Below are 57,671 nucleotides of genomic sequence, written 5' to 3'. Positions count from 1 at the left end.
AGCGCGTGGCTGGTTGGGCTTCCGGCAGATGCACTCATCGATTTGCTCCGGCTCGCGACGGCATGCACGTTAGGCTGATCGAACGCGAGACATTTCTTTCGTCGACGCGGCTGGCGGATGTCGCCGCGCGTCGCGGCGCGCACGGGCATGCCCGGCGCCAATACATTGGGTGAAAGACCTGCGCAGGATCCGCGCCTCTACGTTCTGTCCTGCAATCTGCGATACGAGGTAACGCCCGACTGCGGCGATTGTGCGGCGATGGATGCCGCAGTATCGCGGCATCCATCTGTCGCGGCCGACACAGCGATCAATGCGTCTTCTTCGCTTGCTTCGCCTGCTGCCTGATCGCTTCCTTGGCGTCGCCGTACTTCTTCTGCACTTCTCCGACTGCTTGCTGGGCATCGCCTTTGACTTCCTGCTTCGTGTCGCCAGTGGCTCGGCCAATTTCCTCGTTGACCTTGCCCTTTGCCTTCTCCGCGACGCCCTTGACTTGATCCTTGTTCATTGCGAATGCTCCGGTCACAGCTGCTGGATGGATGACCTGCCGCCCGTCGCGATGAGCGCATCGAGCGATGCACGCGATACGGCAGAATCTGAAAAAGCAGCAATCGCTCACCGCATTCCGCAGTCACGCTGGCGCGTGCATGGCGGAATGCCGGCCGAGCCTCCTGCTGACGTGCCGCTACATCGGCGGCGTATTACCCGAATGAAGCGCCCCGCCCCATTGCGAATCCGCCACCGCAGGCCAATGGTCCTTGTCGAATCCGGATGCGCTCTTCATCCGTTCTTCTGTTACGTCGAGCCGGAAGCATTTCTTGCCGGTATCGAGGGTGAACGCGCTCCACGGCACCGCGAAAAGTTTGTCGCCTATCCCGAGGAAACCGCCACACGACAGCACGGCGTACGCGATCCTGCCGCTGCCAACGTCTAGCATGATGTCTACGACCTTCCCGATCTCCTTGCCATCGGATGACAAGACGTTATCGCCGGTCAGCGTGGTAGCCGCCATGACATCAGGACCAGGCCCGCCTGTGGTGGTTGCGCGACCGATGATGCGGGCGCCGCTGCCGTTGCTCGGAAGTGGATTGCTGGGAGAAACAGGTGTCATGATCAGCTCCGGTATTCGTTGCACGAATTGCCGGCGAGCGTCGCCGGCCAGCGTGACGGTGCGAAGCGCGCGCCGATCGGGCTCTGTTCCGAGCCGGGACGATGCGCGCTTCGCCTGCAATCGCCCGCCGTCATTCGGGCCGAAACATTCTCGATTCGAGCAGCGTTTCGGGCTGAAATGCGCGCTGGTTTCCGCGCTATGCCCAGCCTGGATCATTGCCGTATCACACTGCGCATCGCCTCGAGCAGCACCGGCTTTCGGCCCCGGTATCCATTGCTGTCGGCGAGATGACATTGGAAGCGCGACGCATGTACGATGCGCGTCGACGTGCCGTGCCGAGGCTCCCCCTGTGTCGATGTGTGCTCGGTGCGCGTACCGGGCATGCGGCTGGAGAACACATCCGAACTGTCGTGGCATGCGTACCAGTCAACTCAACCTACCCTATGCGCGAGCAGCCCGGGAGTCGGTACGCTGCCGTACCCATGCGGGAACGGCAGTGATGCGGTCGCATCGTGGGATGCGGTCACAGATTGCCTGTTGCGACGCTGTCTTGGTCTCAAGCATCGATTGAAAACGGCATGCCGATTTTCGATCCATGCGGACATCGACAATGGCGTATGCGCCTGCACCCTCCGCATGCCGGGGTCACTCAAGACAAGTCGGGAACGGTCAGCCGGTAGCGGGCGACTTAACCGAAGTGATTCGGCGATTCGGGGATGGAAAGCGTGTTGCCGGTCAGTCCCGGTCGCTGCGCATCGTGAGAAATCATGCCGTCCTCCAGGATCGCGCACATTGCGACGAGCAGCATGATCGCGACGGCCACGAGTCCCGCATAGCCGATGATCTTGAGCGTCTTCATTTTGCTTCCTGCGATAAACGATGGCTGTCGCGACCTGGATCGTTTTGATCGCGGTCGTTGACCAGCCATCGCGTGACGAGCACGTAAACGAGATGCCCTATCTCAATCCCAAGTAGCCGAGGACGAACAGAACGATGACCACGGCTCCAACGAGCCAGACAATGTTGTACATGGCAACTCCCCTCAAGTTAGACGCCGACCTGATCTGCTGCGCGGATTGTGGGCCACGGAGCCACGCGGGCGAAGCTTCCAGCGATACCCGACGTTTTTCCGCAGCAAAGACTTGCGCGATTGAGCCGGTTATCGGTTCGAAGGCGCGCCTCGCGACGGGGGCCGGGAACCCGATGCGCGAAGGACGCAACTCGACGTTCTCGCATCCGATAGCGGATGTCTGTACGGTAGTAGCCGCAGTGAGGTTGGCACGATGCGGAAGCACCGTACGAGAGGGGAATAGCCCCCCTCGTGAAGCCTATGTGTCCAATCAGGCTTTTTTGACAGCTTCCTTGGCGTCGCCAAGATTCTTGCGCGCCTGGCCGGCTGCTTGCTGGAGATCGCCTTTGACTTCCTGTTTCGTGTTGTGCGTGGCACGGCCAATGACCTCATTCACCTTACCTTTGACCTTCTCCGCAGTTCCCTTGACTTGATCCTTGTTCATGGTAAAGCTCCAATACGTAACTGATCTGTGGATGCTGCTGCTATCTGTTGCCGTCAGGTGATGACACCGTCCGACCGGTGAATCGGTATTCGATAAAAATCATCAGATATCCATATTTTTACCGGCTGGCGAGGGCGTTTTAATGTGTGGGCGGACGATTCGTGGCGACGTCTGGGGTCGCTGACCAGTACGGCTGCCGATTGTAGAACTTGTGAAGCGACGAACCCCACTGCTCATCCGCCATCGACGGCCAATGGTCCTTGTCGAACGCGGGGGCATTTTTCACGTGGTCCGCGGTAACGTCGAGCCGGAAGCATTTTTCGTCCGTGTCCAGGGTCAGCGCACTCCACGGAATGGCGTAAAGTTTGCCGCCGATGCCGAGAAAGCCCCCGCTTGACAGCACGGCATAGGCAACCCGGCCGCTGCGTACGTCCAGCATGATGTCTGAAATCTTCCCGATCTCCAGCCGGTCGGACGTGAAGAGCTTGTTTCCCTTGAGCGTATCGGCTTCCATCACGTTGGGGCCGGGCCCGTCGCCGGCCCCGCTGCCGACAATCGCCGCACCCGTATCGCTGGTCGATGGCCGATGGGTCGGGTCTAGTATCGTCATGATTCCCTCCTGGTTTCATTTCGCGGTACGCCGGAGCGGATCGCCGGCTCGCCGTGATGGACGGCACACACCGGTCACGCGATATGAACGGTTACGTGCCGGACAGGCGTCGCCTCTGGCCGCCCTACCCGTTGCGCACCTGCCGCTCACGCTGAGCGCCCGGTGCATCGTAAAGGGAGAGCGAGTTGCAACGATGCGCGGTGCCGGGATACGAAGTCGGTACGGCGCCGTACCGGGCCTCGAGAATGAACGATCGGATGCCGGTCGCCCACGTCGAGCCGGCATTGGTGCTGCCGGCCACGCCGCCGAACGAATACGAGCCGCTCAGCGTCAGCCCGTACCATTTCGGCGACGTGTATTCGAGCGTGTTGTTCGCGCGATAGGTCGTGTCGAGCCCGTCGACGTCGCCCGGGTGCGCGCCGTAGTAGCCGGTGATCCACGTCGTCGGGCTGAACGCGGACATCGTCTGGTAATACGACGCGTATTGCCGCCCTGCAGTCAGTGTGCCGTAGGTCGCATTGGTCAACCCGACCCACGCCTGCCGCCCGAACATCGCATCGGTGTACTGCGTCGCGCCGGTGCCCGAGTTGAAGCCCGATTCGAGCGTGAAGATCGCCTTCGTGCCTCCGCCGAGATCCTCGGCCCCCTTCAAGCCAAAACGGCTGCCGGCCCACACGCCCTGGTTCATCCTCACCACCGATTTGCCGCCGATCGTCGAGCCTAGCGTCGTCGCGTTGCTCTGGTAGCCGATCCCGTTGTCGACGATCCCGTACAGCGTGACGCTGCTCTGCGCAAACGCCGGTGCGGCCGCCGCCATCGCGATGGCGGTCAGCGCGCCCCGTGATGCTGCTTCTTCTTCGATCTGTCTCCTTCCTTGCCTTGTTGAATGCGCGAGTTGTTGTGGTCGTGGCACACCGTCGTCAGGTCACGGACGATACGCATGCCAGCCGTTACCGCCCTTGCAGACGAGTTGCGAATCCTGGACCTGACATTGCGCCTCGTAACCCGGCGAGTACAGCCATTCGCCGGCCCAGTGCAGGTCGACGAACGGGTCGGCCCTCGGCGCATCGGCCACGAAGTTCGCCGCATCGTCGGTGCTGCCGCTGCCCGTGTAGCGCGCGGTGGCCGGATACGGGAACACCGGACGCGTGCGGGTCGTGTTGCCGTTCGCGTCAACGATCGATGCGACGATCCTGCCCGGCGTCGCGCCCGTCTCGGTCCATGCCATCAGCGGCGACAGGATGTCGAACACGTTCGGCCCCTGCCCGCCGCCGCAGTGCGCGACGCCTGGGAACAGGTAGAAGCGCGCGAAGCGGTCGACTCTCGCGTCGCCCATGTAGCGCTTCATCGCTTCGTAGTACTCGATGCTCGAACGCGGCGAGATATGCTGGTCTTCCAGCCCGTGCCACAGCAGCAGCTTGCCGCCGTGCCCGGCAAAGCGGCTCAGGTCGGGATCGGTCGCGGCAAGGTAGTTCGATACCGGCACCATCTTCGCGAAGCCGTCGAGCGTGAACTTCAGGTCGCCGATCGCCGCGGACGGATACGACGCGTTGTAGTAGTCGAGATAGCGCAGGAACGGCAGCACGAAGCCGATCGTGCCGCTCTGTGCGGTTGCTGACGCCGGGACGAAGAGGGTCCAGTTCAGCTCCGAGCCCCATTCGCGCGAGACGAGCGGCTCGAGCCGCGTGCCGTCCGGGGTCGTCGCGCCGTCGTGAATCCGGCGGACGACGTCGGCTTCCTGCGGCATCAGGCAGGTCGCAGTGGATTGGCCTTGCGCGCAGACGATCGTCGCGGGATCGAAGTGACACGCGCGCGGGTTGTCGATCACGCCGTCGACCACGCCGTCCAGCCCGTCGCACGCCTTCAGCACGGCCGCGTGCAGCATCGGCAGCTTGCCGGCGAGCAGGATCGCGTTGCCCGTCTTCGGGTCGGTGTTCACCGCGTTCGGCCATGCATGGTGGAACGTGTTCTGCACGAGCAGGTCGTTTGCGGGTGCACCGGCGGCGATGCCGTCGAAGTCGTCGGGGAAGCGCTGCGCCTCCATCAGCGCTTCGCGTCCGCCGTCCGAGCAGCCGTCGAAGTACGCGTAGCGCGCGGGCCGTGCATAGAACTTGCCAATGATCGCCTTCGCGACCTGCGCCGTTGCGTGTTCGGCGCGATACGCGAAATCGAGCTTCGCCTTCGGGTCGAGCGCCCACGAACCGTCGTTGCCGCCTTCGTGGCCCATGTCGGTCGCGGCCATCGCGATCGTGCCGTTCGTCACAGGCACGCACGTCGATGCCATCGGCGCATTGACGGACAGGTTGCCGCACAGGCCGCCACAGCCCGTCTGCAGGTAACGCTGCGTCCAGCCCTGCGTAGGCAGCTGCAGTTCGAACAGCGACGCGCCCGGGCCGATCGTGCCCTTCACGTCGCACACGGGCGCCGGCAGCGTGTTGTTACCGACCACCGTGCCGGCCGGCAGCAGCACCGCCGACGTGATCGTGACGGTACCGTCGGTCACGCCGCTCAGGTCGAGCGCCGCGACCGACGGGCACGACATCGCGGGCATCACCGCGGGAAGATTCGCGAGTCCGGCGGTGCTCGCCGCGTTCGCCGCATTGGGCCAGCCCGTCAGCGCCGCACACAGCCACACGATGCCGATTGCCAGCACCCTGGTCAGCGCATCGCGCCTCACGCGTGCCGCGCGATACCATGCGCGCACCGTCCACCCTGCCCTGCAGTTCATCTGCATGCCTGTCTCCTGTCTTTCTTCTGGATATGCCGCTCGCCCGAAACGGACGAAGCGGCGACGTTGTATCGATTCTTCGATGAATCGCGCAAGCCGGATCGCCGCTCACCACTTAATCAGTATGACTAATCTCATCTCGGGAACCCGTTGCGAAGAACCGCGAATCCCATCCGATTCGTTTATCGATCCGGCCGCATCGGATTTATGCGGGCTCCATCCCGTGTTCGCGCTTGATGTGCGCGACTTGCGGCGACGCAAGATACGCGAGGAACCGCGCCGCGGCCACGCGATCGTGCGCGACGGCAGAGACAGCGGCGGCGAACACCGTCACGGCCTGCACGGCGTCGGGCAACGCGCCGACGATTGCGACGCCCGGCACGTCCATCAGCTCGCTCAACTGCTGAAAGCCCAGCTCTACGTCGCCGGATGCGATCAACGCGCCGACCGGCACGCCGGGCGGGGTCTGTACGATACGCGCCGCGATCGCGTCGGCGATGCCCCAGCGGGCGAACAGGCGCGTCAGGTGCGTGCCGCTCGGCCCCGTCGAATAGCCGATCCGGCCGGCGCCCAGGATCGCATCGCGCAACGCCGTCTCGGTACCGATCTCCGGCCGCAGCGCGCCAGTCGCCACCGCGACCGCGATGCCAGAGCGCGCGACATCCACGCGGCTGCCCGGCTCGACGTGACCGTCCGCCGCGAGCCGCTCGATCGCATCGGACGCGAGCACGACGACATCAAATGGCTCGCCGTCGCGCACGCGCCGCGCAGCGTCGACGCCGCCGACCGACGTGATCGCGACGCGCGTGCCCGTGTCGCGCTCGTAAGCGGCGGCAAGCCGCGCGAGCAATGGCCGCGTCGCCATCGACGAAATGCCAGTGACCGTCACCGCTGCTTCCGGCGTCTGCATCATCGCGTCCACCTGCATCAGTCGATATAGCGCAAGCCGGCCTGACGCAGAGGCTCGCGCATGTCGTACATGTCGAGGCCAAGCACGCCGGACGCGAGCTTCGCGCGCTTCGCCGCTTCGTTCGCCTCTCGCGCCGCCGCCGTCTCGAGCACTTGCGCCGCGCGCGCGGCCGGCACCACGGCCACGCCGTCGTCGTCCGCGACGATCACGTCGCCGGGATGGACGAGCGCGCCTGCACACACGACCGGCACGTTGACCGAACCGAGCGTTGCCTTGATCGTGCCTTTCGCCGAAATCGCCTTGCTCCAGACCGGGAACTGCATCGCCTCGAGCACCGCGACATCACGCACGCCGGCATCGATGATCAACGCATTCGCGCCGCGCGCCCTGAAGCTGGTCGCGAGCAGGTCGCCGAAATAGCCGTCGGTACAATCCGCGGTGATCGCCGCAACGACCACATCGCCCGGCCGGATCTGTTCGGCCGCCACATGCATCATCCAGTTGTCGCCCGGATGCAGCAGCACCGTGACGGCGGTGCCGGACGCCTGCGCACGCGGGTAGATCGGCCGCATGTACGGCTTCAGCAGCCCCGTTCGGCCCATTGCCTCGTGCACCGTCGCCGAGCCGAGCGCGCCGAGCCGCGCCGCCACATCCTTGTCCGCACGCTGGATCGTGCGGTACACCACACCGAGTTCAGTCATGATCAAAGCCCCTTCGCTTTCAGTTGCGCATCGAGGCGCGGATACACGCGCCGCGCATTGCCCTCGTAGATCTTGTGACGCGCTTGCGCATCGAGCGAGGATGCGTCGATGTAGCGCTTCGTGTCGTCGTAGTAGTGACCGGTTTCCGGGTCGATGCCGCGCACCGCGCCGATCATCTCGCTCGCGAACAGGATGTTGTCGACCGGAATCACGCCGGTCAGCAGGTCGATGCCGGGCTGGTGATACACGCACGTGTCGAAGAACACGTTGTTCAGCAGATGGTCCTTCAACAGCGGTTTCTTCAGCTCCTGCGCGAGCCCGCGGAACCGCCCCCAGTGATACGGCACCGCGCCGCCGCCGTGCGGGATCACGAAACGCAGCGTCGGGAAATCGCGGAAGAGGTCGGAGGTCAGGCACTGCATGAACGCGGTGGTGTCGGCGTTCAGGTAGTGCGCGCCCGTCGTGTGGAAGCACGCGTTGCAGCTCGTGCTCACGTGGATCATCGCGGGAACGTCGTACTCGACCATCTTCTCGTAGATCGGGTACCAGTAGCGGTCCGACAACGGCGGGCTCGTCCAGTGGCCGCCGGACGGATCCGGATTCAGGTTGATCGCGACGTTGCCGTATTCCTCGACGCAGCGCACGAACTCCGGAATGCAGGTCGCGACATCGACGCCCGGGCTTTGCGGCAGCATCGCGGCAGGCACGAAGTGATCGGGAAACAGTCGATGGATGCGATGGCACAGCTCGTTGCACACGGCCGCCCACGTGCTCGACACCGCGAAGTCGCCGATGTGATGCGCCATGAAGCTCGCGCGCGGGCTGAAGATCGTCAGGTCGAGGCCGCGCTCGCGCATCAGCCGCAACTGGTTGTGTTCGATCGATTCGCGAAGTTCGTCGTCGCGGATGTTCAGCTCGGCCGCCTTCGGTTGCTCCGACGGACTGCCGAGCGCCGCGATCTGGCGATTGCGCCACGCTTCCAGCGCCTTCGGCGCGGTGGTGTAGTGGCCGTGAATATCGATGATCATTGATGCTCCTGCATTTGATGAGGTGTCCAGCACCCTGGCACCGGCCGCGCCGGACGGCGGTGTGCGACGTGCGTCAGTGCGCCGGATTTTCGAGTTCATGCGGTCCGGACACGGCCGCACGCTGCGTCGTCATGATCGCGATGGCCGCCAGCGTCGCCGGCACCGCGAGCATCGACAGGATCGCGTCGAACTTCCAGCCGAAGCCGAGCAGCGCACCGCCGATCGCCGAGCCGAAGATGCTGCCGAAGCGCCCCATCCCGAGCATCCAGCTCACGCCGGTTGCGCGTGCCACGGTCGGATAGCGGCCCGGCGCATACGCATTCAGCCCGGTCTGCGCGCCGCTCATGCAGAAGCCGGCCGCGAACACCAGCAGCGCGAGCGACGACGACAACGCACCGGCCCAGGCGAGCACGGCCACGCACAGCCCGCCGCCGAGATACGCGGCGCCGATCACCGGCGCCGGGCGCACGCGATCCATCAGCCAGCCCACGCCGATCGCGCCGATCGTGCCGCCGATCTGGAACATCGCGGTCACGTTCGCGGCCGTGCTGACGGACAACCCGGCATCCTTGATCAGCGTCGGCAGCCAGCCGGTCAGCAGGTAGATCACCAGCAGCCCCATGAAGTACGTGATCCACAGCGACAGCGTCACGCGGCCATAGCCTTGCGAGAACAGAACGCCGATCGGCTTGCGCGTCGGCAGCGGCGGCTCGTTCGACACGAACGTCTCGTTGCCGGTGAACCGGGCACCGCACACGCGGTTCAGCAGCGCGCCGACGCGTTGCGACGGCGCACCGCGCACGGCCAGGAGCCGCGCCGACTCGGGCAACAGCCACAGCTGCAGCGGAATCAGCAGCAGCGGAAGCGCGCCGCCGAACAGCAGCACCGCTCGCCAGCCGTGCAGCGGAATCAGCCAGCCGGCGACGAAGCCGATCAGCGCCGAGCCGAGGTTGAAGCCTGTAAACATCACGGTGATCATCAGCGCCCGCATCCGCTGCGGCGCGTACTCGGACAGCAGCGTCGTCGTGTTCGGCATCGCCGCGCCCAGGCCGATGCCCGTGAGCAGCCGCAGCACCGCCATCTCGAACGGCGAGTGCGCGTGCGCGGTCACGATGGTGAACACGCCGAACAGGAACACCGACGCGATCAGCACACGCTTGCGCCCGAACCGGTCGGCGCTCGGGCCGGCCAGCAGCGCGCCGATCACGAGCCCGATCGGCGCCGCGCTCATCACGAGCCCGAATTCGGGACGCGAGATCGCCCAGTCGCGAATCACCGACGGTGCGACGAACCCCATGATCGCGACGTCCATCCCGTCGGCGATCACGACAAGGCAGCACAGCACGACCAGCAGCCACTGGTAGCGCGACACCGGCTGCTTGTCGATGAACGACTTGATGTCGATTGTCTTTCCACTTGCCATCATGACTCTCCTGTCTCCTTTTCGACGATCGACGGATCGATTCGTCATCCTATTTATATGAACTGTTTCACTTCCAGCGTTCCAGTCGATCAGGCGCCGCGATCCCGCGTGCGCCTTCGTCTTCGTTACGTGTTGCCCGGCTGGTCCGCGCCGTCCCAGCCGAGCGGCCCGGCGCTCTTTCCGGCTACCGAGTACAGCGCGCCCGGCGCGTTGCGCGTGCGCTGGAAGTCCTCCAGCGATTCGCCTCGCATCGCCGCATAGATATGCAGGTTCGATACGCCCGTCACCGCGCCGAGCTTTTCCAGCAGGAAGAAGATCACGCCGTAGCGCAGCAGGCCGAGCCAGTCGCGCCGGCGGATCAGGTCGCGCTCCTCCGTGCTGAGGTCCGCGGCCGCGAAGCTCGCTTCGGGATCGCTCAGGAATTGCGCGCGATGGGCGGGCTCGATCATCCGGTGCAGATAGTCGTTGATCCGGTACGCGCGGACGGCCCGCTCGATCGTGAACGGATAGGTGCCCGGCAGTTGCTCGACGCCGGCGAGTTCGGCCGCGATCCGTTGCCGGTGACGCTCTGCCGCCGCCTCGTCGACTTCAGTGTCCGCCGGCTCGTAGACGGCCGTCGCGATCCCCGTCATCGACGGCAGGTAGTAACTGCGGTGGCGGCACACGACGCCCGCCGGCAACGCGCCGCGCATCGTGAGCCACATTACGACCTCGGTGCCTTCGAAGCCGCCGAGCGTCGCATATTCGCCGAGCGGCATGCCGGCCAGGCGCTCCGGGTCGCGCTCGAGCAGATCGAGAAAACGTGCGTCCCATTCGGGATTGTTGAAGCCCGAACGTTCGCCATGCACCTGATGCGACAGTCCGCCGGTCGCGACGATCGCGACGCGCAGGTCCTCCGGATAGCTTTCGATCGCGCGGCGCAGCGCCTGGCCAAGCCGGTAGAAGCGGCGCGCGGACGGCACCGGCAGCTGCAGCACGCCCATCTGCAGCGGCACCAGTTGCACCGGCCAGTCGGGCCGGTGCGGACACAGCACCGACAGCGGCGAGAAGCAGCCATGGTCGAGCGGCTTGTTCTGGAAGAACGACATGTCGAACTCGTCGGCCATCAGCGACTGGCCGATATGCGCGGCGAGCGCCGGGTGGCCGGCGACCGGCGGCAGGTCGCGCGCGCCGCCGCCTTCGTCCGCTGGATGCCACTGCGGCCCGACGCCGAGCGAGAACGCCGAATAGTGATCGAAGAAGAACGACGTCACATGGTCGTTGTAGATGAACAGCAGCACGTCGGGACGCTTGTCGGCGAGCCACGCGGCCAGCGGCGCGAAGTTTTCGAAGATCGGCGCCCAGACGGGATCGTCGTGCTTGTTCTTGTCGAACGCGAACCCGATCGTGGGCGTGTGGGAGGCCGCAATGCCTCCGATAATCCGTGCCATGCCAATGCTCCTTCGTATGCTCCGACGCGGTCAGGCCGCGCCGTTCGTTACTGATTGAATGCGTGCGCGTTCGCTCGCTGCGCGCCGGTGCGGCTACGGCGCAAGGCTGCGCTTGACGACCAGCGCGAGCGGAACGGCGAACACGAAATGCGACATGAACCCGCCGATGATCACGTTCGGGTCGAAATAGTTCGGATGATTGCTCGACGCGATCATGATCAGCGCGTGCATCACGATCCACGCGACGATCGCGAAGAACAGCGCGACGAACGTCGCCTCGAAGCCGCGTCGGCGAAACCACGGCCAGATCGCCGCGAACACGATGCCCCACGACAGCGCGAAGGCGAAATGGATCGCGGTGCCAATGAAGTACGCGCCAATGCCGAGCGCGTCCTGTGCGGCCTTGCCGAACACGAGCCCCGTCGCGTTGCGCGGGATACCGGCGAGCGGCATCAGATGCTGTGCGCCGACCCACACGAGCGCCTCGTAGACCCAGATCAGCACCGCGCCCGCGAAGCCGCCGCGAATGCCCGCGCGTACCGTATCGGAAAGCGGCGTGCTGCCCGCCGATGCGTCCGTCGATCCGCCTGCTCCGATGATGTGCTGTCGTCCCATTGCGCTGCCTCGCTCGTGGTTGCAGGTGCCGCGCCGCGCGCAAGCCCCTTTCGTGATCGGATCGGGCGAACAATGAATCAGATGGCGGCCCGATGCGCCGGCAACCGTGTGCTTGCGGTCCCCGGGATCGAAATTACTCAGTCGGCGGCCAGGCCAGACAGTCAGGGTAAACCCTGATTTTTTGGCGAATCTGCATATCTGGCAGGCTTTCAACCGGGATGCGAAGCACCTCGCCGACCGCCCGGAAGCCCGCCGGATATGGCGCTAGCGCGTCGGCGTTCGGCGGCCCGCGAGCCACAACCGGTCGCTGGGCGATTCAGAGCCGATAAATAAAACAGATGGGTCGATAAGCACGACGCAAGCTCTGCCGCCACCGTTCCGGTAAAGTCGTTCAACCAGCTGCACCGCCGGCGCAGGCCGCCCGGATACACGCATGTCGTGCGCGCGGCTGCCGCCGCGACGCACACCGCCCGAACGCCCATGGACAACACCGAACTTCCGAACCTCGCCTGCCTGTACGCGGTGCAGCGCGTTGCCGAAACGGGCAGCGTAAGCCGGGCCGCCGCGACGCTGTTTCGCGCGCAGTCGGCCGTCACGCGCGCGGTGCAGGAACTCGAAACAGTGGTCGGCGAAGCGCTGTTCGATCGCAAGCCGTCCGGAATGCTCACAACGCCGGTCGGGCGTGCGGTGCTCAAGCGCGGCGAGCGCGTGATCGCCGAACTCGGTGCGCTCGCGAACTGGTGTGCGCTGCGCCAGTCGCGCCGCCGCGCGTCGGCCGACGGCGGCCTGCCCGCGTACCTGCTCAACACGCGGCGGCTCCAGCTGTTCTCGACGCTCGCGCGGCACCGCCACATGCCGAGCGCTGCGCGTGCGCTCGGCGTCACGCAACCGGCCGTCAGCAGCGCGATCCGGATTCTCGAGAGCGGCGCGGGCTTCGCGCTGTTCCATCGACATCCGCGCGGCCTGCTGCTGACGGCCGACGGCGAGACGTTCCTGCTGCACGTGCGGCGCGCGCTGAACGAACTGCGGCACATCGCCGACGACGTCGCCGCGCTGCACGGCAGCATCCAGGGTGCCGTGACGGTCGGTGCGCTGCCGCTCGGCCGCACCCTGATGCTGCCCGAAGCGGTCGCGCGCGTCGTCACGCGATTTCCGAAGGTGCGCGTGATCACCGACGAAAGCGCATACGAGGCGCTCGTCGCCGGCGTGCGCGCGGGCGACATCGACTTCATCCTCGGCGCGCTGCGCGCGAGCGATCCGGCGAGCGACCTCGACAGCGAACGGCTGATGTCCGAGAACCTTGTCGTCCTTGCGCGCCACGATCACCCGCTCGCCGGCGTGCGCAACCTCGCGCTTGCGAGCCTCGCCGGTGCGCAATGGATCCTGCCGCGCAGCCATTCGCCCGCGCGCGGCCTGTTCGAATCGCTGTTCCGGCGCATGAAGCTCAAGCCGCCGATGGCGACGGTCGAGAGCGCCGACCTCGCGGTGATTCGCGGCCTGCTGCGGCACACCGACATGCTCGCGGTGCTGTCCGCGCAGCAGCTGCACTATGAATGCGAAGCGGGACTACTTGCCGTGCTCGACGTGCCGATGCACGGAACCACCCGCGACATCGGCCTGATGACGCGCGCCGGCAGTCCGCCGACACCGGCTGCGCGTGCAGTGATTGACGCGCTTCGAGTGGTGGCGACCGAGGTTGCACGCACGCCGCACGCGACGGCCGCTGAGCGATAACGAAAGCGCATGGCTGTCGCGTCGGAATCGCATCGCGCCCGGCGCGTGCGTTGCCGCGCAATCCGGTCGATATACGGTGCGGCTGCCGGCCGAAGCGCGACGCGCACTGGAAAGTGTCAACTCCCCTGCGGCGCCATCGCCGGGCCGGCAGTCGCGCTCACGCGTTGCGCGGAACCCGAGTTTCAACAGGCAATCACGCTGTGACGACAAGGCTCCCTAGCTTGCTGGCGCGCTCGTCCCGACGACAGGATCGGCACGCGACAGCGAATTGAGGTTGGGGCGAAGCGAACGACGCTGAACGACTGCGGCACGCAACCTGGCTATCGCCGTCGAGCATTACAACGAGAAGCCTCCCCAGAGCGCGTTGAAATATCGTTCGCCACGAGCGTTCCGACGTGCGATGGGTTCAGCATCCTTGGTGTGATGCTGTGTCCGGGATTACAGGGTCAGCTCCAAGACCGATGCAACGGGCTATTCTCGGATCGTCAGCATTCGCCATGGACTGACCAACCCACTGCGGATGACAGCGGCATCGCCCCCGGGGCCATTCAAACGCACCAAAGCGAATCGCCGATTTGCTCGTTCCGATCAGATACCTCGCGCTCACGAGAATCAAACTCCTCTGCAGGTCAAGCGCTGTGCGTCCAGGCCTTCGCCGCCACTGGCCGCTCTTCTGGCCCAACTCATTGCAACGGGGTGCAACGCGCGGTCTGGAGCCAAGTCTGTCGCATTTCTTTCCGCAAACGACCAAAAATGATCGATTCGATCATATAAGGGTTTTCATTGACTGAATCGATCACGATATCCGCTAGAATGCACACATCAAGCAAATTTTTGATCGAACCGCGCAAGTCCATCGAAGAACATGACGGACAACGCGTTCCCTCATACGAATTGCATCGGATGGCGTGCTCAGCGACGCGGTCTCTGCCGCCGGCGCTCGGCCCCACTGATTCCGGCATAACCCCGGAGACGGCGATTCCACCGGCCGTCCCGTCCTCGATGGAGCAAGCATGTCAATGTCGTTCAAGGGGATCGTTCCCGCGCTGATCACGCCGATGACGGCAGACGAGAACGTCGATGAAGAGGGTCTGCGCGCGCTGGTCGAACGACTGATCGAGTCGGGCGTGCACGGGCTCTTCGTCCTCGGTACCAACGGCGAATTCATCGCACTGAGCGAAGCAGAGAAGCTGCGCATCGCGAGCATCACGGTCAGCCAGGCCCGTTCGCGCGTGCCCGTCATCGCCGGCACCGGCGCCTACGCGACGCGTGACGTGATCGACCTGAACCGGAAGATGACCGAGGTCGGCGTGGATGCCGTATCGGTGATCACACCGTATTTCAACGGCGCGACGCAGCCCGAGCTCTACGCGCACTACAAGAAGATCGCAGAAGCAACGCAGCTGCCGGTCATGCTCTACACGATCCCCGCGAAAGCGGGCATCACGCTGACGGTCGATACCGTGCGCCGCCTGTCGGAGATCTCGAACATCCGCGGCATCAAGGACAGCGGCGGCGACTTCGATCGCTTGCTGCAGCTGATCAACCTGCGGCGAGACGACTTCGCGGTCTTCACCGGCACCGACTCGATGATTCTCTGGACGCTGATCGCGGGTGGCGACGGTGCGGTCGCCGCGACGACCAATGCCGTCCCGCACGTGGTCATGTCGATCTGGAACAAGTTCCAGGCCGGCGACATCGCCGGCGCGCGCGCCGCCCAGGAATCGCTGCGCGCGCTACGCGACGCGTTCGCGCTGGGCACGATGCCCGTCGTGCTTAAAACCGCCGCGCAGATGCTCGGGATGCCCGCGGGGCCCGCGCGGTCTCCCGCGCAACCGCTTGACGACAGTGCGCGCGAGCGGCTGGCGCAAGCGCTCTCCATTTACCACGACGCCGCACGCGGCCACTGAAACAGGTCATCAGCATGACGACTTATCACTTCCAGACTGTCAAGCACATCGTCCACGGCGCCGGCAGCCTCGCCACGCTCCCAGACAAGCTGTCGTTGCTCGATACGCCGGTCGAGCGCATCGCGCTGATCACGCAGCCCGCAATGGAAGCGCTGGGTGTCGCCGATCGCGTGATCGAATCGCTCAAAGCGAAAGACGTCGACGTGCGCATCATTCGCGGCGTCGAGCCGGAGCCGACCATCGGCAACGTCGAGACAGTGTACAAGGAGCAGATCGAGCCTTTTGCGCCGCAGGCGATTCTCTCGATCGGCGGCGGCAGCGTGCTCGATGCGGCGAAGCTGTTCGCGGTCCGGCTGACCAACGACGAACCGCTGCGCAACTGGCTCGGCATCGACCTCGTCAAGCACCCCGGCGTGCCGATGATCCTGGTGCCGACGACCGCCGGCACCGGCTCCGAAGTCACGCCCAACGCAATCGTTACGCTGCCGGACGAATCGTTGAAGGTGGGAATCGTCAGTCGTCACCTGCTGCCGAAAATCGTGATTCTCGATGCGGAACTGACGCTCGGCCTGCCGAAGCCGATTACGGCCGCGACCGGCATGGACGCGTTCGTGCATGCGCTCGAATCGTACATCTCGACGAAGGCGAACCCGATCAGCGACATGTACGCGATGGAGTCGATGCGCCTGATCGGCGCGAACATCGTCGAGGCGTACGAAAACGGTCAATCGCTGAAGGCACGCGAAGCGATGATGCTCGGGTCGATGTACGGCGGCCTCGCACTCACCGCCGCCGGCACGGCCGCCGTGCATGCGCTGGCCTACCCGCTCGGCGGGATGTTCAACGTCACGCACGGCGTCGCGAACGCGATGCTGCTGCCGCACGTGATGGCCTTCAACCTCGATGCGATCGAAGGCCGGCTGTCGAACGTTGCGCGCGCACTCGACCTGGCTGCGACAACGGATTCGGACCCGGTCGCAGCACGCAAACTGATCGACAAGATGGTGGAATGGACGGCGGCCGTCGACATTCCGCAGGACTTGCGCAAATTCGGCGTGTCGGAAGAACATCTCGACGCGCTGGCGATTGCGGCATCGAAGGTCAAGCGCCTGCTCGGCAACAATCCGAAGGCGCTGACGCTCGACGACATGAAGTCGATCTACCGTCGCCTGCTGCCATGAACACGGTCACACAGGACGCACCGCGGCTGCTGATCGTCGCCGACGACCTGTCGGGCGCGGCCGATTGCGCGGTGGCCGGCTTGCGTCACGGATTGACGGCGATGGTCGTGCTCGACACGCAGCATGCGCCGGCGCCGATGAGCGGCATCGACATCCTGTCGGTCGACGTGGACTCGCGCCGCGCATCGAAGGACGTGGCCGCCCGACGCAACGTCGCCGCCGTCGAGTCGCTGTCGCGTGCAGGCACGCGCGTCTACAAGAAGGTGGATTCTACGTTGCGAGGCAATGTCGCTGCTGAAGTCGCCGCACTGGCGTCAGTCCTCGGCATGGCGATCGTCTGCCCCGCCTACCCGGCATCCGGACGCACGACGCGAGACGGCCGCCAATGGGTTCGCGGCGTGCCGGTCGAAGCGAGCGAATACTGGCGTAACGAAAACATCCCTGGCAAGGCCGACCTGGTTGCGCTGCTTTCAGCCGAGGATCTGCGCGTCGCATACGCGACAATCGGCGCGGTCCGCGGCGAACCGGACACGCTCGCGGCATACCTGCGCCAGTGGCAAACCGACGGCGCGCAAGCCGTCGTGTGCGATGCGGAGTCCGACGATGATCTGCAACGCATCGCCCGCGCATCGGCCATGCTCGACGACGTATTCTGGGTGGGCTCGGCAGGTCTGGCGCCCGCCGTCATCGAGGCGCTGGCGCCAATCCGAAGCACGACCGGCCCGGCGGCCGATCGCGAGGATCCGCAAGGCCCCGTGCTCACGGTCGTCGGCAGCATGTCGAGCATCTCGCATGCGCAGCTGGAGTGCCTCAAGGTCAACGCCGGCGCCAGCCTTGTAGCGCTCGAGGTCGCTGTCGCAGCGCTGGATGACCCGCGCAACGACGTGACGACTGTCGTATGCGACGCCCTGCGTCGCGGCCAGCATGTGGTGGTCTCGTTGAGCCAGACGCAGCGCGGTGATGTGCAGGACGGCCTGCTGTTCTGCAACCGTCTTGCCGCGTTGCTGGCGCCCGCCGTGCGCCACGCAGGCGGGATCATCGCGACGGGCGGCGAAACAGCGCGCGCGCTGCTCACCGCAGCCGGCGCGAGCGCCTTGCGGGTCGTCGACGAAATCGAGGACGGCATGCCGCTCCTCGAATGCCGGCTGCAAGGAAAGACACTCCCCGTCGTGACCAAGGCGGGCGGCTTCGGCCAGCCCGCGTCGATCCATCACGCGTGGCGCCGGCTTGCGAATGACGGCAAGACGACCAATACAGCTCAAACCAATTTGTGAAGGAAACTGCCATGGACAACCGTCCCATCATCGGTATCACCATGGGCGACGCAGCCGGCGTCGGACCGGAAATCATCATGAAGAGCCTTGCGCACGCATCCGTGTATGAGCAATGCCGCCCCGTGGTCATCGGCGACGCAGCACGCCTGCGGGACGCCGGCCGCCGGACGGGCGTCGACCTCGAGGTGTGTGCCGTCAGCCGTCCGTCCGAAGGCGCGTTCCGCGTGGGCGTGGTCGATTGTATCGACATGGCGCTGATTCCGGCCGACCTGCCCTATGGCAAGCTTTCTGCGATCGCCGGAGACGCCGCGTATCAATACATCGCGCGCACCGTGGAGCTGACGTCGAACGGCGAGCTCGACGCGATCTGCACGGCACCGCTCAACAAGGAAGCGTTGCATGCAGGCGGCCATATTTTCCCGGGTCACACCGAAATGCTGGCGCACCTGACGGGCATCGACGAAGTGTCGATGATGCTGGTCGCGCCCAATCTCCGCGTGATTCACGTGACGACGCACATCGGCCTGCTCGACGCGATTCGCAAGATCGAGCCGGGCCTCGTGCAACGCACGATCGAGCGTGCACACGACACGCTGGTTCGTGCCGGTATCGCGAATCCCCGCATCGGCGTATGCGGCATCAATCCCCACGCCGGCGAGAACGGCCTGTTCGGCTATGGCGAGGAGGAAGAGAAGATCGTGCCCGCGGTTCAGGTCCTGCAGGCACGCGGCTGGGACGTAGAAGGCCCGCTGCCGGCGGATACGCTGTTCTTCCGCGCGGGCCGCGGTGATTTCGACGTGGTCGTCGCGATGTATCACGACCAGGGTCACGGGCCGGTGAAGGTGATGGGCCTCGAAGCCGGTGTGAACGTGACGGTCGGCCTGCCGGTCATCCGCACGTCGGTCGACCACGGCACCGCCTTCGACATCGCCGGCAAGGGCATCGCCGACGAGCGCAGCCTGCTGGAAGCCTTCCGCCAGGCCGTGGACCTCGCGACGCGACGCAACGAGCCGTCGCCCGTCGCAAGCGCCGCGTAAGCAGCGCCCGCAACGACGCGCATCGGCCAACGGGCGATACCGGCAGGAACATGCCGGATCGCCCGACACACCCGAACACACATCAACCGAAGGTAACGTGGAGACAAGAGATGGCCACCTTCAGTTATTTGGACACAGCCACCATCATCGGCATGGTGGTCGTCTACATCGTGATTACGAGCGTGATCAGCATTCGCCTGCGCAGCCGTAATTCCGAACAGTTCATGGTGGCCGGGCGCTCGATGCCCGCGCTGGTGGTCGCCATCCTGCTGATGTCGGAATTCATCGGCGCCAAATCGACCGTCGGGACTTCGCAGGAAGCCTTCTCGGCCGGCTTCGCCGCCTCGTGGTCGGTCCTGGCGGCAGCCATCGGCTTTCTGTTCTTCGGCCTGTTCATGGCCAAGCGACTGTATGCGTCCGGCGAGTTCACCATTTCCGGATTCATCGCCCAGCGGTACGGCCATGGCGCGAAGCTAGCCGTCTCCGCGATCATGATCTATGCGCTGTTCGTGGTGAACGTGGGCAACTACGTGAGCGGGGCGGCGGCGATCTCGACAGTCATGCGCATCGACCTGCCGACGGCCGCCTTCATCACTGCCATCGTCAGCACCATCTATTTCGTCTGGGGCGGCCTCAAGAGCGTCGCATATCTGACCGTCGTTCACAGCGCCGTGAAGCTGCTCGGCATCGCCATCCTGGTCGGCGTCGCATGGAAACTGTCGGGCGGCATCAAGCCGATGGCTCAACACATGCCCGCACACTATTTCACGTGGACGGGGGCGCTGTCCGGCGGCACGATCGGCGCATGGATCATCGGCACGGCCGGCGCGATCTTCTCGACACAATTCATCATCCAGGCCATCTCGTCGACCCGTAGCCCCGAGGGCGCGCGTGCATCTGCGCTGATCGCCGCGTTCCTGTGCGTGCCGATCGCCCTCGCGCTCGGCTTCATCGGCGTGACCGCCAAGTACCTGTATCCGGACATCAAGAGCCTGTACGCGCTGCCGGTGTTCCTGCAGCACATGAATCCCATCCTTGCCGGCGTCGTCACGATTTCGCTCGTGGCATCCATCTTCGTCAGCGTATGCACCGTCGCGCTGGCGATCGCTTCGCTGATCGTCAAGGACTTCTATGTGCCGCGCTTCAAGCCGACGCCCGATGTCGAGCTGAGAATGACGCGCTGGATCTCGCTGATCGTAGGCTTCCTCCCGCTGCTCTTCGTGCTGTTCGTCCCGCAGATTCTCGCGCTATCGTTCTTCAGCCGCGCGCTGCGCCTGTCCGTGTCGATCATTGCGCTGATCGGGATCTACCTGCCGTTCTTCAGCGGCAAGCGCGGCGCCGTCTCGGCGCTCATCTTCGCGACGATCGCCACAACGGTCTGGTACCTGCTCGGCAATCCGTTCGGCATCGACAACATGTACGTCGCACTCGTCACCCCCGCGATCGTGCTGGTCGTCGCCAAGCTGTTGTTTCATGGCGAAGGCTCGAACCTTCGCGACAAGCAGCTCACGCATCGCGAATCGCACTAACCTCGCAACTCGAGAAACATTTCATGAGCACGAACCTGCTTGACGCGGCAAGCGCCGCTTCGGATCATTGCGTTCGCACGGCGTATGCCGACGCGCAACGGCAAGAAGCGTTTCTGCCGACCGCCTGCGTGCAGAACCACGCGGCCAATCTGCACTGCCTCGACAACGGCGACCTTCTGTGCGTCTGGTTCGGCGGTACGCAAGAAGGCATTCCCGACGTCTCCATCTACATGTCGCGTCTCGCGGCCGGGACGAACGCGTGGTCGTCGCCCCACAAGCTGTCGGACGACCCGACACGCTCGGAACAGAACCCGGTGCTGTTCACCGCGCCGGACGGCCGCCTGTGGCTGATCTACACCGCGCAATTGTCAGGGCATCAGAACACCGCGATCGTGCGCCGCCGCGTGTCGACGGACGGCGGCATCACCTGGGGCCCCGTCGAAACCCTGTTCGATCGCCCGGGGACGTTCGTCCGCCAGCCGATCATCACCTTGGACAGCGGCACGTGGATTTGCCCCGTATTTCTGTGCCGCACGGAGCCCGGCGAGCGCTGGGTCGGCAATGACGATGTCAGCGCGGTCATGGTTTCCGACGACCAGGGCGCGTCGTGGACCCTGCATGAAGTGCCCAACAGCGTCGGGTGCGTGCACATGAACGTTCACGTGCTGCACGACGGCTCGCTGCTGGCACTCTATCGCAGCCGCTGGGCGGACTTCGTCTACGCGAGCCGCTCGACGGACGGCCGCACATGGAGCGCGCCCGAGCCGACCGAGGTGCCGAACAACAATTCGTCTATCCAGTTCACGGTGCTGCAGAACGGTCACCTCGCGCTCGTGTTCAACGAAAGCGATGCGTCGCACAGCACGGAGCGCCGCGCATCGCTGTACGACGACATCGAAGACTCCGAGGACAACGGCGAGTTGCGCGACCAGAAGGCGTCCGCGCGTGGCACCGCGTTCTGGGGCGCGCCACGCGCGCCGATGTCGCTGGCCATCTCCGAAGACGGCGGCAAGACGTGGCGGCGCCGCCGCAACCTGGAAATCGGTGACGGCTACTGCATGACGAACAACTCGGCAGACCAGCGCAACCGGGAATACTCGTATCCGTCGATCGTGCAGTCGCAAGATGGCGCGCTGCACATCGCATTCACCTGGTTCCGCCAGAAGATCAAGTACGTGCGCGTCGACGAGGCGTGGATTCGCGGCCGATGACACCCTACGGTGCAACCAGCCGGTCACTGCGGCAATTGGATAAACTTGTCGGTCTCGAGGCGCAGACCAGCGCGCCCATTGGATCAGACCAGGAATTCACGCACATGAAAGTGACCAGGCGCCGGGAGGCGATGCTGCAGGCCGTGCTCGGGGGCATGACGGACGTTGCGACGTTGTGCGAGCACTTCGGGATGTCGGAAGCCACGGTTCGCCGGGATCTGCGTGCGCTCGCGAGCGACCGCCGCATTCTGCGCACTTACGGCGGTGCCGCCGCGGTCGGCGGCCATGAGCCCGAGCCCTCGCTCGAGGAGCGGCGCGTCAGTTCGCAGGAACAGAAGGAAGCGATCGCGCACGCGGCGAGCGCGTATGTCGAGGACGGCGACACCGTGTTCCTCGACGGTGGCACCACGACTGCGGCGCTGGCGCGCCTGCTTGCCGGCCGGACAGCCGTTCACGTCGTCACCAACAACCTGCTGGTCGTGAGCCCGCTCGTCGCGTCGGGCGTTCAGGTGACGGTGATCGGCGGCGACGTCCGGTCGTCCAGCATGAGCACGCTTGGGCCGCTCGCGCAGATCGCGCTGAGTCGCCTGAGCGTCGACAAGGCGTTCCTCGGCGCGGACGGCGTGGTCGCCGAACTGGGCTTGTGCGAGGCGAGCAGCGAGCAGTCATACCTGAAGGAGTGCGTGATGCGACAGGCAGCGGAGGTCTTCGTGCTCGTCACCGCCGACAAGCTCGGACGCGCAAGCCAGCAGCACTGGACGCCGCTCGAGCGCGACTGGACGCTCGTGACGGACGACGCAGCGCTGCCCGAGCAGCTCGATCCGTTCCATTCGCAAGCGCGGATCACGGTGCATGCGGTCAGCACAAAGACAGCGCCGACATCCGCCGGTTCATCGTAGTTCAAACGCAGCAGGAGCGATCGTGGGTCAATTGGAGCAGTCGGGTTCGGGTTTGCGCCATGCAGTCGTCACGGGCGCGTCGTCGGGAATCGGACAGGCGATCGTCGAGCGTCTGCTGTCGGACGGCTGGCGCGTCACCGGCCTGTGCCGCTCACACATTGAAACGCCCCGTGATTCGCTGAAAATCGTGCCCGTCGACGTCACCGACTTCGCCGCACTCGGGCCCGTGTGCGATGAACTGGGTACGGCGGACGCACTGGTGCATGCGGCCGGTTTCATGCGTACCGCGCCGCTCGGCCAGCTTTCGCAAGACGACGGAGCGGCAATGTGGCGCCTGCACGTCGAGTCTGTGAGCTTTCTGGCCGATCGCCTGGTGCCCCGGATGCCCCCCGGCGGACGCATCGTGCTGCTGGGGAGCCGCACCGCCAACGGCGCGGCCACGCGCAGCCAGTATGCGGCGACCAAATCCGCGCTGGTGGGCCTCGCGCGGTCCTGGGCGGCGGAACTCGCGCCGAAGGGCATCACCGTCAACGTCGTCGCGCCCGGCGCCACGGACACGCCGTTCCTGCGGGATCCGGCACGCGCGGCAACGCCTCCCCGCCTGCCGCCGATCGGGCGGTTCATCACGCCCGGGGAAGTCGCCGCGCTCACCGGCTTTCTGCTGAGCGCGGACGCGAGCGCCATCACCGGGCAGCAGATCGTCATGTGCGGCGGTGCGTCGCTTTAAAGCAGCGCGGTGCCGCTCACCGTCAGGGCGGTCAATTGGCGCGCGAGTTGCACGAGAATGGACCCGACGCCGCCACCCGCGCCGATCACCAGCATGCACTGCCCGACGCCGCCGCGCTCGGCAATCTTCAGCCGGTCGAACAGTAGTTCCCACGCGGTAATGGCAGTCAAAGGTAGTGCGGCGGCCTTGGGAGCGCCCAGTGCCGTCGGGCGGCTGCTAGAGGCGCGCGCACCTGCCGGAACCTGCGCCACTGCACAAGCCCGCCGTGGGCGTCGATCATGGGTGAGCGTAAACTCAGCATACCGAATGGAGAATCATTGCAACCGACGGGCGAGCATAGCCGCATCGCGACGGTCGGGATCGACCGGCGATGTCCGTGTCAGGGTTCCGGTAGTGCGGGCCAACGCGATGATCGTGGCGCGCTCGCTGCGTTAGTTCACGCGACATTGTCAACTTAACGACCATCGAGCATGAAAATGCAACGGACGACAATGTCAGTTTGTCGGAGACGGATTCCGGGCCACGCTGGTGAACTCGCGCTAGGCGTCGAAGCGCGCAGCGAGTTGTTTGCGATGGAGCGCCGCGCGTAATAGGTGCCTCTTCACCGCGAAATGTTGGCGGATCGGACCAAAGCACGACAGGAAGTATTGCGTGCGTCGCGGGTCGCGAAACCCTCGCATACGACGCTCGCGTTCCCGAGTCGGTTGGTGGCTGTTCTCGGCGCGATTGTTCACGCGGGCGGCTGCCCTGACGAACACATGTCGGACAGCAGCTCACTGATCCAGCATATCAAGGCACGCACTCCCAAGCTGATGCCCGAACTCGGTTCAGGTTCAGGCTCAGGCTCTTTATGTTCGGCCGCCGTCGATCGATGGCGTGACGCGCAACTGATCACGGTCGACGTTGATCACCACGCTCCGAAGCGACTGCCCGCAGGGCAGATTGGCCTTGATGCGACGCATAGCGTGACGACACTGTCGAACGTGACACCGCGGCGACATTATCCGAAGGAGCGGATGCACCCACCCGGCATTGCACTCGGAAGTTCATCCGACACCTGGCGGACTCGATGATTTCACCTTTTCGACGGCAAATCACAGCCCGAGGTCGAGAAATCGACCTCGGGCCATGGACTTGTCGCAAGCACCGGGTATCACGCGCATTGCCGGCACGTCCGAACGTTCAACGCGTTACGACCGACATCAGAACTGATAACCTGCGCCCACCACCGCGCCGAAGTCCGAGCGGGCGTTGCCCGTCACCGACGCCTTGACGACCCAGCGGTTGCTTTCCGTCACATACGAGTAACCGGCGGCAAACCCCTGCTGGCCGTGATAGTTCGCGGTCGCTGCCGATACCATCGAGCGGCCCGCGCCAGTCGGTTGCGGCAACCCGGCCACCGCCATCGCCGACGCGACGCCGCCGTACATGTCCTTCTTCAGGTCGTTGAACGAGTTGTACACCTGCCCGATGCGCTGGTCGGTGTAGCTCTTCGCCTGCGTCGAAGCGGTCGAGAGGTTGTCGTTCAGTTGCTGCACGTTCACCGCGTCGGTCGGCGCCGTCCCGGCCGCGACGTTCGTGATCTGGCGCTCGCTGCCCTGCGCGCCGACCGAGAACGAATTGTCGCGATCGGCGACGGAACCCTGGCCCACCGCCACCGCGTTCTTGCCGGTTGCGGTCGCCGTCGACCCGATCGATCCCGCATCGGCGCGCGCGATCCACGTCGTGTTCGCATCGGTTGCCGCCGTGTGGATCTTGTCGTTGGCCGCCACGTTCTGCAGCGCGGCGTTGAACTGGCCGACGTTGACCGCATCGTTCGCGTTCACGCCCACCGCGACGCCGGTCAGCACGCGGTCGCCGGCCGTGCCCGAGAAGTTCACGCTGGTGCCGCCCGTGTCCTTCCCGACCGTGATCGCGCCGTTCGGATCCTGTTGCTGCACGAGGCCGGCCTTGCCGTTCGCGATGTTGGTCACGCTGCCCTGCAGGTTGGAGATGTCGGTCGTGTTCTTCGACACCTGCTGGTTGGTCGCGTAGAGCTGCGAGCCGTTTACCGCGTCCGTGCTGGTTGCGCCGAGCGTGCCGGCCTGCACATTCGTGATGCGCGTGCCGCCGGCGCCGCCGAGCGTGATCGTGCTCTTCGAGCTGTCGTCGTACTGCACCGCGAGTGCGCCGAGCTGGCTGAGATTCGACTGCACGTCCTTCAGTTGCTTCACGTTCACCGCGTCGGTATCGTTGGTGCCCGCCGCGACGTTCTTCAGCACGACCGCCGAATGGGCGTCGCCGCCGACGAGCGAGACCGAATTCAGCCGGTTGCCGTTCGTATCGACATCGTATTTGACGACGTTCTTCACGGCCTCGCCGGTCTGATTGGACACCTGCGTGATCTGCTGTTCGAGATCGGATTTCACGCCCGACAGCTGTCCACCGTTCACCGCGTCGGTACTGCCCGCGGCGACGTTGCCGTCGGCCACGTTCGTCAGCTTGGTCGGAGCACCGCCGCGCGCCGCGCTATACGCTCCGAGTTTCGGGTCGAACTGCAGCGCGTCCTGCTGCAGCCCGGCGATCGCGGCGGTATTGCCGGCGATGTTCGTTTCGGCGTTGCCGAGGCGCGTTTCTTGATTCTCGAGCGTCGTCGTGTTGCTGCCGACGCGGCCGTCGAGGTTCGTGAGTGCGTCGCCGACATTGTTGAACGAGCCGCCGCCAACCTTGTAGGCCGGCGCGGTGATCGAGCCGTCCGGGTTCGCCGTGGCGCCGCCGCCGAGCGCAGCCGCGGTGCCGTCGGTCGCGCGGCGCAGTTGCGCGCCGTTCACCGCGTCGGCGCTGCCGGACGCCACGTTGCCTTCCGCGACATTGGTCACACGCACCGGGCTCCCGCCATTGCCCGCCCCGAGCGAAACCTGCCGCTTGCTCGCATCGTCGTACTTCACGGCCAGCGCATCGAGCTGGCTTGTGCCGCTTTGAATCGCCGCGTTCAACTGGTCGACGTTGACCGCGTCGGTTCCATTCTTACCGGCCGCGACGTTGCTGATCAGTTGCGGGCCGTTGCCGCCGTGGCTTGCATCGTACGCGCCGAGACTCGCGTTCCACTGGAGCGCATCCTGCTGCAGCGCGGCGATGTTGCCCGTATTCGTCGTCACCTGGTTGCCGACTGTCGTGATCGACTGATTGAGCGTGTCGGTCACATTGCCGAGCTGGCCGACGTTCACCGCATCGCCCGCGGCTACGCCGTCCGCGATATTGTGCAGGCCGACGGGTGCCTGCGCGCCCTTGCCGCCGAGCGTGACGCCGCCGTGCGCGTCGTCGTCGTACTGCACCGCGTTCTTCGTCGCGTTGCCGATCTGGCTGGTGATCGACGTGCTCAGGTTGCCGAGCGTCGTGCTGAGGTTGTTCGTCACGCTCGTGCTGAGCGATGCGAGGCCGCCGTTCAGTTGGCCGACGTTGACCGCGTCGTGCACGTCCTTGCCGTCCGCGATGTTGTGCAGGGTCGTGCCGTTCGTGCCGGCGAACGTCACCGAATCGAACCCGCTCGCGCCGTCGTACTTCACGTTGCGCGTATCGGCCGCCTGCAGGTTGCCGATGTTCGACGCCGCCGTGCTCAGCGACGTGTTGATGCCGGAGACGCTGTTCTGCAGGTTCGTGATGTTCGAAGCCGCCGTCGAAATGGACGTTTGCAGCGGCGCGACGCTGCCCCTCAACTGGCCGACGTTCACCGCATCGGTGTCTGCAACGCCGGCCGCGACGCCACTGATCGTGGTGCCGTTGCTGCCGTCGAGCGTGATCGCCGCATGCGAATCGTCGGTGTATTTCACCACGTTCTGCGTTGCCGACACGATGCTCGTGCTGAGGCTGTTGCCGACGCTGGTCACGCGCTGGTCGACGTTCGTGATCGAAGTCGACAGCGAATTGCCGACCGACGTCACGTGTGCGTCGACGTTGCCGATGCTCGTGCTGAGCGCGCTGTTCACGTTCTTCAGCTGCTGGACGTTGACGGCATCCGTATCGGCCGCGCCGGCCGCGACGTTCTTGAGCTGGCGTTCGCTGCCGAGCGCACCGAACGATACCGCGCCGCCGACCGGCGCTGCCGTGCCGCCGAACACCGGCGTGCCGCCGTTGTTCGCGCCGACGCTGCCCGAGCCGATCGCCACCTGATTGTTGTCGTTTGTCTGCGCGCCCGCACCGATCGCCACCGATTGCGTGCCGCCGGCGCGCGTCTGCGTCGCTGCGTCGTACGCGGCGCCGTTCGATACGCCGTCGCTCGACGTCGGGTTCGCGCCGCCGATCGCGATCGAGCGATCGCCGCTGGCCAGCGCAGAGTGGCCGAGCGCGATCGAGCTCGTGCCGTGCGCATCGGCGACGTTGCCGAGCGCCATCGAGAAATCGCCGATTGCAGCCGACTGGCGACCGATCGCGAGCGCCGTATTGCCTTGCGCGACCGCCACCGTACCGATCGCCGTTGCCGAGTTCGCCAATGCCTGCGAACCGACCCCGATCGCAATCGCACCGCCGCTGCTGCTGCCGCCCTTGCTGCTCGCATTCGACTGGTCGCCGATCGCGATACCGCTGGAACCAGCCTTCGCATTCGTGCCCTGCGTAACGTTCGTGGTGCTCACCGCGACGAAACTCCCGCTTTTCGTCGCCACGCAAAGCGGGTTGGTCCCGTCGATGCACTGGCCGTTCAGCGCGTTGTCCGGGTTGCCACGGTCGACGAAATTGTCCGCGTGTGCGACCCCCGCGATCAGCACACCTGCACCCGTGAACATGGCGGCGGCAAGCGCCGAAATCTGGTTCCTCTTCATGCTGTTCTGCTCCGTTTTGTAGCGTCTGGTTTGAATACGGACTACTTAATTTTATTGACAGCTTCGACTTCGACTTCGACTTCGACTGCGATTACGAATACGACTTCGGTGCGGAACCTGGCCACGATGCCCAGCCTCGTCATGGCGAGCGCGACATGCATCGACACCGAGCAAATCGCCGGGGCATTCGATGGCACAGGCACGCCGTCTCTTAACGCCTCATTCCGTTAAATCGCCACATCATCAGGAATGCGTATCGTTATTTATGGACGAGCTCATCCCCGTTGAATCGCGAGATTCAACCCGTCTTTATAAACACACCGAATCTGATGACGCGCCGAGCGCGACCAACCCCGTTTCTTTTATTTCATCTCCGGCGACCGGATTTCTGTTCGCATGCGCAGGACATTCGCCCACGCATGCATCAACTGATGCCTCGGACTCCAATTGCGCAACATCCACCGCTGTTCGCCTCGTCTCCCGGTGTCCGGCGCCATCCGTCGCTCAAAGTTCGGACGAATTATGAGACACGATCGATAATTATTAAAGGCGACATTGTTTATAGATTGTAAAATTCAATATATTCAATGCGTTATCTATAATTCCACCATCTCGCAAACGATTGCAATATGCCGCATTTAATCGGAATGTTTTTAGAAGCGGATAAATACTTTGCTCGAGCGCATTCAAATAAAACGGCATCGGACAACTCTCCGCCGGAGAGCCAGAAAATTGCATGATTGCATCCCGGACAGACATGGAATCCGCGGGTTTTTGACGAATATCGACGCCCGGCACCGCATGCACGAACCGCCGCATAATTGAAAATATGTAAAACGCCATGACTCGATTATCGACAGACCATCTGGCGGGAATCGAAATATGCTCCTACAATTCCGCTCGCATCGATACCGGCAGCCGCGATCACTCACGACGCCACCACCGCAATCGTCCGTGTCATTACCGGTTCAGTGATCAAAACAACGAACGCCCGGTATTGCGCCGGCCGGTTGCCGGCCGCGCAGTCCGACGCAATCCGAATATCGATACGAGCGTGCGACGCGTTTGCGCGTCGTCATAGAGCGGCGTCCGACGATTCCCCACACCGGGCAGGCCGCCCGCGGGATCTCGGCCAGCCGCCTTTCCAGAACAGGTGCACGATGCCCCCATCGATCTCCGCATTGAGCGACGCCCATGTCCTGATCGTCGACGATCAGCCCGACCAGCTGCGTTTGCTGATCGACATCCTGCGCGGTACGGGCTGCCGGATCAGCATCGCATCCGACGGGGCGCAGGCGTGCCAGCGCGCGCAGGCGCTCATGCCCGATGTGATCCTGATGGATGTCCGCATGCCGCGCATGGACGGTTTCACCGCGTGCCGGCGGCTCGCCGCCGATCCGCTGACGAGCGCGATTCCGGTCATCTTCCTGACCGTGGCCGGCGAATTGCACGAACGCCTCGAGGGGCTGGAAATCGGCGGTGTCGACTATGTGGTGAAGCCGTTCGAACCGGTCGAGGTGCTCGCGCGGATTCGCGTGCAGCTCGCGCGGGCGAAGCGCGACCGGCCGTCGGACACGGCAAGCCCGTTCGCGGCGGGCATGGACGACGACATCATCGTGCGCGCGGCCATTCGCCACCTGTCGCGGACGCTGAACGATCCGCCGACGGTCGAGCAACTGGCGCGTGCGGTCGGCACGCATGAAAAGCGGTTGTCGCGCGCGTTTCGCGACAATCTCGGCCAGACCGTGTTCGAGTATCTGCGGCACGAGCGGCTTCGGATCGCGCAGGATCTCCTGGATTCGACGTCGCTCAGCATCGCCAGCATCGCGAAGGAAATCGGCTTTTCCACGCCGGCGAACTTCGCGACCGCCTTCCGCGAACGTTTCGGCATCACGCCGACCGAGTGGCGGCGCCAGCGCCACGCGAGCCGGCGCGCCGCGACCCGTGAACCGCAACGCGGCGCGTAGGCCGCGTTCGGCGTGCCCGCGATGCTGCGCTACCAGTTGTATCTCGCGCTGGCCAGCACCGTCCGCTCGTTGCCGAACACGCACACCGCGTACGACTGGCAGCCGCTGACGTAACGCCGGTCGAACAGGTTCGCGACGTTGAACGCGAACCGCCAGTGGCGCGTCTCGTAGTGCATCGCCAGGTCGTACAGCGTAAAGCTGGATACCGTCAGCGAATTGTCGGGCGCGCCGGCCGACGCGCTCTGATAGCGCACGCCGGCGCCGATCCCGAGGCCCGACAGCGCGCCCGCATGCCAGGTCCAGTCGGCCCACATCGACGCCATCTGCCGCGGCAGCGGCACGGACACCGGCCAGTTGTTCAGCGACGCGTCGTTCGCCTGCACGTTCTTGACGTCCTGATACATATACGACGCGACGATCGACAGCTCGCGGGTCACCTTGCCGAGCGCGCTCAGCTCGATGCCGCGCGAGCGCACCTTGCCGGTCTGCACGGACGTCGTGCCGGTGGGGTCGAGATTCGCCGGCGCCGGCGTCACGACGTTGGTCTGGTCGATCCGATAAACGGCCGCGCTCAGCATCAGATTCTTGCCCGGCGGTTGCCAGCGCAGCCCGGCTTCCGTCTGCGTGCCGCGCGTCGGCTTCGGCAGGCCGCCACCATAAATCCGCACGCCGATGACCGGATCGAACGACGTCGAATAACTCACATACGGCGACAGCCCCGCATCGCCCTGATAGGCGAGCCCGACGCGCCCGGAAAACGCGCTGTCGTCCTGCCGCGAATGCGTACCGACCGTCCGGCCGTCGAACCGTGCATTCACACGATCCTCGCGGCCGCCGAGCGTCATCGTCCAGCGCTGCCAGCGGATCTGGTCCTGCGCGTACACGCCGACCGCGTTCATCGCCGTGTACTGGTCGACATGGCCGAGCGACGTCGGGCCGGTAAAGATCGCGGCCGTGACCGGCCGATAGACGGGGTGGTACAGGTTCAGCGACGGCGCCAGCGCGAGCCATACGCTGTTGGTCGTCGTCTGCCGGTCGAACTGCACGCCGAGCAGCAGCGTGTGTTCGAGCGGCCCCGTGCCGAAGCGCGCCTGCGCGTGGTTGTCGATATCGAGCCGGCTGTAGTTGAGCTGGAACAGCCCCGCGAAACGCATCATGTTCGTCGTGCTGCGGGGCACCAGGCCCGTGCCGAACACCGTCGCGTCGTCGAGCGACAGATGCGACCAGCGTACGTCCTGGTGCAGCGTCCATATCGCATCCACGCGGTGCTCCAGCGCGTAGCCGAGCGACCATTGCTTCTTCCGGTAGTCGTTGAACGACGGGTCGCCCATGTAGATGTCCTGCGACAGGCGGCCGTTCGGGTTCGGCAGCACCGTCCCGGACGCGGGCAGGAAGTTCGACGAGATGTCGCCGCTGTCCTGCAGGAACGATGCGGAGAATGTCAGCGACGTGTCGGCGGTCGGCCGCCAGCGAAACGACGGCGCGAGCGCGACGCGCCGGTCGGCATTCGGGCCGGTCCATGCGTTGCCGTCGCGTGCGATGCCGACGAAGCGATACGCATACCGGTCGTCCGGGTCGAGCTGGTCGCCGACATCGACCATGAATTGCTTGCGCGCATGGTTGCCGATCTGCACGCCGGCTTCGCGCACGCGCTCGCCGTCGGCGAGTTTCGTGTGCGCGTCGACGATCGCGCCGGGCTCGCCCGCGCCGTACAGCACCGACGTCGGCCCGCGCAGCACCGCGATCGAGTCGATCGTGTATGGGTCGACACGCCAGTTCGCGATGACGGCCGTATTCGGCGCCGGCACGCCGTCGACGTACAGCGTCGGCGTGAAGCCGCGCAGCGCCGCATACCAGTCGGTCCGGCTGTCGGCGCCGAACGTCGCGAAGCCCGGCACATAACGCAGCGCCTGGTTCAGGTCGGCCGCGCCGGTCATCTCGATCTGCTGCGCGGTCACGATGTTGGTCGTCTGCGGAATCTCGGCCACCGGCGTGTCGGTCTTCGTGCCGGCGGCGGTGCGCAGCCCGACGAGCCCGACCGACGATCCGCCGGCGTTGCCGGTCACGTCGATGGGCGGCAGCACGGCCGTCGTGGCGCCGGCGTTCGGCGCCTGCGCATGCGCGCCGCCTGCGGCCGCCATGCACAATGTTCCCCCGGCAGCGATCGCCCACGCGCGTCGCGCCGCACCTGTCTCCATCAACATCGTTTCAATACTCCGTCGTGCTGTCCTGGCCCGTTCGGCCCGATCGAGGCCCGGTGAGTCGCCGGCGTCCGTCCTGCGCTGCCGCGAGTGCCGTGCCGGTGACGTCGGTCACGCACGCGTCGGCATGCACTGGCCGATTGCGTCGTTCGCGAGCGCAGCGATCATACCGGCCGAACGTCGCGCGGTGGTTGTTCATCCGTCGGACGACGCCGGCATAGCCGCGCCTGGATAGGGTTGTACCGGCCCGCGAGCCGACATACGGTGTGTAGAACCACATAATGTTATCGGTTGTATGACAACACGGAAAAAACGATCCGATATCGGTCGACACACATGATGCGTGTCCTTCGCGCAGGCCGGCGACGATAATATCTCGCAAGCACATCAATCACCATTTATTTCAACTTCAATAGCATGTTAATCAATCGATTCGTGACAATCGCTATCGGATCGACAAGTTGTTTCGTGACAACTTTTTATTTCGTCGCGGTGATGCTTCCGTTACACTTCGCGCCGTCATGCGATGACTGATTTCAATGGTGCTCAAGATTGCACCCGGCGAGGCGTCGCCCCGCTCGCCCGCGGTGCCCGCGAGCGGGTCTCGCCAACGAACGACGCAACCATCAACGACAGGCAATTTCGGCCCGGATCCGGTGCAACACCTATACGGGCGGCACGCAGGTCGGCGGCGGCACGCTCGCCGCCGCGTCCCCGACGGCGTTCGGCAACGGCGACGTGTACGTCGGCTCCGGCGGCGGCATCCGGATCGCGGCCAGCGCGCCCGTGACGATCGCCGCCCGCTATACGCAGCTCGACAACACGACGCTCGACATCGACATCGACGGCAACGGCGGCGGAAGCCTGCGCGTGGGCGGCTCGTTCACCGTCGCGGGCGGCACGCTGCACGTGAAGTTCGTGAACGGCTACACGCCCAAAGCCGGCGACACCATCGCGCTGGTCGACGGCGCGGCCGGATCCACGCAGTTCTCGACGGTGACGGTCGACGGGTTCGAGGCAACGCCCGTCTACACGGCGACGGGCGTGTCGATCACGCTGTCGGCGGCGTGTCGCGGCGGATGTCCGCCTTCGCCGCGTAGCGCATCAGGTCGTCCTGGCACTCCTTCCAGGCGGGCGTCTGCATCGGCTTGATCGCGCCGCCGCGCAGCGTCTTGCGCGCGTCGGGGATCACGCGGCCGAGATCGACACCGATCACACGGCCGAAGCCACGGCAGGTCTCGCATGCGCTGTAGGCCGAGTTGAACGAGAACAGCGCCGCCTGCGGCTCCGCGTAGCGCAGGTCGCTGTCAGGGTCGTGCAGCCCGGTGGAGAAACGCCACACCTGCGGCTCGGCGAGTACGTTTTCCGCTTCCGGCGTGTCGAACACGAGGCTCGACTTGCCGGAGCCCGACGGGGGGCGGGTGACGACCGTCATCTCGCCGGTGCGCAGGTCGAGATCGAGGTTCTTGAGGTTGTGCTGATGTGCTCCGCGAATGCGGATCAGATTGCTGGATGACAATTTGCCTGCCCGTCTGGATGAGTTAGCCGGAATTCTCGGTGCCGAAACGCTGCGGCGGATGCCCGCACGCGCGGCGCACGTGCCGCACGGGTCATGCCCGGGCGGCTCCGGTTCGACGGATACTCTGCTGCATATTCATACAGTTTTCCATGACGGGATCGCCACCCCGCCACCGGGCAGGCCGGCAACGCGCGGAGCGACACGCGGGCCGTCCGGTTTCGACGGCCGCGCGTGTGATCGCCATGTCGCCCCTGCTACTTCTGCAGCAGGATTTCCACGCGGCGGTTGCGCGCCCGCCCTTCCGCGGTATCGTTTGACGCCGCCGGATCGGCTTCGCCTCGCCCGGTCGCCGCAAACGAATCCGCCTTCAGCCCATGTTCACGCAAATACGATGCGACGGCCTCGGCGCGACGCCGCGACAGCGACAGATTGTGTGTACCCGAGCCGGTCGAGTCGGTATAGCCGGTCACGTCCACCCGCGAGAATTGCTTGTCGCCCTGACGATTCAGCAACGTGTCGAGCGCGGCCTGCGCGGTGGGCGTCAGCGTGGCGGAGTCGGTCGCGAAGTACGCATCGCCCGTCAGGCTGACTTTCTCGGCGGCCACGGGCGCGGCCGGTGCGGCTGCCGGGGCCGGCGCGGTGGGAGCGCCGCACTGGAACACGAGCGAGCGCGGGTCCGCGCCTTCGCGGAACGGCGCCGTGGAATCGATCGTGCGCACTGCGTCGCTGCCGCACATGCGCGTCGCGACTTTCATGCAGGTCTTCTCGCTCGACAGGATGCCGTGGCAGTCGACGCGGAAGGTCCTAACGCCGTCGCGCGGCTGCAGTTCGTATGCGTTGTACGTCGGCCCCGATGCGCTCGAACACGCGGCCAGGGAAACGACGGATGCCAGCAATGCAAGATGGTGTTTTTTCACTTGATAACTCCGAAAATGCGATGGGCGCAGCAAATGCGATGCGCTCGGCGCAGCCGCATTCGCATGCGTTCCGTGTGATTCGCTCCGGCAGCGCGTGCCGGAGCGAACCGTTGCGCGCTCGATCACTTCCACTGATACAACATGCCGGCGCCGACGACGCGCTGGCTACCGGCGAAACCGCCGTTCAGCGTCGCCTTCAGGTTCTCCGTGATGCGCGCCTGCATGCCGACCGCCATGGCCTTCTGGCCCTGGAACGTCGCCGTGCCGACCCCCATCGCGAAGTTCGAATCGCGGTCCATGTGCGGGATCGACGCCATCGCCGCCGTTGCGGCGATCCCCTCGCGCGCCATCGAGTCGGTCTGCTGGATCTGCTGCTGCATCTGTGTGAGTTGGTTGTTGACCGTGTTCAGCGACTGCGTGAACTGGTTCGACACGGCATTCAGCTGATTGACGTTCACCGCGTCGGTGCCCTGCGTGCCCGCCGCGACGTTGGCGACCTGCCGCGGCGAATCCGCCGAGCCGACCGCGACCACGTTCGACCGGCCGCCGTCATTGCTGCCGGCGCCGATCGCGGCCGAGTTGTTGCCCGACGAGGTCGCGCCGACACCGAGCGCGGTCGAGCCGTTGCCGGACGCCGTCGACGCGTTGCCGACCGCCGTGCTGTTCGAGCCCGATGCCACCGAGCCCGAGCCGCCCGCCGACGAATTCGAGCCGACCGTCACCGGATCGATCTTCGTGCCGGTCGGATTCGTCGAATACGAGCCGTTCGCCGTGCGCTGGTCGATCAGCGTCGTCAGCTGATTCGCGACCGAGTCGAGCTGCGACACGTTCACCGCGTCCGTGCCGTTCTTGCCTGCCGCAAGGCCGGTGATCTGCCGGTTGCCGACGTTCACTTCGCCTGCCGACGATTGCGGGCTGGTCAGGCCGTACGCGATGTAGTTCGTCAGTGCGCCGACCGTCGTCAGCGAACCCGCGCCGAGCGCGACGCTGTTCGCGAACGTCGACGACGCGCCGGCCCCGAGCGCGAGCGCATCGGTCGCGGTGCTGCGCGCGCCGGAACCGAGCGCGACGCTGCCCACGCTGACCGCGACCGCATTGGCGCCCTGCGCGACGGACTGTGCGCCGGTCGCCGTCGCGCCGCTGCCGAGCGCGATCGCGTCGGCTTGCGCGGAATGCGCGGCCTGCCCGATTGCAACGCCGCCAGGAGCGGTCTGGTCGACGATCGCGCCGTTGCCGATGCCCACGCCGTTGTCGCCGTTCACGACCGTCGTCGGCCCCACCGCGACCGATTCCGCGCCGACCGCGAGCGAATCCGCCGCAGTCGAATTCGCGTGGAAGTACTTCTGGGGCGTGACCGCGAACGACTGCAACGCGCCGGTCAGCTGCCGCACCGTTACTGCATCGTGTTGCCCCGTGCCGTCCGCGACATTGGTGATCTGGCGATAGGACTTGCCCGTCGCATCGCCGAGCGACACCGCGCCGAGCAGCTTCTCGTCGGTCGTATCGAACGGAATCGACGCGCTGCCGTTGCGCAGGAACCCGGACGACTGCACGATCGGACGATCGGACACCGAACCCGAGCCGAGCGCGATGCCGCCGTCCACCCGCGAGATCGCATTCGGCCCGATCGCCACGCTGTCGACGCCGAGCGCCTGGCTGTCCGGTGCGGTCGAGTTCGCGTGGAAATACTTGATGCCGTTCGCGTTGATGTTGTCGATCGCCGAGCCGACGTTGTTGTTGACCGTCGTCGAGCCGTCGCTGTTGTAGGTCACGTAGGACGGCGCCGAGATCGCCCCGGTCGTCGGGTTGTAGGTCGCGCCGCCGCCGAGCGCGCCAGCCGTGCTGTTGCCGAGGTTGCCATTGTTCGATGCGATCGAACTGAGGCCGGTCGACAGCGAACTGATGCCCGTCGACGTCGCGGTCGACAGCGACGTCAGGTTGCTGTTGGTGCTGGACAGGCCGGTCGACAGCGAGCCGACGGCGGTCGACGCGGACGTCGACAACGACGTGATCGTGCTGTTCGTCGAGCTCAGGCCGGTAGACAGCGAACTGATGCCGGTCGAGGTGGACGTCGACAGCGACATGACCGTGCTGTTCGTCGAACTCAGGCCGGTCGACAGTGAGCTGATGCCCGTCGACGTTGAGGTTGACAGCGACGTCACCGTGCTGTTCGTCGAACTCAGGCCGGTCGACAACGAGCTGATGCCCGTCGACGTTGAGGTTGACAGCGACGTCACCGTGCTGTTCGTCGAACTCAGGCCGGTCGACAACGAGCTGATGCCCGTCGACGTTGAGGTTGACAGCGACGTCACCGTGCTGTTCGTCGAACTCAGGCCGGTCGACAACGAGCTGATCCCCGTCGACGTTGAGGTTGACAGCGACGTCACCGTGCTGTTCGTCGAACTCAGGCCGGTCGACAACGAGCTGATGCCCGTCGACGTTGAGGTAGACAGCGACGTCACCGTGCTGTTCGTCGAACTCAGGCCGGTCGACAACGAGCTGATCCCCGTCGACGTTGAGGTAGACAGCGACGTGATCGCGCTATTAGCCGACGACAGGCCGGTAGAGGTGGACGTCGACAACGACGTCACGGCGCTGTTGGTCGAGCTCAGGCCCGTAGACAACGAGCTGATCCCCGTCGACGTCGACGTCGACAGCGACGTGATCGCGCTATTGGCCGACGACAGGCCGGTGGACGTGGACGTCGACAACGACGTCACCGAGCTGTTGGTCGAGCTCAGGCCCGTAGACAGCGAACTGATCCCCGTCGACGTGGACGTGGACAGCGACGTGATCGAACTGTTCGCCGACGACAGCCCCGTCGATAGCGACGACACCCCGGTCGACAACGACGTGATGCTGGACAGCGTCGACGTCGACAGCGACGTCACCGCCTCGTTCGTCGCGGCGAGCTGCGAGCCGTTGATCGCGTCGGTGCTCGTCGAACTGATCCGCCCCGCGGCGACGTTGGTGATCTGGCGCTCGCTGCCCACCGCGCCGACGCTGACCACGCTGGTCGGATTGACGCCGTTGAAGGTATACGTGACGCCGCCGATGGTGCCGGTCGAGGTGGGATTCGGCGCGGCCGTCACCGACCCGGAGCCGAGCGCGACGTCGTTCGTATTGTTCGCCACCGCCGACGCGCCGAACGCCACCGCGCCCGCTGCCGCCGCGGTCGACGTATTGCCGAGCGCGATCGAGCCGGTGCCCTGCGCATTGTTCGTATTGCCGATCGCCACCGCGCCGTCGCCGTTCGCGGTGTTGTTCGCCCCCATCGTGACCGCGCCGGTGCCGATCGCGGAGCTCGGATCGCCGATTGCCACCGCACCGTTGCCGCTCACGGTCTGGCCAAACCCGAGTGCCACCGCACCGATACCGCCCAGCACCTTCGAGTTGTTCCCGCCGGCGATCGAGCCCGCACCCGCCGCGGCGGCAACCGAATTGCTGTCGCCCAGGGCCAGGGTGGAACCCGCCGCCGCGACACTGTTGATGCCGATCGCCGTCGCATTGACGGCCGATGCCGTCGCGCCGGGGCCCAGCGCCGTCGCCGATATGCCGGTTGCGAGCGCGAGATTGCCCAGCGCCACGCCGAATTGCTGCGTCGCGCTCGACTGAACGCCCATCGCGACCGAACTGAGGCCCGACGCATTGGCGCTCAGGCCGAACGCAATCGCGTTGTCGGCGCCGGCCGTCGTTTTCGAGCCCATTGCGATCGAACTGGTGCCGAGCGACTGCGTGCCCGAACCGGGCACGCCGGCGGTGCCGCCCCAGCCGATCGCGATCGACGAGGTGCCCTTCGCGCCGCTGTTGACGCCCATCGCCACACCTGAATTTCCGGAAGCCAGCGCGCCGCTGCCCACCGCAACTCCGGCCGCGCCCGAACTCGTCGACTGATTGCCGAGCGCAACCGAGCCCGTATTGGTTGCATTCGACGCATAGCCGAGCGAGACACTTTGCGCCCCCGCCGCGCTCGCCCCGAGACCGAGCGCGGCCGCATATTGGCCGGACGCCAGCGCATTGTTGCCGAGCCCGACCGCCGACACGCCGGTCGCGGCCGCGCCGCTGCCGATCGCCACCCCGCCGCTTTGGGTCGCGCTCGAGAGATTGCCGATCGCGACCGAATAGTCGCCGGATCCGATCGCCTGCACGCCCATCGACGCGCTGTTGACGCCGGTTGCCTGCGCGTTGATGCCGATGGCCGTCGATCCGCTGCCCATCGCGTGTGCGCCCGGCCCGATCGCCGTGGACGACACGCCCGCCGCCGTCGACAGATTGCCGTATGCGGTCGAATTCACCTGCGACGCGACCGAGCCGTTACCGATCGCGATCGAACTGGCACCGCCGGTCGCGGAGCCGCCGCCCGCCGAATACTGCGCATGCGCACTGGTCTGGAACAGCCCGAGATACGCGGCCGCCATCATCACGACGAGCCGCCTGGGCGAGAGCACCGGCTTCGTCGCGATGCCCGCGACGGTGCCCGCGTCCGCCGCATGCGTGCACGCGCTTCTCGACGACGCAACCCGCTTGCCGCGCGCGCGGTCGAGCTCCGACGCCGCGACCCAGGCGCCCAGTGCTTCGTTCCAGATCGACTTGAACGACTTGTTCATCTTGTTTTCCCTCGGTTCACATGTGCTGGATGACGCAACAGCGAACGCGGCCGGGCGAAGACTGTCTCCGTCTCCGTTTTCACCCGCCTCGCGACGCGCCGCAACCTACTTCGGACTTCTAACTTCAATGCCGGATGGCTCTGCACGACACACGCGACGCACGTCGCGAGCACGCGACCGTACGCGGCCCGTGTCCGGACGACACGAGGCACGACAACGCTCGCGGTTTATCGAATCACGGAAACCGGGCCACCGGACCGGGGCGGCGCGCGGCGCGCCACACCGCGAAAGAACGCGTGCGCACGCCGTCGCGCCGGACCTCAGGCGACCTCGAATCTCATGAGAGGGCGTCGTTCAGACGCCGGATGGACGGATGCCGCGCCGAACCGGAGCGCGGCCCGCGCAGTGTCATTCGGGGGGAGGATGCCCCCACGTGGCCCCCGGAGCAGATGCATGCGCCGCCGGCCCGCGGCCGCTGACAGCCGACAACGGTTCGCGAGAACCGGTGCTTTGATCTGCCATGCTTTTGATGTTCATGTTTTTTCGTGCCCGCCTGATTCGAGAGTGGGTTTCGCGCAACCGCCTCCCGGAGGATCGAACCGCCCGGCGATCGACGCGAACCCACCCACACTTTCCATCCTGGCGCGCATCTTCCATTCCGGATTTCCAGAATGGAAGATGACTGCCGGATGACCCCTGCACTGAATTAACTTACTGACTTTCTTTGACGATTTTTTGTCGCCTGATGTGCCAAACTCGCATCTGCTTCATGATTCATCGATAATTTTTCATATAGGTGCATTCGATGAACGATGAAGCCCGCATTACCCTCGTGCCGACCTTCGTTGCACTGCCGTTGTCCCGAAAATTGGGATTGCCAGCATTCAATGTCACATTGAATGCAGCACTCCCGGAAAAACGGCTGTGGCAGAAAATTTTGCGCGAAACCGGGTCATGCCGAAGAACCGATTCCAGCCGCGTCCCGCCAAGTGTGCAGGGCTTCCTTGGATCAAACCTTTTCCGCAGCGGACAAATTGTTTTCTGGAGCGGACGTTATTTACATTCATACGATCCGATGCAGCCAAACGGATATATGTGAAAGTATTTTTAATCAACAACAAATAAAACCTTAATCACGGAGACTATGAATTGATGAACTCGATCCACCACCGTTCCGGCCATCTTCTCGACAGAAAGAGCACCAATTCATCTACTGGGCCAATTCGATGTTCATGCCATTCAATCGGTAATAAAATCCAGTATTTAATATCTAAATCGGAATTTTTTTCCATCCGATTTTCCGCCCCCGGCTGCGGCGATCACGACAGACCGTCGCGCTGTCAAACATGCCCACACGCGGTGGACGGAATCCCCACCGCCGGCATCTTTGTCGGCATATAATTTTTCGCAACAATCGCGCACACAGATGCAGCGAGTCCGCCCCGGCCTACCCCTAAGCTTTAGCAACCATGTCATCCCGCTCGTCCAGTTCGGCGTCGCCCCGCGCCACGCCGGATCTCGTTGGCGCACACATTCTCGTCGTAGACGACCGCCCGAACGACCTGCGGCTCCTGACGGAAATCCTGCGCGCCGCGCGGTGCCGGATCAGCGTCGCATTCGACGGCCTGCAGGCCTATCACCGCGCGCAGGCCATCGCACCCGACCTGATCCTGATGGATGTGCGGATGCCGCGCATGGACGGTTTCGCCGCATGCCGGCTGCTGGGGTCCACGCCATCGACGCAGAACATTCCCGTCATCATCCTGACCGCCGCGGGCGATCTCGAGGATCGGATCGCCGGGCTCGAAACCGGCGCGCTCGACTACATCGTGAAACCGTTCGAACCGGCCGAGGTGATCGCCCGAATCCGCAATCACCTGAAGCGCACGCGGCGCAGCCAGCCGTTTGCGCACCTGCCCGAACTGCCCGATCACCCCGACGCCGCGCTGGTGCGCGCGGCGAGCGAGATCCTGCTGCGCGAACTGCGCAATCCGCCGGCGCTCGACGAACTCGCTCGGCAGGTCGGCACGCACGAAAAGCGCCTGTCTCGCGTGTTCCGCGATCACCTTGGCCAGACCGTGTTCGAATATCTGCGCGATACGCGACTGCGCGCGGCGAAGCACTTTCTCGCGGAGACGTCGATGGGGATCGGCGACATCGCCGAGGAGATCGGCTTTTCGACACCAGGCAATTTCGCCACGGCGTTTCGCGAACGCTTTGGCATCACGCCGTCCGACTGGCGGCGCCAGCGACCGACGGTCGACGCGCCGCCGCCGTCGCATGAACACCAGCGCGATGCATAGGCACCGCGCGTCCGGCTGGCTCGCCGTCCTGCCGTTCCTGGTGGCGCTGGTGGCCGCGTGCACGGCGCCCCGCGCCGACGCGACGGAGCCGTCCGGACGCTCCGCGCGCGTGGAAGCGGTATCGATAGTCGAGGATGCGGGCGCGGCGATGTCCGTCGGCGAGGTGGCCGCGCGGCTCGAAGGTTCGGCACGCGGCGCGCCCGCGGCAGCGCAACCATCTTTCAACATCGAGTTTTCCCGCTCGGCGTGGTGGGTGGGCGCAACGCTGGCCAATCGCGACAGCGTCGAGCGCGCGCTGGTGCTCGCGATTCGCGACGCACGCGTCGACCAAGCAGACTTTTATGTCGATCGCGACGGCGCGTGGACGCTCGCCGCCCGATTCCCGGCGGATAACGGCAACGCGAACCGTGCGGCTTCCCGATATCCGGTGCTCGACATGACGCTGCGCGCGGGCGAACGACTGCCCGTGTTGATCCGCGTCACGTCGCGCAAGGAAATGCGGCTCGCGCCGGCCGCGTTCACCCGCGACGCGTGGGACGCGCAGGAACTTCACGCCGCAATGTGGAACTTCGGCTTCTTCGGCGGGCTGCTCGCACTCGTATGGTGTGCACTGCTGATCGGCTTCTTTTCGCGCAGCGGCATGTTCGTCGTGCTGGCGGTGCTGGCCCTGGGCACGACGCTGTTCGAAGCGACGTACCGCGGCTATACCGCGATGTATCTGTGGCCCGGCGCCTACGCGTGGTCGGCGCGGGGCGAGGTGATCTTCGCGTATCTGTCGGTCGCGTGCTTCATCGTCTTCATCCTGATGGTCGCGCACCGCGAGAAGGCCGGCATGCCGATGCGCGCGGTCTACGTTGCGTTCCTCGCGCTCGAATGCGTCGGCATGGCCGGCGCGGCGTTCGGCGACCTGCTGACGTTCACGTGGTTCTGCCTGCGGCTGAACACGGCGATGGGGATCGTGAACATCAGCCTCGCGCTGATGCTCGTGATCCGCCGCACGCCGACGAGCCGCGTGATGCTGATCGCCGTCACGTTCGCCACCTTCAACATCCTGCTCCGGATGCTCGACGGCATGAACGCGATGCCGGCCTGGCTGTTCTGGCTGAAATCCGACCTCTATCCGAACCCCGTCATCGCGATCATCGGACTCGCCACGCATCTGCTGGTGCTGGCCGCATGGATCGACCACGTGGGCCGCCAGCGCACCGACGCGCGCAAGCGGCTCGAGCACTGGCAACTCACCGAACAGGATCGCCTGCGCGATGAAGTGGCGAAACGCACGGTCGCGCTCAACGACGCGCTGCAGCAGGCGAGAACGCACATGCAGCAGAAGATCGAGACGCTCGGCTATGTCAGCCACGACCTGCGCGCGCCACTGTCCACGATCAACGGCTACGCGAAGCTGTTGCTGCAAAGCGCGACGCGCAGCCAGGCGCGGCTGATCCGGTCGATCGACCGCAGCATCCGCTACCAGCTCGCGCTGATCGACGAATTGCTCACGTTCACGAAGGCCGAACTGCAGCCGCTCGGCATTTCCCCCGACGTGACCGACCTGCCCGGCCTGCTGAACGATATCGGCGACTATGCGGTCGCGCTGTGTTCGCAACAGGGCAACCGGTTCGACTATCGGCCGCTGACGCCGCTGCCGCGCAAGCTGTCGATCGACGGCATCCGGCTGCAGCAGGTGCTGCTCAACCTGCTGTCCAACGCATCGAAGTTCACGCGCGACGGCACGGTCACGCTGTCGGTTCGCGCGTCGCGGGAAGGCGCTGCATGGCGCCTCGTGTTCGAGGTCGCCGATACGGGGATCGGAATCGACATCGCCGGGACGCGCGACATCTTCCGCGCGTACCAGCAGGTGCAGGCCGTGAACGGCGGCACGGGGCTCGGGCTGTTCATCGCACAGCGTATCGTCGGCGCGATGGGCGGCGAGCTGGCCGTTACCAGCCAGCCCGGCGTCGGCACGTCGTTCTCGTTCCCGGTCGTCGCGCCGGCCGTCGGGCACGCGCTCGTGCCGGTGTCGTGGCTCGTCCGGCGGTTTCGGCCGGCGAGCGATGCCGGACCCGAGACCGCCGCCCCCGTCCCGCGCGGCCCGTCCGACGATGCGCTCGACGAACTGATCCGGCTCGCCGGCGAGGGCCGGCTCACCGATATCGAGGAATGGCTCGGCCGGTTTGCGGACGAGCCGGACCATGCGGCCTTCGCGCAGGCGACGCGCGAGCACCTCGACGCACTCGATCTGCATGCGATCGAGAAGCTCGCCGGCTCGCTGAAACGCGCGCGTATCGCGGAGACATCGTTCGACGCCGAGACGGATACGGCCGGGCCGACCCGGTAGCGCGGCAATGCGCCCGCTCCGGGTCCGGCGGGGCCGTCGTTCGACCGCCGTTCGACGCCGCCGACGATCGGCCCGAACCGCGCGTGCCCGAATTGGCCCGGCATCGCCGGCCAGTCGAGCTCGCGCCACGGATTCGACGCGGCGGCGCCATGACCTGAGGCGGAATTTTGTGACCAATCAGGCAGTGAGTCTCGCGTCGATATGATCGGAATCCAGCGAGGCTCGACGGACCGTGGCGGGAGGTTGGTAGCGATGCGCGCTATGGGGACGTCGCTCGTTGTAGAACTGCCGCCGGCGTTCGACGAGCACCTTTGCATCGGCACGGCTGCGTCAGGATGACATCCTGCGACCTCAGGTTGGCACCGACTTCGATCGCCAGGCACTCGCGGGTATATTCATCGATCACGCAAAGCATCTTCAACGCTCGCCCATCGACCAGTTGGTCGGTGCACGAAGTCGTAGCTCCAGACCGAATTCGGTTGTGTCGCACCGGGCAGGCGAATGTCGTTACCACAACGACGACGAGGCCGCCGCCGCGGAGTGTTGAGCTGCAAGGCTCGCCACATTCGTCGCACGCGCGATTCGCCCAGCACCAGCCAAGCCGACATGCGCCAGTAGCCGAAGCGCGGCACTTCCTGCGCGGCCGCCATCAATTGCTCGCCAAGGCTCCGATCCTTCTCCGGTTGCTTAAGCGTATAGGTGCCCACCCGGCGGCTCAACCCCAGATAACCACATGCCTTGCGTTACGAGAGGCCCCGCCGAGTCAGGACTTCCAGCGCTTCGCGCCGGCCCGTTGGGGTGCTCATTTTTTTTGGCTGAATTCCGTCAGGCCGTCGATGACCAGCAATTGCTCGGCAATCAGGCGCTTGAGCCGCTCATTCTCCAATTCCAGATCCTTGAGCCGACGGGCGTCGGCCACATCCATGCCGCCGAACTTGTTGCGCCAACGATAGAACGTCTGTTCCGAGATGTTGTGGCGCTTGCACAGATCCTCCACCGGCTCGTCCCGGCTCTCGGTCTCGCGCAAGATTCGGATGATCTGCTCGTCAGTAAATCGCTTCTTCATCGAGTTCTCCTTGCCTCTAGGACAAAAGAGAACTCACTTTCCAATGGCTACAAGAAACGGCTCAGGTCATGCCGAAGAAAATTTATAGAAACAATCGGATAGTGTCGCCAGAAGAGGCATTGAGGTGTGCAGCGCAGTCACCTGTCCAACTCCTCCACCACGCGCATGTGTGCAACGATATTCGACCGCGGCGATGACCGGAGTTGATTCAGTGCTTCTCGATCAACTTGCGGGACGCGAACAATTCGGCATCGTTGCGGATACCGAGTTTGCGATATGCGGATTGCTTTTGCGCGCTGATCGTCTTGGGACTTCGGAAGAATTTCGACGCGATCTCCGACACGGACATACCAGCAAGAAAGCACCGCAACACTTCATGCTCGCGCGGGCTGAGCAGCAAGTCCGCCGCCGAACAAGAATCGGGCGACGGTTTATCGTCACCGCTAGCGTCCCTCGGTTCGGCCCCACGCGAATCTGTCGTCATGCCCCACCTGATCCGGTTCGAGAGTTCGGCGCTTAGAAATGAGTGACCACTTGCCACGACGCGGATCGCGCGTGCGAGCTCACCGAGATCCTCGCTCTTGCCGAAAAAACCGAGCGCACCTGCGCGCATCGTCATGTTGACGGTTGCCGACGTGTCGTTGCTCGACATCATCAGCATCCGACAATCGGGGAATCGCGTATTGATGAGCTTGACGAGATCGAGGCCGTCGATCTCGTCGGGACCAAGCGTGTAGTCGAGTAGCACCACATCGGCGCGGTTCGCTTCGAGCCAGCGAATCAGGTCGCGCGACTTGCCGAAGCTCGCTACCAGTTTGATGGAGCTCTTCTCGGTCAAGTAATTTGCAATCCCGAGTTGGACGATGGCATGGTCGTCCAGAATCACGACGCGGATCGGCTGGTGCCCAGGCCTCATAGTTACCCCTATCGTTGTTGTATACGGCGCGAAACGGCTAGCCCCGATATTGTCGCGGGATGCCATTCATGATTATTTCGACTAGCTTACCGGCTTTTGGGGCAATTTTTAACCCTGGTGACTCAATGTGCAGGTCCTGCGATCGCAGTGCCGCATTGCGTTTCCGCAACGCGCGACCTATGATGTCGGTCTCGTTTTTCGGTTTTACCTGCGGCCATCTCGGCGTCCGATACTCGTCTGAGGACCGTCCACGGCAGACCGGCCAACAATCTGGTTGAACAACGTGAGCAAGCTGAGTTCGAAACGATGTGCCATGCTAATGAGCGCAATCGTCTGGCTGACGCCCACGTTCGGATGGGCAAGCAATTCGCCGCAATTCACAGCTGAAGAGAAGGCGTGGATTGCTGCGCATCCGGTGGTGCGCACCACAATCGATCCACACTGGCGCCCGTTCGAATTTCGCGACCACGGGAAAGTGGTTGGCATCGTGCCGTCGTACCTCGATGCGATTTCGCGCGTGAGTGGATTGCGCTTCGAGTATGTCGACGGCCTGTCATGGGCGGACTCGCATGACGCCCTGATCTCCGGAAAGATCGATGTGGTGCCCGACGTATCGAAAAGCGCAGATGTGTCGATGTATCGCGCCGGCGTCACTGTCAGCCAACCGTACTTCGTCGGCACGATGTTCGTGGTTGCGCCGGAACACCTGAACCTGTTCGTCGATTCCCGCAATCTGGCCGGCAAACGAATCGCGATCAAGGGCAACGGCGGGCTGGAGTATGCGATTCGCCAGAGCGGCCTGCCCGTGACGCTGCTGACCTATGACGACGAACAGGATGCGCTCACTGCCGTCGTCGACGGAAATGCGGATGTCGCCCTCGGCACGGACATATCAATCATGCCGCTGCTACGCCGACAGTTCCTGGGTCGGCTGTTCCTGGCGGGCGGCCTGCCGGACCGGCCATATGCGCTGGCCCTGGCAACCCGCAGCGACATGCCCCTGCTCGCATCCATTCTCGATAAATCGTTGGCTGCGATTCCCGCTCGCACGGGCGAGGAGATTTCACGGCAATGGATGGAGTCGACTGACTACGGCGAGCCGACTCTGCGCTCAATCCTTTACTACCGACGCTGGCAGGTTACAGCAGCCGGCGCCACCGTGTTCGCGCTAGCAGCAATCGCGTTCCTTTCGTGGCGCGCACGCGCCGCTGCGGTTCGCAGCGAGCGCGAAAAGGCAATGTTCCTCGCGTTCGTGAGCCACGAGATCCGCACGCCGATGCACACGATCCTTTCGTCGCTCGAACTGCTGCAGCAGTCACAGCTCACGCCGAAACAGGCAGGTCGAGCGGATGCAGCCGTTGCCGCCTCGGAATCGCTGCTGACGCTGCTCGATGACGTGCTCGAATACTCGCGACTCGAATCGCGCAACGTCACACTCGCGCCAGAACCAACGCAAATTGAGGCGTGGTTGCGCCGCAGCGCCGACATGGTGCGCTGGAGGGTCGACGAGAAAGGGCTGGACCTTGCGCTCGAACTCGCCTGCCCAGCCGATTTGACCCTGCTGATCGATCCGGTCCGCACGCGGCAGATCGTGTTGAATCTGCTCGTCAATGCAATCAAGTTTACGTCGGAGGGATCAGTCTCGCTGCGTGTCGACTATCTGGAAGGTAAGCCGAACACTGCCGGTTCACTTGTGATCGAAGTCCGCGATACCGGGATCGGCATCCCGCCCGCGCGTCAGAGCCACATCTTCGAGCCCTATCAGCGCGTCGAGGAGCCGGGCAGCCGTCGCGTGAACGGCAGCGGCCTGGGCCTGTCGATCTGCCGCGAACTGGTTGAGCTCATGAACGGAGTGATTACCGTCAGCAGTAGCCCCGACAAAGGCACGATCTTCACCGTGATCCTGCCTGCGCAACGTACCCGATGGGTAGCCGGCCGGAATGCGGTCGTGCCGGAGGCTCCTTCACGCGAACCCGACACGACCGATACGCCGGCTTCCGAGCGAGTCGTCGAAGGTCCGATGATCCTCATCGTCGACGATCACGAAGCGGTTCAACATGCGATCCAGCATCAACTTGATGCGCTCGCGTGCCGTTCGGCCATCGCCGGCAACGGCGCGCAAGCGCTCGATCGGTTCGAGCGCACTCAGTACGACATGGTGCTGCTCGATTGCAATCTGCCGGACTTCGACGGCTACACGGTTGCACAGCGCATGCGCGCCAGCGAGCAGCAACGCGGACAGGCGCGCACACCGATTATCGCGATCTCGGCGTCGACGGAAGATGCACATCGTGAGCGCTGCTTCGACAGCGGAATGGATGGGGTGCTCGGCAAGCCGCTGCGGCTCGAAGCGTTGCGGCAGATGATCGATCTTTGGTGCCCGGCAAGCAAGCGTGACAGGCACCAGCCGCCTGTCGAACCAACCCCAATAGCAGGTCGGGAATTCTCAGAGATCTACCGTCAAAGCATCGACGCGGATCTGGCGGCTCTGAGCACCGCGCTCTCGGCCGGCGATGCTGACAAGGCGCGCTATATGGCGCATAGAATCAAAGGGGCAGCCGCGATTGCCGGGCATGCGGGGACGAGTAACCTGGCAGCCGAGCTCGAGCGCATGCTGGAGGCCGTGTCCGACGCGATTCCTGGCAATGTCGGCCCGCTTCATGATGATTTGTTACGCCAGCATCGCATCGAGACGGCTACGCCGGATTCAGGCCAATCCAGGCCCTGCAGCACGCGCACATAAGCCTATGTGGCTGCCGCCTGATCCGGTGCAACACCCGCATACGCGGGGCACCACATCGCGATCATCTGCCGCAACGCTTCGAGTCGCAGCGGCTTGCCGAGCACCCCATCCATGCCGCTCTCGAAGCAACGCACCTTGTGCGCGTCGCCGGTATTTGCCGATATGACGATGATCGGAACGTATCGCCCCTTTCTTGCAGACTCGCGTTGACGGATCGCGCGTACGAGCGCGCAGCCATCTACGTCTGGGAGATTGCAATCCAGCAGCACCATGTCGACATGCGTGCGTGCGAGCTGCTGCAACGCGGCCTCCCCCGAGTCAGCGATGATGCCGACGCAGCCCAGCGCCTCGCATTGATCCTGCAGCGAATCCCGTACGGCTTCGTTATCATCGACGATCAGGATGTACGGTACTTTCCGGCATGATTGGGCCGCGGGTGCTGGTGGGCTCACCGGCGCCCACGCGGTTGACTGTGCCGACGACGCGTTATCCGTGACTGCAACCGGCAGCTTGACCGAGAAGACGGTCTCGACACGCGGTGTACTGCTGACCGTAATCGTTCCACGCATTAACTCGACGAGCTTACGGCAGATCGCGAGGCCGAGCCCGCTGCCGACTCCGCCGGAACGTGAAGCACGATCATCTTGCCAATACGCATCGAACAGATGCTTGAATTGATCCGCAGCAATGCCAACTCCCGTGTGGCCGACTTCCAGAAGCAGCGTCCTGTTTCGCCGTCGGCGGGTCGCGGAAATGCGAACACGCAACGTAACGGTGCCGTCATCCGTGAAGTTGATTGCATTGACTAACAGGTTCAGCACGATCTGGCGCACGCGAACCGGATCGATCTCGACATGCAGCGCCGGAGGGATCTCGCTGTCTAGCCTCATCGAGATTCCCTTGGATTCGGCACGCCAGCGCACCATATCGACGGTTTCTCGGGCCCACGACTCGAGCTCCACTGCCTGCGCGGCAAACGTCACCTTGCTCGACTCGAGGCGGGAGTATTCCAGGATATCGTCCAGCAGCGCCAAGAGCGTTTCTGACGCGGACACGGCAGCATCCGCGCAATCGGCCTGTCGTGGCGGCAAATGCGAGCGCCGCAGAAAATCAAGCGACGACAGAACAGTCTGCATCGGCGTGCGGATCTCGTGGCTCACGAACGCGAGGACCATCGCCTTGTCCATCTTGCTGCGAATCGCCGCCCCGCGGGATCTCCAGTAGAGATAGGCGAACAACGCGAATATCAGCAACGTTGCAGCAATCGCGGCCACCTGCGGCGCGCGATCATGCAGGATTGAGCGTCGTGTCGGCTTGCCGTTGTCGCCGAGTTCAACCCAGTCCTGCATGATCGCAGCGCTTTCGCTCACCGGAATCGCTGCGAGCGACTTGTCGATGATCGACGCCAGAATCGGCAGATCGGTGCGCGTGAGCATGGCCAACGACACGGGGCGATCCGCCAGCATGCCGGACATGTAAAGCTGCCCCGGGAATTGCCGGCGAACGATCGGCAGGATCGTGACGTCGATGCCAAGCGCGGCGTCGGCTTCGCCGTTGGCCACCGCAGCAAGTGCGAGTTCCTCGGTGTCGAACGTCAGCACGTCGAGCGCGACACCGCTATGACGGGTGAAGTATTCGATCGCGCCTCGCCCCTTGATCGCGACGCGCCGGCCTTCGAGCCGCTTCAGACTGAAAACCATCGCGGAATTGTCACGTGTCACGGCGGTCATCCGTCCTACCAGATAAGGTGTACTGACTAGTGCGTCGCTGCCGACACGGTCAGATACCAACTCTCGCCACACACCCGGCAGCAAATCCACCTTGCCGGTAGCGAGCGCGTCGTACGCACGGCCCCATTCCGTCCCAGGCACCGTGTCGAACGTGAGTCCGGTCATTTTCGAAATCGCGTTCAGGTAACCGGCGACAACACCAGCATGCTGTCCGTTGCGTACATATTCGATAGGACTCCAGTTCGACTCGACTGCTATATGAACGATCGGGTGTGCGTCGATCCATCGCAGCTCTTCATCGGTGAAGATCGGTTTCTGCCAAAACGTTGAAGCCACCGCGCCAGGCAGCAAGACCACGCAGACAACCAGAAGCAATGCACGACAGAGCGAACGCCATTGGGTCCAGCGCGAAGCGCGTATGTTTTTCATGATCGATGCAGCTTAGATATGTGACGATGCTGATGGGATGAATCGCGAGCCGCCGCGGCGTCGCGAGCGGGACTTTGACTCAGGCGACGCATCGCACAAAGCCCGACAATTTTCTTCTCGTTCAGGTGTCGCCGTCAGAATCCCGCAGGATGCACGTCGGATCACCACGCTGCTGCCGGCTCAGGTGTTACGTATGGGAGACCCTGAGAATGCAACACCCACATATAGAAGGCTTGAAGAAGGTTTGAAAGGTACATCGCGCGCGAACTTTTCAACGGTCGTGCGCGTTGTTGCGCGCATTGTTTGGTGGGGATTCTGTCGTACAACGTGACGCCGCAACATAAGAATTGTCCTAAAAAAAGGCGCCGTCATCCGCGCCACTGCTTCACGAAGGACCGTTGGCAATCAAGGCGTAAATGACCCGGCCTTCCGCCGTTCTCCCGGAAGGGTTCACTAGCCTGTATTGCGTTGCTCGAACTGAACCGGGCTAAGAAAGTTCAGCGTTGAATGCCGACGGTGCAGATTGTAGAAGCGCTCGATATAGTCAAACACATCGGCACGCGCTTCGTCACGGGCGCGATAGACGCGTCGGTTCACGCGCTCGGTGTTCAGGGTGCTAAAAGAGCTTTCCAGTGCGACGTTGCTCCTATTGACCTGTAATGAACCAGCAGGTCCGGCGCGCACAACAGATCCAGCGCCGCGCGCCGGTCCTCCACGCTCATCTCGTGATGCGCCACCCCCAAGGCCGACGACGTTTGTAGCATCTCCGGTTTCAGCAGCACCCGTCCAAGGTCCACCTTCACCATCTCCTCTTTCACCCGCAACTTGGCCGCTACCCGTGCGAAGTAAGTCGTGCGCGCTTTCGCGTGGTACAGGTCGAACGTGTCCACGTGGAAGCACTCGCCCGCGCTCGCCAGCACATTCACCTTCAGCATCCCTGTCGCCGTCGCGTCGAACCCGCGCACGCGATAGTGCACCGGATCGAACCCGAACGCGATCTCCGTTTCACCCACCTCGCACGCAATCTCCAGCGCCGGCGCGGCCAGTTCGACCTGGGCTGGCAACGCATCGGGGACCATGTCCGGCGCACTCTCGGGTTCACGTTGAACACGGCAAGCTCACCATTACCGCCGCACAGATCCCTTCCGCAGTAAAACAGGCCGAGTAGATCACCATCTCCTCGGATCACCGTCAACCTCGCTAACTACAACGGCTGCGGCAGCGGCCCTTGGTGCTTAACGCCTCACTCGAAAGCTCACATCGCTTCCCATAATTTGCAAATCGTCAATTTCAAGTCGTTTCTCTTGCGGAAGTGGACCAACCAAATAAAAGCCAAGCTCAGTGATTTCGCGCTCCAACCGATCTATCTCTACAAAGAGCTGATTGTTTGCAGCTTGCTCAAATTCCATGAAGAGTTGTTCATACGAACAAAAATGCGGATCAGGAGCAAAGTTTCCCAGCATGAGTGTCCCATCGGCCGAAGTCACCGTGACCTCTCCTGCCAAATCTCCATTGCAGTCGTTCAAATAAAACTTCATCATCATGGGCACCCTTTGGTTTTCCCAAGTGCTTCGGACAACCCCTTGAGGCCCTCATCGCTGAAGCCGTCTGCGCCACCAGGATGAGTGATTCGAGCATGATTTTGAAATTTATTAGTCGCGTCCTCAATAACATCGAACCCAGCTCCTCGGATGGCTGTGTATAGATGGAATTTGGCGTTGCTCCTTCCGGCCAAGGCGCCGCAGGGTCGGAGTAGTGTCCACCGGAACCAGCCGTAAGCCCAAGCAAATCGATCCATCCTGTTGGATTCTCGGCATATTGATATGCATTGATTCTACCGGACAATCTGATCGGGTCCTTGCTGATGAACCGCCCCAAGTTCGAATCATATTACGGATGCCGGTTATAATGCGGCCCCGTTTATATGCTACGAACCCGACCGCCCTATCACCAAAGACAACAACCGTGGCGCACAGTAGTCGGCCCTCGTCGTAACCGCATCGTGCCTCTGCGTGGTCCGTGGCGTGCCTTTAGCAGCAGGGCTGCAGCGGCGCCCCCCTCTGGGTTGAAAGGAGCAAAAAACTACTCTGAATCGTACTCATAGCGGCTCGATCGGCGTACGAAACTTCATGTCCTTCTTTACCCCTATCAGATACTTATCCAGCTTCGCCACCTGATCTCATCCAAGGTTGCCGGTCGCCATTTCCATTCATCATTCCACGCGAACCACTTGGCTTCATGAGCATTCTCAGAGACACAAGCATCTTTTATATCTGCTGTTCAAGAATCAAACTCAGCGGCATGGCCAATGACTACCTCACCATCGATCCATATAAGAAATAAGTAGTCACTTTTCCCATCGTTATCAACATAAATCGCCATGGCAACATAGTATTTTTCCATCAATCCCCGCCTTTATTTTGGAAAAGATGTCACCACCTTATTAGCCCCGGGCGTTGCAACTATCTTTACGCTATCCAATATTGAATTTCCCGCGGCTTTTTCAGAAACACCTCCACTCAACCCAGCCTCGGGATAAGGAACGTCGTAGTTCCAATTTCCATTCCCGCCGACCGTAGGAGTTATCTCTCCCTTCACCGCCTTGTCCTATGCTGCATTCGTTGTAGCGATTGGATCGTCCACAAAAACACCATGCGATGGTTTTTTGAAATGTCCGCTCCGTGTTGCATCACATGCTCTGGCGCAGTTTCTCCTGTTCTAGGAATTTTTCTTGACAGTCCAAACATCCACACTCCGGAGGCATTTGAGGCGTCAGACCCAGTGGGTCAATCCACTGCACTGGATTGGGCGCGTACTGCCAGACGTTGAAGCCGCCGGCCAACCCCGATCGGATCTTTCGATACGAAACGCCCCGTAGCCGGATCGTAGTACCGATGCCGGTTATAGTGCGGCCCGGTCTACGTGACACTGCCCCGGGCCTTGCAGAAGGCAAAATTTACGCACAGAGGCACGTTTCGTGCCTCGTCGTAGTGGTATCGCTCGTTGTCCGCTTGCCGTCGAAGCCTGTACAGCAAAGCACTCAGACGTTGCGCGACAGTTAACCAAAGTCGCTCGCGTACTCCGTCGTACTCGCAGCAGAACCTTGGCGATAGGGCGCCCGATTTTACGCTTCATTTATCTACGATCGTAATCGCTTTTTTGCAAATTCTGCGACCAATTCATCTGTATCATAGGCAAGAACGGATCGACCCACTCAACCGGGTTCGGCGCGTACTGATAAACGTTCAGCCTACCCGCCCACCCGATCGAATCCTTGCTGATGAACCGCCCGCTGCTCCGGTCGAAATACCGATACCGGTTATAGTGCAGCCCCGTCTCTTCATCACAATACTGCCCCGGAAACCGAATCGAATTCGTCGCCTCATTCCGCTCCGGCGTCTCCCGCCAGACCGTCTTCTCCCATCCCCACGCCCGATACCGCCCCAGCCACACCACCTTCCCCGACTCATCCACCAGTTCCTGCGGTGTCTCAAGATAATCGTTCTGGTAAAACAGCGTCGCATGCCGTATCTTTGCCGACACCTGCACGAACCGCCCGTCCGTGTCCGTCTCAATGAATGCCGCCTCGACCAGCGTCTCGTCCAGCCGCGCGAACGTCCCCGGTTCATGCAGGTAGATCGACGCCCCTCGCCACTGGGGCTGCTCCGAGAACGTATGCATCCGCTGCGCCACCGGCGACGAATACGCATCCGCCGGATCCTCCCGTACCACGTATGTCGGACGATGCATCACCGGTTCGCGCTCGCCCGACTGCGGCGACGGGATATGGAACCGCTTCTTCAAATGAAATCGCTACTCACACCCAATTCCCTTTCATTAAAGTTTCGTCAATCACCGGGACTTTCCCAAACCTTCATACCCTCAACGGCGCGCTCGATATCATCCATATCATCATCCCCCAACGCATCATCAAATTTGCTAGAAATTATCTCTCTTACCTTAGCCAATCTTCGGGTTACGCCATTTTCGTCAATAAATCTCACCGTTTCCCGACAATAAGCTAACTCGTTATCACCAATCACGCCAATAGAATCATCATGATAATATCTCCCAATATTTCTCAATGAAATCAATAGATACTCTATTTCCGACAATACAAATAGAGCCTCCTCCCCAGAAATAACAATCTTCTCGTTATTTTTTTTCACTTCACCTCCGCCGAACAATATCTGCATTCATCAATTCCACATCCCCCTTGACAGTGAGCTCTGGGGAACCATATCGGGGATTCTTCACCCACTCAAGTCGGCTATCAAGCACATCCGTTTCCACGTAGTCTCGCCCTCGCCCCCTTTTTATCTGATATTTTGACTCGGCCTCGATTTGACTGAGCGCCCCCTTGCTTGCCGGCTCAACATAGACTCGGTTGTTGTCGAGAGCCCTTATTACTCCGCACTCGCATATTGCGTTAGAGCCTTTCCGATTAGTGTAATGCCGGACCCGCGTTGTTTTCCCATCTCCGGCAGTCAACCCAAGGGGATCACTCCATGTCACTGGATTCAGAGGATAGACATATAGGTTATGTCCCCCCGCATATCCAATCGGGTCCTTCGAGATGAACCGCCCCACCTCCGGATCATAGTACCGATGCCGGTTGTAATGCAGCCCCGACTCATGGTCATGGTACTGCCCCTGGAAGCGGATGGGATTGGCGATCGGCACCTTCCCCGAGGCCTTGCGGATCGTCTCCTGCGCGACACCCCACGCGCGGTACTCCGCGCTCCACGCAATCTCGCTGTGCTCATCAGTCAGCTCCTGCGGCGTGCCAAGGTGATCGCACTGGTACCACGCCAGGCTGTCGATGGCTGGTGCGGGCGGCGGCGGCAACCACAGCGGGTCTTCGTCCTGTCGGTAATAATCGCCGTACTCGGGCTGGTCGAGCAATTCGATGGCGTCGTCGCGCACCGCCTGCGCCACCGGTACGAAGCTGCCCGGCTCGTACACGTAGTGCGTGGTGCGCGCACCAAAGCCATCCTCGTCGGCGATCTTGCTTTCCCAGGCCAGCGTGTCGCCATCCCAGCCATACAACGTGAAGCCGCATTGCAGCGCGCGGTTGCGTTTCACCCGCTCGGCGCGGTTCCAGTGTGGCCCCGCTTCGCTTCTTTCCTCGTAGTGCGCCTGGCTGTGCTTGGACAGGCGCCGGCCGAGGGCGTCGTAGGTGTAGTCGACCTTCAGACGCTCGTCTTCGTAGTGCGTCAGGCGGTCAAACAGGTCCCAGGTGAAGCGGCCTTCCTTGCCGTTGTGCCAGCGCTGCGTGAGGTTGCCGCGCCCATCGTACTGGTAGTGGGTGCCGGCGTATTGCTTGAGCAGGTTGTCCAGCGCCTTGATGCGCGGCATGCGCTGGCGCTCGGCTTCGCGCTGCTCGGCCGGGTCGATGAGGTTGCTCGCCGGGTCGAAGTCGAAGGTCTCGTGGCCCAGCCGGCTGTGCGCTTCGAGCAAGCGGCCCACCGGGTCGTAGCGGTAGGCGAGCTGCCCGCGCCGCGTGTCGTTGATGTCGGTTAGCTGGCCGCTGGCGTCGTAGCGGTAGCGGCGCACCAGCAGGCGGTTGCCGCCTGCGGTCTGCCCGACCTGGCCTTTGGATTCGTGGGTAAGTACCTGCTCGCTGAGCCGCCCCATTGAATCCCACTGCTGCGTTTGCAGCAGCCGATTGCCTTGCAGACGCGCGACTTCGCGATGCAGGTCGTCGCGCTCGTAGCTGACGAGTTCGCGCTCATCGATCTGCAGCGCCAGCAGGTGGCCGCTGCCGTAGGTGAGCCAGCTGACGCGGTGGCCGTCCGGGCGCACGGTGGCAATACGCTGGTTCAGCGCGTCGTATTCGTGCTGCCATACCCCGACCAGCGGCTGGCCCAGGCGGGTGTAGTGCTGGTGCTCACGCACCAGGTTGCCGGCAGGGCGAAAGATCGTTAGGGTGACCAGAGTTTGGGTCGTAATAGCGATGGCGATTGTAATGCAGCCCCGTCTACACACTATCGCATTCAAGGAAATAGTCGAAGCTCTCCAGTTCGAGCCGCTCTGATATATATGGCGCGAGTTCTTCTGCGATATTCACGTCGATCACACCGACGTCATACATTGGATTATCTCTGGGCTGCTTAAAAAGTGCCTGCAGAAACTCCAGATTCGGCTCGACCGCAAACTCTATATCGCGGATATGGGCATCTCCATTTTTCTCAAATACCGAGATGTAGCGATGAAGTTGATATGCCTTCATGGTTCAATCATCCTTGTTGGATCTGCCCCCTTACCCGGTATGGCCGCACCAGTCTGGGGATCAAACGCGCCCATGTGCTTACCACGTTTCGTGTACATTTCCACTTCGCCATGCTGCGAGTCCCACTCACAAATACATCCGCCTTTAAGTTTCCAACGCTTTCGCAACATTCCGCCTCCCTGTACCGGCGTTTTTCTCTTCACGCTCACTGCATCGGGATATCCTGGCAAATCCTTGGGTGCGGGTATGTATTTGCTTAGCCCTAGTGTCCTGTTCCGCTGATTCGCGAGCAAAGTCGATGCAGCTTTTCGAGGATGGAATCGGCTGAGGCGGTCCAG

43 protein-coding genes and 8 pseudogenes (1 of these 51 running past the window's edge) are annotated in these 57,671 nt (G+C 63.7%); 16 read left to right on the top strand and 35 right to left on the bottom strand.

Features of this window, described 5'->3' with window-relative positions; translation table 11 throughout:
* The 14 genes and pseudogenes from BTE28158_RS29100 to BTE28158_RS29035 all read right to left on the bottom strand — a co-directional run.
* Positions 1–38: the beginning of a hypothetical protein gene (locus BTE28158_RS29100; protein ID WP_151047980.1), read on the bottom strand. Its footprint begins 901 nt before the window's first position; 38 of the gene's 939 nt are visible here — the first part of the coding sequence; it begins with the start codon at positions 36–38; the stop codon falls past the left edge of the window.
* 269 nt (positions 39–307) lie between these two features.
* Positions 308–505, bottom strand: a complete 198-nt coding sequence (locus BTE28158_RS29095; RefSeq protein WP_124906022.1) for a CsbD family protein — start codon at positions 503–505, stop codon at positions 308–310.
* Positions 506–682: 177 nt separating this feature from the next.
* Complete coding sequence (locus tag BTE28158_RS29090) at positions 683–1,108, bottom strand: PRC-barrel domain-containing protein (RefSeq protein WP_124906028.1); 426 nt, start codon at positions 1,106–1,108, stop codon at positions 683–685.
* A gap of 688 nt (positions 1,109–1,796) precedes the next feature.
* Positions 1,797–1,967, bottom strand: a complete 171-nt coding sequence (locus BTE28158_RS29085) for a hypothetical protein (RefSeq protein ID WP_170296387.1) — start codon at positions 1,965–1,967, stop codon at positions 1,797–1,799.
* A 481-nt stretch (positions 1,968–2,448) separates the two neighbouring features.
* Positions 2,449–2,622: a CsbD family protein gene (locus BTE28158_RS29080; protein WP_012328521.1), complete on the bottom strand. Its 174-nt coding sequence runs from the start codon at positions 2,620–2,622 to the stop codon at positions 2,449–2,451.
* 139 nt (positions 2,623–2,761) lie between these two features.
* Positions 2,762–3,232 (bottom strand): PRC-barrel domain-containing protein, encoded by a 471-nt coding sequence (locus BTE28158_RS29075; protein ID WP_151047963.1) that lies wholly within the window; start codon positions 3,230–3,232, stop codon positions 2,762–2,764.
* A 253-nt stretch (positions 3,233–3,485) separates the two neighbouring features.
* Positions 3,486–4,049, bottom strand: a pseudogene (locus BTE28158_RS29070) (porin); the annotation flags it as partial.
* Between the two features lie 108 nt (positions 4,050–4,157).
* Positions 4,158–5,966: a tannase/feruloyl esterase family alpha/beta hydrolase gene (locus BTE28158_RS29065; RefSeq protein ID WP_151047962.1), complete on the bottom strand. Its 1,809-nt coding sequence runs from the start codon at positions 5,964–5,966 to the stop codon at positions 4,158–4,160.
* A gap of 199 nt (positions 5,967–6,165) precedes the next feature.
* Positions 6,166–6,873 (bottom strand): substrate-binding domain-containing protein, encoded by a 708-nt coding sequence (locus BTE28158_RS29060; RefSeq protein ID WP_151047961.1) that lies wholly within the window; start codon positions 6,871–6,873, stop codon positions 6,166–6,168.
* A gap of 14 nt (positions 6,874–6,887) precedes the next feature.
* The gene (ligK, locus tag BTE28158_RS29055; RefSeq protein ID WP_124629183.1) at positions 6,888–7,571 is read right to left on the bottom strand and encodes a 4-carboxy-4-hydroxy-2-oxoadipate aldolase/oxaloacetate decarboxylase; all 684 of its coding nucleotides are present in this window, start codon (positions 7,569–7,571) and stop codon (positions 6,888–6,890) included.
* 2 nt (positions 7,572–7,573) lie between these two features.
* The gene (locus tag BTE28158_RS29050; protein WP_124629181.1) at positions 7,574–8,599 is read right to left on the bottom strand and encodes an amidohydrolase family protein; all 1,026 of its coding nucleotides are present in this window, start codon (positions 8,597–8,599) and stop codon (positions 7,574–7,576) included.
* A gap of 73 nt (positions 8,600–8,672) precedes the next feature.
* On the bottom strand, positions 8,673–10,022 hold the full coding sequence (locus tag BTE28158_RS29045; RefSeq protein WP_151047979.1) for an MFS transporter: 1,350 nt from the start codon (positions 10,020–10,022) through the stop codon (positions 8,673–8,675).
* 125 nt (positions 10,023–10,147) lie between these two features.
* Positions 10,148–11,452, bottom strand: a complete 1,305-nt coding sequence (locus BTE28158_RS29040; protein ID WP_151047960.1) for a gallate dioxygenase — start codon at positions 11,450–11,452, stop codon at positions 10,148–10,150.
* Positions 11,453–11,545: 93 nt separating this feature from the next.
* Positions 11,546–12,067, bottom strand: a complete 522-nt coding sequence (locus BTE28158_RS29035; protein ID WP_124629177.1) for a hypothetical protein — start codon at positions 12,065–12,067, stop codon at positions 11,546–11,548.
* A gap of 480 nt (positions 12,068–12,547) precedes the next feature.
* On the opposite strand from BTE28158_RS29035, the gene BTE28158_RS29030 reads away from it, so the two are divergent.
* From BTE28158_RS29030 to BTE28158_RS28990, 9 genes are all read left to right on the top strand, one after another.
* On the top strand, positions 12,548–13,801 hold the full coding sequence (locus tag BTE28158_RS29030; protein ID WP_124629175.1) for a LysR family transcriptional regulator: 1,254 nt from the start codon (positions 12,548–12,550) through the stop codon (positions 13,799–13,801).
* A gap of 1,013 nt (positions 13,802–14,814) precedes the next feature.
* On the top strand, positions 14,815–15,711 hold the full coding sequence (dapA, locus tag BTE28158_RS29025; RefSeq protein ID WP_124629173.1) for a 4-hydroxy-tetrahydrodipicolinate synthase: 897 nt from the start codon (positions 14,815–14,817) through the stop codon (positions 15,709–15,711).
* Between the two features lie 14 nt (positions 15,712–15,725).
* Complete coding sequence (locus BTE28158_RS29020) at positions 15,726–16,892, top strand: iron-containing alcohol dehydrogenase (RefSeq protein WP_151047959.1); 1,167 nt, start codon at positions 15,726–15,728, stop codon at positions 16,890–16,892.
* Positions 16,889–18,166, top strand: a complete 1,278-nt coding sequence (locus BTE28158_RS29015) for a four-carbon acid sugar kinase family protein (RefSeq protein ID WP_151047978.1) — start codon at positions 16,889–16,891, stop codon at positions 18,164–18,166. The genes BTE28158_RS29020 and BTE28158_RS29015 overlap by 4 nt, the downstream gene beginning before the upstream one ends.
* Before the next feature lie 11 nt (positions 18,167–18,177).
* Positions 18,178–19,203 carry a 4-hydroxythreonine-4-phosphate dehydrogenase PdxA gene (pdxA, locus tag BTE28158_RS29010; protein ID WP_124629167.1) on the top strand — a complete coding sequence of 342 codons (1,026 nt, stop codon included), beginning with the start codon at positions 18,178–18,180 and terminating at the stop codon, positions 19,201–19,203.
* A gap of 110 nt (positions 19,204–19,313) precedes the next feature.
* Complete coding sequence (locus BTE28158_RS29005) at positions 19,314–20,732, top strand: sodium:solute symporter family protein (RefSeq protein ID WP_151047958.1); 1,419 nt, start codon at positions 19,314–19,316, stop codon at positions 20,730–20,732.
* 23 nt (positions 20,733–20,755) lie between these two features.
* Positions 20,756–21,943, top strand: a complete 1,188-nt coding sequence (locus BTE28158_RS29000; RefSeq protein ID WP_151047957.1) for a sialidase family protein — start codon at positions 20,756–20,758, stop codon at positions 21,941–21,943.
* Positions 21,944–22,047: 104 nt separating this feature from the next.
* Positions 22,048–22,842 (top strand): DeoR/GlpR family DNA-binding transcription regulator, encoded by a 795-nt coding sequence (locus tag BTE28158_RS28995; RefSeq protein ID WP_124629162.1) that lies wholly within the window; start codon positions 22,048–22,050, stop codon positions 22,840–22,842.
* Between the two features lie 22 nt (positions 22,843–22,864).
* Positions 22,865–23,569, top strand: a complete 705-nt coding sequence (locus tag BTE28158_RS28990; protein WP_151047956.1) for an SDR family NAD(P)-dependent oxidoreductase — start codon at positions 22,865–22,867, stop codon at positions 23,567–23,569.
* A 5-nt stretch (positions 23,570–23,574) separates the two neighbouring features.
* On the opposite strand, the pseudogene BTE28158_RS28985 reads toward BTE28158_RS28990, so the two are convergent.
* A pseudogene (locus BTE28158_RS28985) lies at positions 23,575–23,796 on the bottom strand (zinc-binding alcohol dehydrogenase family protein); the annotation flags it as partial.
* Between the two features lie 312 nt (positions 23,797–24,108).
* Positions 24,109–24,342, bottom strand: a pseudogene (locus BTE28158_RS28980) (IS6 family transposase); the annotation flags it as partial.
* Here BTE28158_RS28980 and BTE28158_RS28975 point away from each other — a divergent pair.
* On the top strand, positions 24,277–24,642 hold the full coding sequence (locus BTE28158_RS28975; RefSeq protein ID WP_151047955.1) for a hypothetical protein: 366 nt from the start codon (positions 24,277–24,279) through the stop codon (positions 24,640–24,642). The pseudogene BTE28158_RS28980 and the gene BTE28158_RS28975 sit on opposite strands and share 66 nt — an antisense overlap.
* Before the next feature lie 129 nt (positions 24,643–24,771).
* On the opposite strand, the gene BTE28158_RS28970 is transcribed toward BTE28158_RS28975, so the two are convergent.
* On the bottom strand, positions 24,772–28,365 hold the full coding sequence (locus BTE28158_RS28970; RefSeq protein ID WP_151047954.1) for a YadA family autotransporter adhesin: 3,594 nt from the start codon (positions 28,363–28,365) through the stop codon (positions 24,772–24,774).
* Between the two features lie 1,160 nt (positions 28,366–29,525).
* Between BTE28158_RS28970 and BTE28158_RS28965 the strand changes: the two genes are divergently transcribed.
* On the top strand, positions 29,526–30,332 hold the full coding sequence (locus tag BTE28158_RS28965; RefSeq protein WP_151047953.1) for a response regulator transcription factor: 807 nt from the start codon (positions 29,526–29,528) through the stop codon (positions 30,330–30,332).
* 29 nt (positions 30,333–30,361) lie between these two features.
* Here the strand turns inward: BTE28158_RS28965 and BTE28158_RS28960 are convergent, their stop codons facing one another.
* Positions 30,362–32,536: a TonB-dependent siderophore receptor gene (locus BTE28158_RS28960; RefSeq protein ID WP_151047952.1), complete on the bottom strand. Its 2,175-nt coding sequence runs from the start codon at positions 32,534–32,536 to the stop codon at positions 30,362–30,364.
* 657 nt (positions 32,537–33,193) lie between these two features.
* Here BTE28158_RS28960 and BTE28158_RS28955 point away from each other — a divergent pair.
* Positions 33,194–33,601, top strand: a pseudogene (locus BTE28158_RS28955) (hypothetical protein); the annotation flags it as partial.
* Here BTE28158_RS28955 and BTE28158_RS28950 read toward each other — a convergent pair.
* The 3 genes and pseudogenes from BTE28158_RS28950 to BTE28158_RS28940 all read right to left on the bottom strand — a co-directional run.
* Positions 33,597–33,941 (bottom strand): annotated as a pseudogene (locus BTE28158_RS28950) (hypothetical protein); the annotation flags it as partial. The pseudogenes BTE28158_RS28955 and BTE28158_RS28950 sit on opposite strands and share 5 nt — an antisense overlap.
* A 365-nt stretch (positions 33,942–34,306) precedes the next feature.
* Positions 34,307–34,969, bottom strand: coding sequence for an OmpA family protein (locus tag BTE28158_RS28945; protein ID WP_151047951.1), 663 nt, complete (start codon positions 34,967–34,969; stop codon positions 34,307–34,309).
* A gap of 122 nt (positions 34,970–35,091) precedes the next feature.
* A complete protein-coding gene (locus BTE28158_RS28940) occupies positions 35,092–39,576 on the bottom strand; it encodes a YadA-like family protein (RefSeq protein WP_174920220.1) in 4,485 nt (1,494 codons plus the stop codon).
* An 805-nt stretch (positions 39,577–40,381) separates the two neighbouring features.
* Here BTE28158_RS28940 and BTE28158_RS28935 point away from each other — a divergent pair.
* The 3 genes from BTE28158_RS28935 to BTE28158_RS28925 all read left to right on the top strand — a co-directional run bounded on the left by BTE28158_RS28935 (position 40,382) and on the right by BTE28158_RS28925 (position 44,217).
* Positions 40,382–40,675 (top strand): hypothetical protein, encoded by a 294-nt coding sequence (locus tag BTE28158_RS28935; protein ID WP_124629146.1) that lies wholly within the window; start codon positions 40,382–40,384, stop codon positions 40,673–40,675.
* Positions 40,676–41,045: 370 nt separating this feature from the next.
* The gene (locus BTE28158_RS28930) at positions 41,046–41,879 is read left to right on the top strand and encodes a response regulator transcription factor (RefSeq protein ID WP_124906360.1); all 834 of its coding nucleotides are present in this window, start codon (positions 41,046–41,048) and stop codon (positions 41,877–41,879) included.
* Positions 41,872–44,217, top strand: coding sequence for a sensor histidine kinase (locus BTE28158_RS28925; protein ID WP_151047977.1), 2,346 nt, complete (start codon positions 41,872–41,874; stop codon positions 44,215–44,217). The genes BTE28158_RS28930 and BTE28158_RS28925 overlap by 8 nt, the downstream gene beginning before the upstream one ends.
* Before the next feature lie 177 nt (positions 44,218–44,394).
* Here the strand turns inward: BTE28158_RS28925 and BTE28158_RS28920 are convergent.
* Positions 44,395–45,283, bottom strand: a pseudogene (locus BTE28158_RS28920) (transposase).
* Positions 45,284–45,491: 208 nt separating this feature from the next.
* Entirely contained in the window at positions 45,492–46,169 is a 678-nt protein-coding gene (locus tag BTE28158_RS28915; protein ID WP_279608029.1) for a response regulator, read from the bottom strand.
* Positions 46,170–46,518: 349 nt separating this feature from the next.
* On the opposite strand from BTE28158_RS28915, the gene BTE28158_RS28910 reads away from it, so the two are divergent.
* Positions 46,519–48,942, top strand: a complete 2,424-nt coding sequence (locus tag BTE28158_RS28910) for an ATP-binding protein (RefSeq protein ID WP_275404732.1) — start codon at positions 46,519–46,521, stop codon at positions 48,940–48,942.
* 2 nt (positions 48,943–48,944) lie between these two features.
* Here BTE28158_RS28910 and BTE28158_RS28905 read toward each other — a convergent pair whose 3' ends face one another.
* From BTE28158_RS28905 to BTE28158_RS28855, 12 genes and pseudogenes are all read right to left on the bottom strand, one after another.
* On the bottom strand, positions 48,945–51,101 hold the full coding sequence (locus BTE28158_RS28905) for an ATP-binding protein (RefSeq protein ID WP_151047948.1): 2,157 nt from the start codon (positions 51,099–51,101) through the stop codon (positions 48,945–48,947).
* A gap of 453 nt (positions 51,102–51,554) precedes the next feature.
* Positions 51,555–51,743: pseudogene (locus BTE28158_RS28900) on the bottom strand (IS3 family transposase); the annotation flags it as partial.
* Complete coding sequence (locus BTE28158_RS28895; RefSeq protein WP_151047947.1) at positions 51,710–52,180, bottom strand: hypothetical protein; 471 nt, start codon at positions 52,178–52,180, stop codon at positions 51,710–51,712. The gene BTE28158_RS28895 and the pseudogene BTE28158_RS28900, both read right to left, overlap by 34 nt.
* Before the next feature lie 156 nt (positions 52,181–52,336).
* Positions 52,337–52,645, bottom strand: a complete 309-nt coding sequence (locus tag BTE28158_RS28890) for a hypothetical protein (RefSeq protein ID WP_170296386.1) — start codon at positions 52,643–52,645, stop codon at positions 52,337–52,339.
* Complete coding sequence (locus BTE28158_RS32870; RefSeq protein WP_151047945.1) at positions 52,542–52,979, bottom strand: RHS repeat-associated core domain-containing protein; 438 nt, start codon at positions 52,977–52,979, stop codon at positions 52,542–52,544. The genes BTE28158_RS28890 and BTE28158_RS32870 overlap by 104 nt, the downstream gene beginning before the upstream one ends.
* Positions 52,980–53,381: 402 nt before the next feature.
* Positions 53,382–53,504 carry a hypothetical protein gene (locus BTE28158_RS32865; RefSeq protein WP_275404731.1) on the bottom strand — a complete coding sequence of 41 codons (123 nt, stop codon included), beginning with the start codon at positions 53,502–53,504 and terminating at the stop codon, positions 53,382–53,384.
* A gap of 360 nt (positions 53,505–53,864) precedes the next feature.
* A pseudogene (locus BTE28158_RS33140) lies at positions 53,865–54,019 on the bottom strand (RHS repeat-associated core domain-containing protein); the annotation flags it as partial.
* Positions 54,020–54,236: 217 nt separating this feature from the next.
* Entirely contained in the window at positions 54,237–54,905 is a 669-nt protein-coding gene (locus BTE28158_RS32860; protein ID WP_275404730.1) for an RHS repeat-associated core domain-containing protein, read from the bottom strand.
* Positions 54,906–54,949: 44 nt separating this feature from the next.
* A complete protein-coding gene (locus tag BTE28158_RS28870; protein ID WP_203249563.1) occupies positions 54,950–55,297 on the bottom strand; it encodes a hypothetical protein in 348 nt (115 codons plus the stop codon).
* The gene (locus BTE28158_RS28865; protein ID WP_217481647.1) at positions 55,272–56,999 is read right to left on the bottom strand and encodes an RHS repeat-associated core domain-containing protein; all 1,728 of its coding nucleotides are present in this window, start codon (positions 56,997–56,999) and stop codon (positions 55,272–55,274) included. The genes BTE28158_RS28870 and BTE28158_RS28865 overlap by 26 nt, the downstream gene beginning before the upstream one ends.
* Before the next feature lie 82 nt (positions 57,000–57,081).
* Positions 57,082–57,333 carry a DUF7683 domain-containing protein gene (locus BTE28158_RS28860; protein ID WP_151047944.1) on the bottom strand — a complete coding sequence of 84 codons (252 nt, stop codon included), beginning with the start codon at positions 57,331–57,333 and terminating at the stop codon, positions 57,082–57,084.
* Complete coding sequence (locus BTE28158_RS28855) at positions 57,330–57,626, bottom strand: colicin E3/pyocin S6 family cytotoxin (protein WP_217481648.1); 297 nt, start codon at positions 57,624–57,626, stop codon at positions 57,330–57,332. The genes BTE28158_RS28860 and BTE28158_RS28855 overlap by 4 nt, the downstream gene beginning before the upstream one ends.
* Positions 57,627–57,671: the final 45 nt, after the last annotated feature.

This window comes from Burkholderia diffusa, from assembly GCF_902499115.1.
In the GTDB taxonomy this organism is placed as follows: Bacteria; Pseudomonadota; Gammaproteobacteria; order Burkholderiales; family Burkholderiaceae; genus Burkholderia; species Burkholderia diffusa.
The sequence above is the reverse complement of the archived record's forward strand: the minus strand, read 5'-3'. Positions and strand labels throughout refer to the sequence as shown.

Excerpts from the sequence above, each read along its gene's own strand:
- BTE28158_RS29095 (WP_124906022.1), bottom strand. The coding sequence starts at position 505 with ATGAACAAGGATCAAGTCAAGGGCGTCGCGGAGAAGGCAAAGGGCAAG.
- BTE28158_RS29090 (WP_124906028.1), bottom strand. The coding sequence starts at position 1,108 with ATGACACCTGTTTCTCCCAGCAATCCACTTCCGAGCAACGGCAGCGGC.
- BTE28158_RS29085 (WP_170296387.1), bottom strand. The coding sequence starts at position 1,967 with ATGAAGACGCTCAAGATCATCGGCTATGCGGGACTCGTGGCCGTCGCG.
- BTE28158_RS29080 (WP_012328521.1), bottom strand. The coding sequence starts at position 2,622 with ATGAACAAGGATCAAGTCAAGGGAACTGCGGAGAAGGTCAAAGGTAAG.
- BTE28158_RS29075 (WP_151047963.1), bottom strand. The coding sequence starts at position 3,232 with ATGACGATACTAGACCCGACCCATCGGCCATCGACCAGCGATACGGGT.
- BTE28158_RS29065 (WP_151047962.1), bottom strand. The coding sequence starts at position 5,966 with ATGCAGATGAACTGCAGGGCAGGGTGGACGGTGCGCGCATGGTATCGC.
- BTE28158_RS29060 (WP_151047961.1), bottom strand. The coding sequence starts at position 6,873 with ATGATGCAGACGCCGGAAGCAGCGGTGACGGTCACTGGCATTTCGTCG.
- ligK (WP_124629183.1), bottom strand. The coding sequence starts at position 7,571 with ATGACTGAACTCGGTGTGGTGTACCGCACGATCCAGCGTGCGGACAAG.
- BTE28158_RS29050 (WP_124629181.1), bottom strand. The coding sequence starts at position 8,599 with ATGATCATCGATATTCACGGCCACTACACCACCGCGCCGAAGGCGCTG.
- BTE28158_RS29045 (WP_151047979.1), bottom strand. The coding sequence starts at position 10,022 with ATGGCAAGTGGAAAGACAATCGACATCAAGTCGTTCATCGACAAGCAG.
- BTE28158_RS29040 (WP_151047960.1), bottom strand. The coding sequence starts at position 11,452 with ATGGCACGGATTATCGGAGGCATTGCGGCCTCCCACACGCCCACGATC.
- BTE28158_RS29035 (WP_124629177.1), bottom strand. The coding sequence starts at position 12,067 with ATGGGACGACAGCACATCATCGGAGCAGGCGGATCGACGGACGCATCG.
- BTE28158_RS29030 (WP_124629175.1), top strand. The coding sequence starts at position 12,548 with ATGGACAACACCGAACTTCCGAACCTCGCCTGCCTGTACGCGGTGCAG.
- dapA (WP_124629173.1), top strand. The coding sequence starts at position 14,815 with ATGTCAATGTCGTTCAAGGGGATCGTTCCCGCGCTGATCACGCCGATG.
- BTE28158_RS29020 (WP_151047959.1), top strand. The coding sequence starts at position 15,726 with ATGACGACTTATCACTTCCAGACTGTCAAGCACATCGTCCACGGCGCC.
- BTE28158_RS29015 (WP_151047978.1), top strand. The coding sequence starts at position 16,889 with ATGAACACGGTCACACAGGACGCACCGCGGCTGCTGATCGTCGCCGAC.
- pdxA (WP_124629167.1), top strand. The coding sequence starts at position 18,178 with ATGGACAACCGTCCCATCATCGGTATCACCATGGGCGACGCAGCCGGC.
- BTE28158_RS29005 (WP_151047958.1), top strand. The coding sequence starts at position 19,314 with ATGGCCACCTTCAGTTATTTGGACACAGCCACCATCATCGGCATGGTG.
- BTE28158_RS29000 (WP_151047957.1), top strand. The coding sequence starts at position 20,756 with ATGAGCACGAACCTGCTTGACGCGGCAAGCGCCGCTTCGGATCATTGC.
- BTE28158_RS28995 (WP_124629162.1), top strand. The coding sequence starts at position 22,048 with ATGAAAGTGACCAGGCGCCGGGAGGCGATGCTGCAGGCCGTGCTCGGG.
- BTE28158_RS28970 (WP_151047954.1), bottom strand. The coding sequence starts at position 28,365 with ATGAAGAGGAACCAGATTTCGGCGCTTGCCGCCGCCATGTTCACGGGT.
- BTE28158_RS28965 (WP_151047953.1), top strand. The coding sequence starts at position 29,526 with ATGCCCCCATCGATCTCCGCATTGAGCGACGCCCATGTCCTGATCGTC.
- BTE28158_RS28960 (WP_151047952.1), bottom strand. The coding sequence starts at position 32,536 with ATGTTGATGGAGACAGGTGCGGCGCGACGCGCGTGGGCGATCGCTGCC.
- BTE28158_RS28940 (WP_174920220.1), bottom strand. The coding sequence starts at position 39,576 with ATGAACAAGTCGTTCAAGTCGATCTGGAACGAAGCACTGGGCGCCTGG.
- BTE28158_RS28935 (WP_124629146.1), top strand. The coding sequence starts at position 40,382 with ATGAACGATGAAGCCCGCATTACCCTCGTGCCGACCTTCGTTGCACTG.
- BTE28158_RS28930 (WP_124906360.1), top strand. The coding sequence starts at position 41,046 with ATGTCATCCCGCTCGTCCAGTTCGGCGTCGCCCCGCGCCACGCCGGAT.
- BTE28158_RS28925 (WP_151047977.1), top strand. The coding sequence starts at position 41,872 with ATGCATAGGCACCGCGCGTCCGGCTGGCTCGCCGTCCTGCCGTTCCTG.
- BTE28158_RS28910 (WP_275404732.1), top strand. The coding sequence starts at position 46,519 with ATGAGCGCAATCGTCTGGCTGACGCCCACGTTCGGATGGGCAAGCAAT.
- BTE28158_RS28905 (WP_151047948.1), bottom strand. The coding sequence starts at position 51,101 with ATGAAAAACATACGCGCTTCGCGCTGGACCCAATGGCGTTCGCTCTGT.
- BTE28158_RS28895 (WP_151047947.1), bottom strand. The coding sequence starts at position 52,180 with ATGGTCCCCGATGCGTTGCCAGCCCAGGTCGAACTGGCCGCGCCGGCG.
- BTE28158_RS28890 (WP_170296386.1), bottom strand. The coding sequence starts at position 52,645 with ATGATGATGAAGTTTTATTTGAACGACTGCAATGGAGATTTGGCAGGA.
- BTE28158_RS32865 (WP_275404731.1), bottom strand. The coding sequence starts at position 53,504 with ATGGAAAAATACTATGTTGCCATGGCGATTTATGTTGATAACGATGGG.
- BTE28158_RS28870 (WP_203249563.1), bottom strand. The coding sequence starts at position 55,297 with ATGCAGATATTGTTCGGCGGAGGTGAAGTGAAAAAAAATAACGAGAAG.
- BTE28158_RS28860 (WP_151047944.1), bottom strand. The coding sequence starts at position 57,333 with ATGAAGGCATATCAACTTCATCGCTACATCTCGGTATTTGAGAAAAAT.